Origin of the sequence: Pseudomonas putida (genome assembly GCF_028682395.1) — a bacterium.
In the GTDB taxonomy this organism is placed as follows: Bacteria; Pseudomonadota; Gammaproteobacteria; order Pseudomonadales; family Pseudomonadaceae; genus Aquipseudomonas; species Aquipseudomonas putida_AB.
Genome location: NZ_JANHLC010000003.1, coordinates 57,672 through 115,342, shown reverse-complemented (window position 1 = coordinate 115,342; position 57,671 = coordinate 57,672). Strand labels below are relative to the sequence as shown.

At 62.2% G+C, this 57,671-nt stretch carries 45 protein-coding genes and 1 pseudogene (2 of these 46 cut by a window edge); 24 read left to right on the top strand and 22 right to left on the bottom strand.

Annotated elements, in window-relative coordinates:
- From mdtD to NPS46_RS08695, 10 genes are all read right to left on the bottom strand, one after another.
- Positions 1–561, bottom strand: the 5' end (the start) of a protein-coding gene (mdtD, locus tag NPS46_RS08740; protein WP_274106217.1) for a multidrug transporter subunit MdtD. Its footprint begins 867 nt before the window's first position; the window shows 561 of its 1,428 coding nt (coding positions 1–561); it begins with the start codon at positions 559–561; its stop codon lies off the left edge, out of view.
- 121 nt (positions 562–682) lie between these two features.
- The gene (locus NPS46_RS08735; protein ID WP_274106215.1) at positions 683–2,020 is read right to left on the bottom strand and encodes a TldD/PmbA family protein; all 1,338 of its coding nucleotides are present in this window, start codon (positions 2,018–2,020) and stop codon (positions 683–685) included.
- On the bottom strand, positions 2,020–3,462 hold the full coding sequence (locus NPS46_RS08730; RefSeq protein ID WP_274106213.1) for a TldD/PmbA family protein: 1,443 nt from the start codon (positions 3,460–3,462) through the stop codon (positions 2,020–2,022). Before NPS46_RS08730 ends, NPS46_RS08735 begins: the two co-directional genes overlap by 1 nt.
- A gap of 91 nt (positions 3,463–3,553) precedes the next feature.
- Positions 3,554–4,249, bottom strand: a complete 696-nt coding sequence (locus NPS46_RS08725; RefSeq protein WP_054594399.1) for an RraA family protein — start codon at positions 4,247–4,249, stop codon at positions 3,554–3,556.
- A gap of 176 nt (positions 4,250–4,425) precedes the next feature.
- Complete coding sequence (gene betA / locus NPS46_RS08720; protein ID WP_274106211.1) at positions 4,426–6,129, bottom strand: choline dehydrogenase; 1,704 nt, start codon at positions 6,127–6,129, stop codon at positions 4,426–4,428.
- 138 nt (positions 6,130–6,267) lie between these two features.
- The gene (betB, locus tag NPS46_RS08715; protein ID WP_274106209.1) at positions 6,268–7,740 is read right to left on the bottom strand and encodes a betaine-aldehyde dehydrogenase; all 1,473 of its coding nucleotides are present in this window, start codon (positions 7,738–7,740) and stop codon (positions 6,268–6,270) included.
- Positions 7,741–7,848: 108 nt separating this feature from the next.
- Positions 7,849–8,442: a transcriptional regulator BetI gene (betI, locus tag NPS46_RS08710; RefSeq protein ID WP_274106207.1), complete on the bottom strand. Its 594-nt coding sequence runs from the start codon at positions 8,440–8,442 to the stop codon at positions 7,849–7,851.
- Positions 8,443–8,940: 498 nt separating this feature from the next.
- Positions 8,941–10,119 (bottom strand): choline ABC transporter ATP-binding protein, encoded by a 1,179-nt coding sequence (gene choV / locus NPS46_RS08705; protein WP_274106205.1) that lies wholly within the window; start codon positions 10,117–10,119, stop codon positions 8,941–8,943.
- The gene (gene choW / locus NPS46_RS08700) at positions 10,116–10,961 is read right to left on the bottom strand and encodes a choline ABC transporter permease subunit (protein ID WP_274106203.1); all 846 of its coding nucleotides are present in this window, start codon (positions 10,959–10,961) and stop codon (positions 10,116–10,118) included. Before choW ends, choV begins: the two co-directional genes overlap by 4 nt.
- Before the next feature lie 69 nt (positions 10,962–11,030).
- Positions 11,031–11,978 carry a choline ABC transporter substrate-binding protein gene (locus tag NPS46_RS08695; protein WP_274106201.1) on the bottom strand — a complete coding sequence of 316 codons (948 nt, stop codon included), beginning with the start codon at positions 11,976–11,978 and terminating at the stop codon, positions 11,031–11,033.
- Between the two features lie 421 nt (positions 11,979–12,399).
- On the opposite strand from NPS46_RS08695, the gene NPS46_RS08690 reads away from it, so the two are divergent.
- Both NPS46_RS08690 and NPS46_RS08685 read left to right on the top strand, forming a co-directional pair.
- Entirely contained in the window at positions 12,400–13,776 is a 1,377-nt protein-coding gene (locus NPS46_RS08690) for an L-serine ammonia-lyase (RefSeq protein WP_274106199.1), read from the top strand.
- A 397-nt stretch (positions 13,777–14,173) separates the two neighbouring features.
- Positions 14,174–15,277 carry a GlxA family transcriptional regulator gene (locus NPS46_RS08685; RefSeq protein WP_274106197.1) on the top strand — a complete coding sequence of 368 codons (1,104 nt, stop codon included), beginning with the start codon at positions 14,174–14,176 and terminating at the stop codon, positions 15,275–15,277.
- Positions 15,278–15,323: 46 nt separating this feature from the next.
- Here the strand turns inward: NPS46_RS08685 and NPS46_RS08680 are convergent, their stop codons facing one another.
- The 3 genes from NPS46_RS08680 to NPS46_RS08670 form a co-directional block, all read right to left on the bottom strand.
- The gene (locus NPS46_RS08680) at positions 15,324–15,584 is read right to left on the bottom strand and encodes a hypothetical protein (RefSeq protein ID WP_274106195.1); all 261 of its coding nucleotides are present in this window, start codon (positions 15,582–15,584) and stop codon (positions 15,324–15,326) included.
- Between the two features lie 151 nt (positions 15,585–15,735).
- Positions 15,736–16,149 (bottom strand): DUF3010 family protein, encoded by a 414-nt coding sequence (locus NPS46_RS08675; RefSeq protein WP_274106193.1) that lies wholly within the window; start codon positions 16,147–16,149, stop codon positions 15,736–15,738.
- A 73-nt stretch (positions 16,150–16,222) separates the two neighbouring features.
- Positions 16,223–16,624 (bottom strand): lysozyme inhibitor LprI family protein, encoded by a 402-nt coding sequence (locus NPS46_RS08670; protein WP_274106191.1) that lies wholly within the window; start codon positions 16,622–16,624, stop codon positions 16,223–16,225.
- A 241-nt stretch (positions 16,625–16,865) separates the two neighbouring features.
- On the opposite strand from NPS46_RS08670, the gene NPS46_RS08665 reads away from it, so the two are divergent.
- From NPS46_RS08665 to NPS46_RS08640, 6 genes are all read left to right on the top strand, one after another.
- A complete protein-coding gene (locus NPS46_RS08665) occupies positions 16,866–17,843 on the top strand; it encodes a dipeptidase (protein ID WP_274106189.1) in 978 nt (325 codons plus the stop codon).
- Positions 17,844–18,006: 163 nt separating this feature from the next.
- Positions 18,007–18,537 (top strand): 4-vinyl reductase, encoded by a 531-nt coding sequence (locus NPS46_RS08660; protein WP_274106187.1) that lies wholly within the window; start codon positions 18,007–18,009, stop codon positions 18,535–18,537.
- 15 nt (positions 18,538–18,552) lie between these two features.
- A complete protein-coding gene (gene dgcA, locus NPS46_RS08655; protein ID WP_274106186.1) occupies positions 18,553–20,613 on the top strand; it encodes a dimethylglycine demethylation protein DgcA in 2,061 nt (686 codons plus the stop codon).
- Between the two features lie 210 nt (positions 20,614–20,823).
- A complete protein-coding gene (gene dgcB / locus NPS46_RS08650) occupies positions 20,824–22,770 on the top strand; it encodes a dimethylglycine demethylation protein DgcB (protein WP_274106185.1) in 1,947 nt (648 codons plus the stop codon).
- Positions 22,770–23,990 (top strand): electron transfer flavoprotein subunit alpha/FixB family protein, encoded by a 1,221-nt coding sequence (locus tag NPS46_RS08645; protein ID WP_274106184.1) that lies wholly within the window; start codon positions 22,770–22,772, stop codon positions 23,988–23,990. The genes dgcB and NPS46_RS08645 overlap by 1 nt, the downstream gene beginning before the upstream one ends.
- 16 nt (positions 23,991–24,006) lie before the next feature.
- Positions 24,007–24,777: an electron transfer flavoprotein subunit beta gene (locus tag NPS46_RS08640; RefSeq protein WP_425312716.1), complete on the top strand. Its 771-nt coding sequence runs from the start codon at positions 24,007–24,009 to the stop codon at positions 24,775–24,777.
- Between the two features lie 44 nt (positions 24,778–24,821).
- Here NPS46_RS08640 and NPS46_RS08635 read toward each other — a convergent pair whose 3' ends face one another.
- From NPS46_RS08635 to NPS46_RS08625, 3 genes are read right to left on the bottom strand one after another with little or no spacing between them, the layout of a single operon-like run.
- On the bottom strand, positions 24,822–26,162 hold the full coding sequence (locus tag NPS46_RS08635; RefSeq protein WP_274106182.1) for an HlyD family type I secretion periplasmic adaptor subunit: 1,341 nt from the start codon (positions 26,160–26,162) through the stop codon (positions 24,822–24,824).
- Positions 26,159–28,306, bottom strand: coding sequence for a type I secretion system permease/ATPase (locus NPS46_RS08630; RefSeq protein ID WP_274106181.1), 2,148 nt, complete (start codon positions 28,304–28,306; stop codon positions 26,159–26,161). The genes NPS46_RS08635 and NPS46_RS08630 overlap by 4 nt, the downstream gene beginning before the upstream one ends.
- A gap of 2 nt (positions 28,307–28,308) precedes the next feature.
- On the bottom strand, positions 28,309–29,661 hold the full coding sequence (locus NPS46_RS08625; protein WP_274106179.1) for a TolC family outer membrane protein: 1,353 nt from the start codon (positions 29,659–29,661) through the stop codon (positions 28,309–28,311).
- A 460-nt stretch (positions 29,662–30,121) separates the two neighbouring features.
- Between NPS46_RS08625 and NPS46_RS08620 the strand changes: the two genes are divergently transcribed.
- Complete coding sequence (locus NPS46_RS08620) at positions 30,122–35,503, top strand: immunoglobulin-like domain-containing protein (RefSeq protein WP_274106177.1); 5,382 nt, start codon at positions 30,122–30,124, stop codon at positions 35,501–35,503.
- 690 nt (positions 35,504–36,193) lie between these two features.
- On the opposite strand, the gene gbcA is transcribed toward NPS46_RS08620, so the two are convergent.
- Complete coding sequence (gbcA, locus tag NPS46_RS08615) at positions 36,194–37,489, bottom strand: glycine-betaine demethylase subunit GbcA (protein WP_274106175.1); 1,296 nt, start codon at positions 37,487–37,489, stop codon at positions 36,194–36,196.
- Positions 37,490–37,767: 278 nt separating this feature from the next.
- Here gbcA and gbcB point away from each other — a divergent pair, with 278 nt between their 5' ends.
- Positions 37,768–38,868 carry a glycine-betaine demethylase subunit GbcB gene (gbcB, locus tag NPS46_RS08610; protein WP_274106174.1) on the top strand — a complete coding sequence of 367 codons (1,101 nt, stop codon included), beginning with the start codon at positions 37,768–37,770 and terminating at the stop codon, positions 38,866–38,868.
- A gap of 10 nt (positions 38,869–38,878) precedes the next feature.
- On the opposite strand, the gene NPS46_RS25310 is transcribed toward gbcB, so the two are convergent.
- A complete protein-coding gene (locus NPS46_RS25310) occupies positions 38,879–39,583 on the bottom strand; it encodes a methyl-accepting chemotaxis protein (RefSeq protein ID WP_425312724.1) in 705 nt (234 codons plus the stop codon).
- A gap of 791 nt (positions 39,584–40,374) precedes the next feature.
- Here NPS46_RS25310 and NPS46_RS08600 point away from each other — a divergent pair.
- From NPS46_RS08600 to NPS46_RS25300, 4 genes and pseudogenes are all read left to right on the top strand, one after another.
- A complete protein-coding gene (locus NPS46_RS08600; protein ID WP_274106171.1) occupies positions 40,375–40,605 on the top strand; it encodes a hypothetical protein in 231 nt (76 codons plus the stop codon).
- Positions 40,602–40,904 carry a cell division protein ZapA gene (locus tag NPS46_RS08595; protein WP_274106169.1) on the top strand — a complete coding sequence of 101 codons (303 nt, stop codon included), beginning with the start codon at positions 40,602–40,604 and terminating at the stop codon, positions 40,902–40,904. Before NPS46_RS08600 ends, NPS46_RS08595 begins: the two co-directional genes overlap by 4 nt.
- Positions 40,905–41,070: 166 nt before the next feature.
- Positions 41,071–42,141, top strand: a pseudogene (locus NPS46_RS25305) (HAMP domain-containing protein); the annotation flags it as partial.
- A gap of 126 nt (positions 42,142–42,267) precedes the next feature.
- Complete coding sequence (locus tag NPS46_RS25300) at positions 42,268–43,008, top strand: methyl-accepting chemotaxis protein (protein ID WP_425312723.1); 741 nt, start codon at positions 42,268–42,270, stop codon at positions 43,006–43,008.
- An 89-nt stretch (positions 43,009–43,097) separates the two neighbouring features.
- Here NPS46_RS25300 and NPS46_RS08585 read toward each other — a convergent pair whose 3' ends face one another.
- A complete protein-coding gene (locus NPS46_RS08585; RefSeq protein WP_274106165.1) occupies positions 43,098–44,138 on the bottom strand; it encodes a threonine aldolase family protein in 1,041 nt (346 codons plus the stop codon).
- Between the two features lie 330 nt (positions 44,139–44,468).
- On the opposite strand from NPS46_RS08585, the gene glyA reads away from it, so the two are divergent.
- The 7 genes from glyA to fdhA all read left to right on the top strand — a co-directional run bounded on the left by glyA (position 44,469) and on the right by fdhA (position 53,306).
- Positions 44,469–45,722: a serine hydroxymethyltransferase gene (gene glyA / locus NPS46_RS08580; RefSeq protein ID WP_274106163.1), complete on the top strand. Its 1,254-nt coding sequence runs from the start codon at positions 44,469–44,471 to the stop codon at positions 45,720–45,722.
- A gap of 22 nt (positions 45,723–45,744) precedes the next feature.
- Complete coding sequence (locus NPS46_RS08575) at positions 45,745–46,995, top strand: sarcosine oxidase subunit beta family protein (RefSeq protein ID WP_274106161.1); 1,251 nt, start codon at positions 45,745–45,747, stop codon at positions 46,993–46,995.
- A gap of 14 nt (positions 46,996–47,009) precedes the next feature.
- Positions 47,010–47,339, top strand: a complete 330-nt coding sequence (locus tag NPS46_RS08570) for a sarcosine oxidase subunit delta (RefSeq protein ID WP_274106159.1) — start codon at positions 47,010–47,012, stop codon at positions 47,337–47,339.
- A complete protein-coding gene (locus NPS46_RS08565) occupies positions 47,336–50,353 on the top strand; it encodes a sarcosine oxidase subunit alpha (RefSeq protein ID WP_274106157.1) in 3,018 nt (1,005 codons plus the stop codon). The genes NPS46_RS08570 and NPS46_RS08565 overlap by 4 nt, the downstream gene beginning before the upstream one ends.
- 72 nt (positions 50,354–50,425) lie before the next feature.
- On the top strand, positions 50,426–51,058 hold the full coding sequence (locus NPS46_RS08560) for a sarcosine oxidase subunit gamma (protein WP_274106155.1): 633 nt from the start codon (positions 50,426–50,428) through the stop codon (positions 51,056–51,058).
- A 76-nt stretch (positions 51,059–51,134) separates the two neighbouring features.
- On the top strand, positions 51,135–51,992 hold the full coding sequence (gene purU / locus NPS46_RS08555) for a formyltetrahydrofolate deformylase (protein ID WP_274106153.1): 858 nt from the start codon (positions 51,135–51,137) through the stop codon (positions 51,990–51,992).
- A 114-nt stretch (positions 51,993–52,106) separates the two neighbouring features.
- Positions 52,107–53,306 (top strand): formaldehyde dehydrogenase, glutathione-independent, encoded by a 1,200-nt coding sequence (gene fdhA, locus NPS46_RS08550; protein WP_274106151.1) that lies wholly within the window; start codon positions 52,107–52,109, stop codon positions 53,304–53,306.
- A 44-nt stretch (positions 53,307–53,350) separates the two neighbouring features.
- On the opposite strand, the gene NPS46_RS08545 is transcribed toward fdhA, so the two are convergent.
- Positions 53,351–54,025 carry an anti-sigma factor gene (locus NPS46_RS08545; RefSeq protein WP_274106149.1) on the bottom strand — a complete coding sequence of 225 codons (675 nt, stop codon included), beginning with the start codon at positions 54,023–54,025 and terminating at the stop codon, positions 53,351–53,353.
- The gene (locus NPS46_RS08540; RefSeq protein WP_425312715.1) at positions 54,022–54,648 is read right to left on the bottom strand and encodes a sigma-70 family RNA polymerase sigma factor; all 627 of its coding nucleotides are present in this window, start codon (positions 54,646–54,648) and stop codon (positions 54,022–54,024) included. The genes NPS46_RS08545 and NPS46_RS08540 overlap by 4 nt, the downstream gene beginning before the upstream one ends.
- 155 nt (positions 54,649–54,803) lie before the next feature.
- Between NPS46_RS08540 and NPS46_RS08535 the strand changes: the two genes are divergently transcribed.
- On the top strand, positions 54,804–55,364 hold the full coding sequence (locus NPS46_RS08535) for a DUF2780 domain-containing protein (protein ID WP_274106145.1): 561 nt from the start codon (positions 54,804–54,806) through the stop codon (positions 55,362–55,364).
- A 1-nt stretch (position 55,365) separates the two neighbouring features.
- On the opposite strand, the gene NPS46_RS08530 is transcribed toward NPS46_RS08535, so the two are convergent.
- Positions 55,366–56,250 (bottom strand): acyltransferase, encoded by an 885-nt coding sequence (locus NPS46_RS08530; protein WP_274106143.1) that lies wholly within the window; start codon positions 56,248–56,250, stop codon positions 55,366–55,368.
- Between the two features lie 190 nt (positions 56,251–56,440).
- Between NPS46_RS08530 and NPS46_RS08525 the strand changes: the two genes are divergently transcribed.
- Together NPS46_RS08525 and creB are read left to right on the top strand one after the other, a co-directional pair.
- On the top strand, positions 56,441–56,941 hold the full coding sequence (locus NPS46_RS08525; protein WP_274106141.1) for an ATP-dependent zinc protease family protein: 501 nt from the start codon (positions 56,441–56,443) through the stop codon (positions 56,939–56,941).
- Positions 56,942–57,000: 59 nt separating this feature from the next.
- Positions 57,001–57,671 carry the 5' portion of a two-component system response regulator CreB gene (creB, locus tag NPS46_RS08520; protein ID WP_274106139.1) on the top strand. It continues 10 nt past the right edge of the window, so only the first 671 of its 681 coding nucleotides appear in the window; it begins with the start codon at positions 57,001–57,003; the stop codon falls past the right edge of the window.

Genomic DNA, 57,671 nt, shown 5'->3' with positions numbered 1-57,671 from the left:
GCGCCAGACCGCGTAGCAGCCCACGGCCCCCACCGGCAGGTTGATCAGGAAGATCCAGTGCCAGGTCAGGTACTCGACCATCCAGCCGCCCATGGTCGGGCCGATCAAGGGCCCCAGCAGCCCGGGGATGGTGATAAAGCCCATGATCCGCACCAGCTCCGAGCGCGGATAGGCCCGCAGCACCACCAGGCGCCCGACCGGCAGCATCAGTGCGCCGCCCAGGCCCTGGATAACACGGGCGCCGATCAGTTGGCCAAGGGAGGTGGATAAGGCACACAGCAGCGAGCCGATGCTGAACAGCAGGATCGCGCCGAAGAAAATTTTCTTGGTGCCAAAGCGGTCGGCGATCCAGCCGGACGCGGGAATCAGCAAGGCCACGCTGAGCATGTAGGCGATGACCACCCCTTGCATGCGCAGCGGGTCTTCGGCCAGGTCGCGGGCCATGGCCGGCAGGGCGGTATTGAGGATGGTGCCGTCCAGGGACTGCATGAAGAAGGCGATGGCTACCACCCAGGGCAGCCAGCACGCGGTCTTTGCATCGAGTAGGGCGCGTTCGGGCATGGAGAACTCTTTGTTGGCCGGGGCTGCAGGTGCAAGCCTAGCAGCCGTGAACGATGTGCAGGAGCCCGCTTGCTGGCAATCTTTTGCCCCCTGATCAAGGGGCTCGCGAGCCGATGCGCGTCTACAGGGTCAGGGTCAGGCGTTTGACCAGGGCTCCAGGCAGCAGGCTGGACGCGGTCTGGCGTTGCTCATAGGTACTGGCCGAGAGAATCAGCTCGCGCTCGGCAGTCAGGGCCTGCAACTGCGAACCCAGCAGGCTGTACACGCTGTCGTCGAAGCGCATGGTCGCGACGGGCGCCTGGATCTGGCCATCCTCCACCCAGAAAGTGGCGAAACGGGTCATCCCGGTCAACCGTGCAGCCGACGGGTCGGAGTAGTTCAGGTACCAGAGGTTGCTGATGTAAAGGCCGGTGCCCAGTTGTTCCAGGATTTGCGCCTGGTGCAGGTCGCCGGCGGCCATGGCCAGTGAGCTTGGGTACTCGCATGGGCTGGCGCCATTGGCGCTCAGGCCGTATTCGGCAGCGCTGCGCGAGTTGACCAGTTGTGCGCCGGATTGGCCAGCGACCACCAGCCTCAGGTCCTGGCGCGGGTAGCCTTCACTGGAAAACGCCGGGCTTAGGGAGCCGCTGACCTGCTCATCGAAGCCCACGAGCGGACTCAGCGCGGCGTCGCCCGCGTACAAGCGCTGCAACGGGCTGTGCTTGCTGGCGATGGCCTGGGCCGAGAACCCGCCCCAGGCCAGCATGCCGATGATTTCATCGATGGCTGCCGGGGCCAGGTAGGCGCGGTATTCGCCGGGCGGCAGGGTGCGCAATGGTCGGTCGAGAAATGCCAACTGTTCGCGCGCCTGCTCGAAACGCCCGGCAAACGCGTCGCTGTCCCAGGTGTCGCCTGCGTAGCTGGCTTTCACCGCCTGGCCATTGGCATGGAACAGGCTCCAGTCGAAGTTGAAGCTATTGGCCTGGTGCCAGCCAAAGGCTCCGTTTGAATGGGCAAAGCCGCGGCTGATAGGGCCGGCCGCATAGAAGCCGACCAGATCGAGGTCGGCGGCGGCGCGGCTGATCTCATCGAGGACCCGGGCCGTGTCCGGCAGCGGCCGATCCTGCACGCTGTTACTTTGCCAAGGGGTCGGGTTGGGCAACAGATAGGGGTCGGGCGGCAGCAACGGCAGGGTTTCGCGCAGCTGTTGCAGGCCCTGGGCGAGGCGCTGGCGATCCTGGGCCGGATCATCGCAGAGGGTCAGTGTCAGGTCGGCATGGCGGCCCTGGTCGATCAGCTTCAGGCGCAGGCTCGCCTGCTGGACCTGGCCGGCCTGGCGGACCCTGGCGTGGTTGAAGCGGATAAATTGCGAAGACTCGGCGTCATAGCCCAGGCTGAACTGCTCGGAGTCGCGCAATGTGGCGCGCAGCTCGTCGACCAGCGCCTGGAAATGCTCGGCCTGACTCAAGGTGGTACGCATCAGGCGTCTCCTCCAAACACATCGATCTTGCTGAAGACACAGGCCGGCGACGCATGGCCGACCCGCACCACCTGGTTCGGCTCACCCTTGCCGCAGTTCGGTGTGCCCAGCACCTTGAACGTACTGGCATCGCCAACGGCGCTGAGGTTGCGCCAGAACTGCGCGGAAATGGCCCGGTAGTTGGGGTTCTTCACGACGCCCTGGAGTTCACCGTTCTCGATCAACTGGCCCCACTCGCAACCGAACTGGAATTTGTTGCGTGCATCGTCGATGGACCACGAGCGGTTGGTCGACATCAGGATGCCGTGCTCGATGCCGCCGATCAATTGCTCCAGCGACTGGTCGCCAGGCTCGATATTGAGGTTGGCCATGCGGTCGATGGGCGGGCGATTCCAGTTGCAGGCGCGGCTGTTGGCGACGCCTTCCAGGCCGCTGCGGTATTGCGACAGCGCGCCTCCCAGGGGGCGGAGCAGCAGGCCGTCGCGGATCAGGAATTCCTTGCGTGCCGGGCTGCCGTCATCGTCATGGCCATAACTGGCGAGCTGTTCCGGGATACCGGGATCGAAGGTCACATTCAGCAACGTCGAACCGTATTGCAGATGGCCGAAGTCGCTGGCTTTGACAAAGCTGGTGCCGGCGTAGTTGCGCTCATCACCGAGGATCCGGTCCAGCTCCAGCGGGTGGCCGATGGATTCATGGATCTGCAGGATCATCTGGTCAGGCATCAGCAGCAGGTCGCGCTGGCCGGTCGGCGTATTGGGCGCCAGCAGCAATTGCAGGGCCTGGTCGGCGACCTCGGGCGCGGCGCCGATCAGCCCGCAGCGCTCGATCACCGCGGCGCCGCCCTGCTGGCCGAAGTTCTCCCGGCCGAGGCTGCGGGTCTGGCTGTCGTTGCCGGCGTAGGCGGTGACTGCCAGGCCAGGGAAGACGAAGCGCTGGGCCTGGCGCAGCTCGGCGCCGGCGCTGTTGAGGTAGATCTGCTCGACGCAACTGACGCCCAGGCTGACTTGCCAATTGACCAGCCGTTCGTCCCGGGGCACGGCGGCGGACTCGGCGCCCAGCAGGGCATAGCACTCGGCGATGGTGGGGAAGGCCTGCTCCAGTTCCGGCGAGAGATAGTCCGTACGGGCGCTGGACACTGGCTGTTCGCGCAGGTCGAGCAGGGCGTGCGGGGCCATCAGCCTGGCCTGTTGCTCGGCACGGTCCAGGGCGGCTTGCAGGCCCTGGCGGGAAGTATCGTGGGTGGCGGCATAGGCTTCGACGCCATTGACGCGCACGGTCAGCATCGCCCCTTCGTCACGGCCCAGGCTGGGCGGCTCGGCGACATTCTTGCGCACCGACAGGTACTGGCCGGCCTCGCGCACGTAGCGCAGGGAAAAGAACTCGGCGCGGCTGCGCAGGGCAGCGAAGTGCTGCTTGAGCTGGGGGTGGAAGTCGAACATGCGCGGTGGCCTTGGTCGGGGTACAGGGGCGAAGGGATCGCGAGCGGTGTCGCGCCTGCACAGGTGTGCCTGGGCAGGCGCTCAGGGGGCGTCAGACCGGGCAGCCCTTGGCGCGCAGGATGGCGTCGAAGCGATCAGGGTCCAGGGTGCCGGCCTCGATGGCGGCCAGGGTGGCCTGTTCGCGGGCCAGCAGGTCGTGGCAGCGCACCAGCAGTTCCGGCAGCTCACTGCGCGAGGCCGCGACCACGCCGTCGCCATCGCCGATCATCAGGTCGCCGGGGGCAACCAGCATGCCGGCGCAAGAGATCGGCACGTTGATCTCGCCGCCGCCGTCGGTGCTTGGGCCACGGTGTACGCCGCCGATGGCATAGGCCGGCAGCTCGCCGGTTTGCCATTCATCGAGGTCGCGCAGGGCGCCATTGATGACCACGCCGACGATGCCGGCCTTGAGCGCCATCGCGCGCATGATGCCGCCGAAGACCGCGCGGGTCAGGTCGGCACTGCCGTCGATCACCAGCACATCGCCAGGGCGGGCCATCTGCATGGCCTTGAGGATCATCAGGTTGTCGCCGGGGCGCACGCGCACGGTCAGGGCGCTACCGAGCATCGGCGCATTGCCATGGAAGGCCTTGAGGCCCAGGCCGCCGACGTTGCGACCGAGGCAGTCGCTGACAGCGGCGGCGGGAATCTTGCTGAATTCCTTCAGCCATTTTGGATCGAGGGGCTCAACGTTCGGGTTGATCAGGTAGCCGGTGGGCCATTTGCTCGAAGAAACGACATCAAACATGGGAAAGCCTCGTGGCCAGCCAGGTGGCGGCGTATCGATTGGGGCGCGGAGATGAAACGTTTGCGCGGCTCTAGAGTAGGCCGGCAGACGGTGAGGGGGCAAGGGCGTGGCCGCGCGAGGGGCCCCCGCCGCCGGCCAAAAGGGCGGTGGGCCCTGGCCGCGGCGGGTGCGCGCGGTTACCCGGCGCTGGAACCTACATCACGCAGCGGCTGGCCACGCACAGGGGCCGTGCCGGCCACGTAGTAGGGGGCCTGGCTACGGGGCAACGGCTGGCGCCCACGGATTTTGTCGGCGATTTTCTCGGCGATCATGATCGTTGGCGCATTCAGGTTGCCGGTCGTGATGATCGGCATGATCGACGCATCGATCACGCGCAGGCCCTGCAGGCCATGGACGCGACCCTGGCCATCGACCACCGCCATCTCGTCGCTGCCCATCTTGCACGAGCAGGACGGGTGGAACGCGGTCTCGGCGTGTTCGCGGACAAACCGGTCCAGCTCTGCATCGCTCTGCACCTCGATGCCCGGGCTGATCTCGCGACCGCGAAACGCATCGAGCGCTGGTTGCTGCATGATCTCGCGGGTCAGGCGGATACCGTCGCGAAACTCCTGCCAGTCCTGCTCGCTGGCCATGTAGTTGAAGAGAATGCTCGGGTGCTCGCGCGGGTCTTTGGATTTGAGCTGGATGCGCCCGCGGCTCGGTGAGCGCATGGAACCCATATGGGCCTGGAAGCCGTGCTCCTTCACGCCATTGCTGCCGTTGTAGTTAATCGCCACCGGCAGGAAGTGATACTGGATGTTCGGCCATTCGAATTCCTCACGGGTGCGGATAAATCCGCCGGCTTCGAACTGGTTGCTGGCGCCGATCCCGGTGCCTTTGAATAACCATTCGGCGCCGATGGCCGGTTGGTTCCACCACAGCAGCGACGGGTAGAGGGACACCGGCTGGGTGCAGGCGTACTGCAGATAGAGTTCTAGGTGATCCTGCAGATTTTCGCCGACGCCCGGCAGGTCATGTACCACGGGGATGTCCAGGCTTTCGAGCAAGCTGGCCGGGCCGACGCCGGAACGCTGGAGAATCTGCGGTGACGCAATGGCTCCGCTGCACAGCAGCACTTCCTTGCGGGCCGTGGCCTCGATCGGCTCCATGGCGCTGCCGACCAGATAGCGCACACCGCTGGCCCGCTTGCCGTCGAATAGAATCCGGTCAGTCAGGGCATGGGTGACGATAGTCAATGTGTTGCGTTGCTTGGCCGTGTCCAGGTAACCGCGTGCGGTACTGGCGCGTCGGCCATTGGGCGTGACAGTGCGATCCATCGGCCCGAAGCCTTCCTGCTGGTAGCCGTTGAGGTCTTCGGTGCGCGGGTAGCCGGCCTGTACACCGGCCTCGACCATGGCGTGGAACAACGGGTTATTGCCGGCCTTGGGTGTGGTCACGCTGACGGGGCCATCGCCGCCGTGATAGTCGTTGGGGCCGATATCACGGGTTTCTGCTTTGCGAAAATACGGCAGGCAATCGAGGTAGCTCCAGTCTTCCAGGCCAGGTAGCTTGGCCCAGCCGTCATAGTCCATGGCGTTGCCGCGGATGTAGCACATGCCGTTGATCAGTGAGGAGCCGCCGAGGCCCTTGCCGCGTCCGCACTCCATCCGCCGGCCGTCCATATGCGGCTCGGGATCGGTTTCGTAGGCCCAGTTGTAGCGCCGGCCCTGCAAGGGGTAGGCGAGGGCGGCGGGCATCTGGGTGCGAAAGTCGAAGCGGTAATCCGGCCCTCCGGCTTCGAGCAACAGCACGGTCACCCCGGGGTCCTCGGTCAAACGAGTCGCGAGGGTATTTCCGGCTGAGCCGGCGCCGATGATGATGTAATCAAACTCCTGAATCATAAGAGCTCCTGGGCTGCGAGCCGCCCGCTTCACGCTGCAAGAAGAAAGGCCGTGAAGCGGGCTCGCGTTGAATGGAGGTCGTGCGCCAAGCAGGCTGTTACCGGTACTTGGCGCTTGAAACTTGCGGGTTGTCGCTGTTTAGAACACCGAGTGGTATTCGCCAAGCTCGACCTGAACCGATTTGATCCGTGTGAAGTTGTTCAGCGAGCTGAGACCGTTTTCACGGCCCACGCCCGATTGCTTGTAGCCACCGACCGGCATTTTGGCGTCGGATTCGCCCCAGGCATTGATCCAGCAGATACCCGCTTCCAATTGATGAATCACCCGGTGGGCGCGGTTCAGGTCCTGGGTGACAACACCGGCAGCCAGGCCGAAGTCGGTGGCGTTGGCGCGGCGGATCACTTCGTCCTCGGTCTCGTAGGTGAGGATGCTCATCACCGGGCCAAAGATTTCTTCGCGCACGATGGTCATTTCGTCGGTGCAGTCAGTGAAGACCGTTGGCGCTACATAGGCGCCCTTGGCCAGGTCGCCAGCCGTCAGCCGCTCGCCACCGCACAGCACGCGGGCACCCTCGGCCTTGCCTTGGGCGATATAGCCCAGCACGCTTTCCATATGGGCAAAGCTGACCAGCGGGCCGAAGTTGGTGTTTTCGTCCTGGGGGTCACCCACGCGAATACGCGCGACGCGCTCGGCGATCTTGGCTTCGAAGGCGGCCAACAGGTGCTTGGGGACAAAGACCCGGGTGCCGTTGGTGCAAACCTGGCCCGAACTGTAGAAGTTGGCCATCATCGCGGTGTCGGCGGCGCGATCCAGGTCGGCATCGTCGAAGATGATCAGCGGCGACTTGCCGCCCAGCTCCATGGTCACTTCCTTGAGCGACGAACTCGAGGCGCTGGCCATGACTTTCTTGCCGGTGTCGGTGCCGCCGGTAAAGGAGACTTTTTCGATGCGCGGGTGTTCGGTCAGCCAGGTGCCGACTTCACGGCCGCTGCCGGTCAAAACGTTGAACACGCCAGCGGGCAGGCCAGCCTCGGTATAGATTTCGGCAAGCTTGAGGGTGGTCAGGGAGGTGACTTCACTCGGCTTGAAGATCATCGCGTTGCCGGCGGCCAGGGCCGGCGCGGATTTCCACAGGGCGATCTGGATCGGGTAGTTCCAGGCGCCGATACCGGCCACCACGCCCAGCGGCTCGCGACGGGTGTAGACGAAGGACGTGGGGCGCAGCGGGATCTGCTCGCCTTCGATGGCCGGCCCCAGGCCGGCATAGTATTCGAGCACGTCGGCGCCGGTGACGATATCGACGTAGCGGGTTTCGGAGTAGGCCTTGCCGGTGTCCAGGGTTTCCAGGGCGGCCAGTTCGTCGTTGCGCTCGCGCAGGATATCGACGGCGCGGCGCAGGATGCGCGAACGCTCCATGGCCGTCATGGCTGCCCAGATTTTCTGGCCCTTCTCGGCACTGGTCACGGCCCGCTCGACGTCCGCGAGGGTGGCGCGTTGCACGTGCGCGAGGACTTCACCGGTGGCCGGGTTGATGGCCTCGAAAGTCGCATCGCCGCTGGCGTCGGTGTAGCCACCGTCGATATAGAGTTTTTGCAGTTCGAAACGGGCCATAGTGTCCTCGCAAGTGCATAGAAGGGTGGGCGTTAACCGCCGGCCGAGTGCCTCGATACTGGGGCAACTCAAACCGGCAGCGGTTCAGGGACAGCGCGTTTGAGGGCGCTAGCTCACCTGCTTCGCCAATTGTAGATCCATGTATTCGTAGGCAATCCGTTGTGCCTGTTCGGTGTCGAACGCATCGCCCGACAACGCGCCGCGCAGCCACAAACCATCGATCAGGGCGGCCAGCCCGCGTGCTGCGCTGCGCGCTTCGGCCAGGGGCAATACCCGGCGGAACTGGCAGCACAGGTTGGAATACAGACGGTGGTCGTTGATCCGCTGCAACCGGTGCAATGAGGGCTGGTGCATGCTGGCGGCCCAGAAGGCCAGCCAGGTTTTCATGGCCGGACCGTTGACCTGGCTGGCGTCGAAGTTGCCTTCGATGATCACCTGCAGATGGGCCCGCGGGCTCTCGTCGGTCAATGCCTGGCGGCGTTCGGCGACATTCTCGATCAGCGCATTCATCAGATAGCGCATGGTGGCGGCGATCAGGCCGTTCTTGTCCTGAAAGTAGTGGCTGATGATGCCGTTCGAGACACCGGCCAGGCGGGCGATCAGCGCAATGCTGGCGTCCCCCATTCCGACCTGATCGACCGCCATCAACGTGGCTTCGATCAACTGCTGACGGCGTATGGGCTGCATACCGACCTTGGGCATCGGGTACTTCTCCTTGGGCCTGCGGGTGGCCGAACAACGGCTACGGGCATGAGGGCCAGTCTATTTTGTTTTGATTGAACGTTCAATCAACAAAAATAAGCTCTGCGATAAAACGTCACGGTTCGTGGGTTTCTCCGGCCGTAAATGGCGAAGAAATACCTTCGAAAAAACTCGAAGCCCACGCAACACATGGCATTAACCGCTAGCGACGGAGCCGCCGCACAAGCCAGGCACCCGGGGCTTGGGCATGTACGGACGTATTGCGAACCGGCTGCACCGGGAAAGCGGCGAGCGGGCGAGGGTTTCAGGCTTTTTCGGGGTGTCTTTATATCACCCGTCAGTGGGCGACCCACTCGCCGATTGGTCGAGTGTCCCTTGGCCTTGTGTCCCTCCTTGCCCGTCCGGGCGCCGCCGTTGCGGGTGAGCCCGAGAGTGAACGGCGAGCGTGGGGCTGGCGTGTCGTCATTGCATTGCACGGCGCCAGCCGCAGCGGCTCGGTCAGCCCAGGTTCTTGCCCAGCAGCGCGTGGTAAAGCTCACTGTCGCCCAGGATGCCGACCACGGTCTGGTTCTCGTGCAGCACCAGCTTGTTGCCGGTCTGATAGCGAATCTGCAACGCGTCACGCATGCCGATATTGGCGTCCACCAGGGTCGGCCGGCGGTCGAGGCCTTCCACGGCTTGGCCGGGCACCCAGTTCTGCAGGTCCAGGCTGGCGCCATTACGCCGGGCACCCTTGATGGTGTTGCCTTCGGCCAGGTCGAGCCAGGAGTCGCCGCCAGGGTCGATGCATACCGAGCCGTTGACGCGCTTGCAGTTGTCCAGGGTGCGCATCAGGCTGCGCCCGCACAGTACGTTGAGGGGGTTGGTGTGGGCGACAAAGGTGCGCACATATTCGTCGGCCGGGTTGAGGACGATTTCCTCGGGCTTGCTGTACTGGATGATCCGGCCGTCCTTCATGATCGCGATGCGGCTGCCCAGCTTGAGGGCTTCGTCGAGGTCGTGGCTGACGAAGACGATGGTCTTGGCCAGTTTGCTCTGCAGGGTCAGTAATTCGTCTTGCAGGCCCTGGCGGATCAGGGGGTCGAGGGCCGAGAAGGGTTCGTCCATCAGCAGGATGTCGGCGTCCATCGCCAGGGCGCGGGCCAGGCCGACCCGTTGCTGCATGCCGCCGGACAGCTCGTCGGGCTTCTTGTTGCGCCACTGGGTCAGACCCACCAGTTCGAGTTTTTCCTCCACCAGCTTGCGCCTTTCCTTCTCCGGACGGCCCTGCATTTCGAGGCCGAAGCTGATGTTCTCGCGCACCGTCAGCCAGGGCATCAGGGCGAACTTCTGGAACACCATGGCGATACGCTGGGTGCGCATCATCTTCAGTTCGGCCGGGGTGCAGTTGGCGATATCGATCTGTTTGCCTTCGTGCTCGACGAACAAGTGGCCGCGGCTCACGGTATTCAGGCCATTGATGCAGCGCAGCAGGCTGGACTTACCCGAGCCCGAGAGGCCCATCAGTACGCAGATTTCGCCTTTCTCGATATCCAGGCTGGCTTTTTCGACACCAACGATCTGGCCGGTTTTCTTCAGGATCTCGTCACGCTTGAGGCCTTTATCCAGGAGCGCCAGGGCCTCGCGCGGGTTCTTGGAGAAGATCACATCTACCTGGTCGAAGCGGATTATGCTCATGCGTCACCCCTTACCTGGACATCGGGTTGTTTGCAGATACGGTCGAGCATGATGGCCAGCAGTACGATCGCCAGACCGGCTTCGAAGCCCAAGGCGATATCAGCGGTATTCAGTGCGTTGACCACGGGTTTGCCCAGGCCGTCGGCGCCCACCAGGGCGGCGATCACCACCATGGACAGCGAGAGCATGATGCACTGGGTAATCCCCGCGGCGATGCTCGGCATGGCGTGGGGCAATTCGATGCGCGAGAGCAGTTGGCGGCGCGAGCAGCCAAAGGCCTTGCCGGCGTCGAGCAGTTCCTGGGGCACGTCCTGGATGCCCAGGTAGGTCAGCCGGATGGGCGCCGCAATGGCGAACACTACCGTGGAAATCAGCCCGGGAACCACGCCCAGGCCGAACAGGGTCAGGGTGGGAATCAGGTAGACGAAGGTCGGCACGGTCTGCATCAGGTCGAGGACCGGGCGCATCATGGTGTAGAACATCGGCCGGTGCGCGGCGACGATCCCCAGCGGCACGCCGATGACCACGCAGACCAGTGTGGCGAACAGCACCTGGGCGAGGGTCTCCATGGTTTCCTGCCAGTACCCCAGGTTGAGGATCAGCAGGAAGGAGGCGATAACAAAGGCGGTCAGGCCCCACTTGCGCTGGATCAGGTGCGCGATCAGCGCGATCAGGCCGATCAGTGCCAGCGGGTTGAACCAGGTGAGCGCAAACGTCACGCCGTGGATCATCGTTTCCAGTGTGCTCGCGATCGCGTCGAAGGTGTTGGCGCCATGTTGCGTCAGCCATTCGACGAAGGCCGCGATGTACTGGCCTAGGGGGATTTTGTGATCAGTCAGCATGGTATTGAACGTCCACATGCGAGGGAATAAGTACCGTGCCAGGCGAGCGGGCCCGCCTGGCGCCGGCGATTACTGCGCGAGCTTGGCTTTCACGGCCTCCAGGCCAGGTTTGCCGTCGAAGGTGGTCACGCCGGCCAGCCAGGTATCGAGCACTTGCGGGTTCTTTTGCAGCCAGGCCTTGGCGGCGGCCTCGGGCTTGATCTTGTCGTCCAACACATTGCCCATCAGCGTGCTTTCCATGTTCAGGGTGAAGGACAGGTTCTTGAGCAACTGGCCGACGTTGCTGCATTCCTCGCTATAGCCTTTGCGGGTGTTGGTGTAGATGGTCGCCTGGCCGTAGTTGGGGCCGAAGAAGTCATCGCCACCGGTCAGGTATTTCATCTTGAACCGGGTGTTCATCGGGTGTGGTTCCCAGCCGAGGAACACCACGTCGGTATGGCGCCGAGAGGCACGCTCGACCTGGGACAGCATGCCGGCTTCGCTGGATTCGACGACCTTGAAGCCGGCGTCCTTCAGGCCGAAGGCGTTCTTGTCGATCATGGTCTGGATCATGCGGTTGCCGTCGTTGCCCGGCTCGATGCCGTAGATCTTGCCGTCGAGCTCCTTCTTGAATTTCACGATATCGGCGAAGTCTTTCAGCCCCTTGTCATACAGCGCCTCGGGAACGGCCAGGGTGTACTTGGCGTTCTCCAGGTTGGCGCGCACGGTTTCCACGGTGCCCGCGTCGCGATACGGCTTGATGTCGTTTTCCATGGTCGGCATCCAGTTGCCCAGGAACACGTCCATGTTCTTGCCGTCGGCCAGGGACTTGTAGGTCACGGGCACGGAAATCATGGTGGTCTTGGTCTTGTAGCCGAGGGCGTCAAGCACGTAGCTGGTGGTGGCGGTGGTCACGGTGATGTCGGTCCAGCCGACATCGGAGAAGTTCACGGTGCTGCATTGGGCTGGCTCTGCCGCCTGGGCCAGTGCCGGCAGACTCAACATGGCGGCCAACAACAACGATGGGGAACCTTTCATGGGGTGGACTCCTGGTGTGTTCGGCGGCGTGCACCGCACTTATAAGTTGTGGTTGGGCGGCGTGGGGAAACGGCTCTGCCACCGTGCCTTGCAATCGAGTCGAGACCGATCATGTAACAGTGAAAATCAAACGCCTACAGGGTGCGTCGTAACCAGTACAGATGGGGTCGTATCCAGTGTCGGTAAGGTCGTATCCAGGTTTTTACCGGTCTGTACGGGCACTTTCGGCGATCTGAACCGCAGGAAAACGTCGCAGAAACCACCTTGGCCAGGCCGCGACGTTAGTGGGCATGAGTGCGTCGGTGTGAGACGGCGCGAGACTCGATAAAGGCCCGATGATGCGACCACTGTTCAGCGTAGCAGCTGCGCCATCCGGTGCTCTGCGGCGTCTGCACCCCGTCTATCGAGGAGGCTCGCGGTCATGGCTATCAGCGTGTTCGATCTGTTCAAGATCGGTATCGGCCCGTCCAGTTCGCACACGGTCGGGCCGATGCGCGCCGCGGCGCTGTTTGTCCAGGCACTGCGCGAGCGCGGCGAGCTGGCGCAGGTGCGGCGGATCGAAGTCCAGCTCTATGGCTCGCTCAGTGCAACGGGAGTCGGCCATGGCAGCGACAACGCCGTGATCATGGGGCTGATGGGTGAATGGCCGGACGCAATTGATCCGGCCCAGATCGGTCCGCGCATCGCCCAGCTACGCGAGAACGATCGCTTGTTGCTCGACGCAAGTTGGCCGGTGGCGTTTGTCTGGGCGCGAGACATGCGCCTGATCGATGAAAACCTGCCGTTCCATCCCAATGCCATGACTCTGGTTGCAGAAGGCGAGGCGGGCGAACTGCACCGCGATACCTACTATTCGGTGGGCGGCGGTTTTGTGGTCGATGCGAGCCAGGCCGCAGCCGGGGTGGCTGATCGGGATACCACGGTGTTGCCCTACGATTTCTCCAGTGCCGTGGAGCTGCTGGAGCTATGCCGGCGACATGACTTGAATGTCGCGCAATTGATGCTGGCCAACGAGCTGACGTGGCGTTCGGAGGAAGAGATACGCGCCGGGCTGATGAAACTCTGGCGTGCCATGCAAGATTGCGTCGAGCAGGGGCTCAAGCACGAAGGCATCCTGCCGGGCGGGTTGAATGTACGGCGGCGCGCGGCCCGTTTGCACCGCAGCCTGCAGGAGTTGAACAAGCCCAATGTGATTGGCTCGACCTTGAGCGCGATGGAGTGGGTCAATCTGTTTGCCTTGGCGGTCAACGAGGAAAACGCCGCGGGCGGGCGCATGGTCACGGCCCCGACCAACGGCGCGGCGGGAATTATTCCGGCGGTGTTGCACTACTTTATGAAGTTCAGCGAAGCGGTGACTGACGCCAACGTCGTCGACTACTTACTGGGTGCCGCGGCGGTGGGCATTCTGTGCAAGAAGAACGCCTCGATCTCCGGTGCCGAAGTGGGCTGCCAGGGGGAAGTCGGCTCGGCGTGTGCCATGGCGGCTGCCGGGCTGGCGCAGATTCTGGGTGCGACGCCGGCCCAGCTGTGCAACGCCGCGGAAATCGGTCTGGAACATAACCTGGGCCTGACCTGCGACCCGGTGGGCGGTCTGGTCCAGGTGCCGTGTATCGAGCGCAACGCGATTGCGGCGGTCAAGGCGATCAATGCGGCGCAGATGGCCCTGCGCGGCGACGGCCAGCACTTTATTTCCCTCGACCGGGTGATCCGCACCATGCGCGATACCGGCGCCGATATGCACGACAAGTACAAGGAAACCTCGCGCGGCGGGCTGGCGGTCAGCGCGGTGGAATGCTGAGCCGCTCACCCGCGAACGCCCACCCCGGCCACTGCTCCCCCAGGGCCACTGTGCATGCCCGCTAACGAGTCGCCCGCAGGACAAACGCCACCTTATAGGGCGCTACCGTGCCAGGGGTGACACTCCTCCCCGGGCCCTGGCACCGGTGGCACACAAGTGCTACCGAACTGCTCAGGGGCAGCGCCGCCGCTACGCCCCGGCCGCTTTAATCCCTACTCCCCACGCGGGCTATATAGACGCATCGCGACGTCGTTTTCAGGAGTTATTGAATGCCCATTCAACTTTAGGCATGGCATTTGCTCTGTCATATCAAAGCCCCTTTCCTGCAAAAGACTGAGGGCAATAACAAGAGCCTGCGCCTGGGGCCAACCATTGCTTTGTGTGAGGAGATACCGCGATGACGTCGTTCAACTCCGGGGCTCAACCCCAGAACCGTGCGCCTCAATCCATCGGCTTTCTGCTGCTGGACAATTTCACGCTGATTTCCCTGGCGTCCGCTGTAGAACCCCTGCGCATGGCCAACCAGCTGTCCGGTCGCGAGCTGTATCGCTGGACCACGCTCAGTGCCGATGGCAGCCAGGTCTGGGCCAGCGATGGCCTGCAGATTACGCCCGACGCCTCCATGCACAAGGCGCCGGCCCTGGACACCGTGATTGTCTGCGGCGGCATCGGTATCCAGCGCACCGTCAGCCGTGAACATGTGTCGTGGCTGCAAAGCCAGGCCCGCCAGTCGCGCCGTCTCGGAGCGGTCTGTACCGGCAGTTGGGCCCTGGCCTGCGCCGGGTTGCTCGACGGCTTCGATTGCAGCGTGCACTGGGAATGCCTGGCGGCGATGCAGGAAGCCTTTCCCCGGGTGGCCATGAGCACCCGCCTGTTCACCCTCGACCGCAATCGCTTCACCAGTTCCGGCGGCACCGCACCGCTGGACATGATGTTGCACCTGATCAGCCGCGATCACGGCCGTGAGCTGTCGGCGGCGATCTCCGAAATGTTTGTCTACGAGCGCATTCGCAACGAACAGGATCACCAGCGTGTACCGCTCAAGCATATGCTCGGTACCAACCAGCCGAAGCTGCAGGAAATCGTCGCGCTGATGGAAGCCAACCTGGAAGAGCCGATCGACCTCGATGAGCTGGCGGTCTATGTCGCGGTCTCGCGGCGTCAGTTGGAGCGGTTGTTCCAGAAGTACCTGCATTGCTCGCCGTCGCGTTACTACCTCAAATTGCGTTTGATCCGCGCTCGGCAACTGCTCAAGCAGACGCCGATGTCGATTATTGAAGTGGCTTCGGTGTGCGGTTTTGTCTCCACGCCGCACTTCTCCAAGTGCTACCGCGAATACTTTGGCATCCCGCCGAGGGACGAGCGCGTAGGATCCAATACCACCCAGCAGGTCGCGATGCTGCCGATTCCCCAGTCGATGGTGCTGGCGCCGCTGGCCGGTCCTTTATCGGCCCTGAGCCAGGCGCGCAACGAATCGACGTTTGCCAGCGTAAGGCTCTAATTCCCGGGGCCATGTGCAGGAGCCAACAGGCTCCTGCAGGGTACGGCTAGCGGCGGTTCTGCTGGTATTGGGCGAGGGCGGGCAGCAGTTGCTGATCGAGGGCCTGGCGTACCGCCGGGAGGATGGTTGCATTGCCTGTCAGCAGTTGTTCGACCAAGCCCTTGAGCGCCTTGGCTCGCGCTTCGCTCAGGCCGCGTACCGCGCATTCACAGGCCTGCTCGGCCGTGGCGCCGGCCGGTACTTCGAATCCCAGGGCCCTGAGCTGGCCGAGCAGGTCTTCCTGGTCAATCAAATCCGCGTGCATCATGGCGTTTTTCCTTGTTCCGGGCGTGATCGTGTCTCGATTCTGCTGGCCCCTGGGGGGCCCCGCAAGAGGCGCCAGCGTGAATGTCCGGCATGCCTATGAACAGGTCGTTTTCGGCTAAACCGCTGCCGCTGGGCAGCCGCTGCGCTCAGCTTTAGCGGGTCAGCGCCGCGCAGGCGGTCTTGTAGGCTTCGTGCTGGTATTTATTCAGGCTCGTTGGCAGTTCGAAGGCGTGCTTCTTGTACTGGGCATTGATGGTCTGCGGCGACAGCAACTGCACGTCGCACGATGCCAGCAACTGCAGGATGCCTTCGATCTTGAAGGTGGTCGGGCCACCGGCGAACTCGCCTTTTTTGCTGCGCTTCTTGATGGCGATACGGGTGATGCCGTTGGCCTGGATAAACGCCTGGATCTCGTGCGCAAAGGCTTTGACGTTGGCGGCCTGGTCGTCGTCTTCCAGGGCGATTTTCTTGATGGCGCTGGCCTGGTGCTGGAAGCCGCCAGCCTGCTGGGAGACCAGGGCGAAGATCGCTTCGCTGCCTTTGATTTCAATACCGCAGAGTGTCATGCGAATCCTTTGGGGGAAGTGAGAGAAGCGGCGAGGGGGCTGTAGAGCGTGTTCCTACAAGGGAGAGGCCGGGCTACTCCTGGGCGATGGATTCCAGGAACTCCGAGCGCTCGTCGCTGGTGCGTGCCATGCAGTCATTCTGGCTGATGCTGAAGGCCTTGCTGCCGGGCTTGGCCGGGAAGGCTTCGATAGCGCAGTCGGCCTCACGCAGCTTCAGCCATAGCTGCTGGGCATTGCGCACCTGGCTGTCGAGGTCCTTGAGTTGCGCCGGGTTGTCGGCGTACTGATCCTTGATCCGCTCCAGCAGGGCCTGAAAGTTGTCTGCCAGCAACTGGTCGGCGGTGTTTTTGCTGTAGATCGAGCACTCCAGGGTCTGCTGGTCGTTTTCCACGGCATCGCAGGGCGAGCTGTCGGGGTTTTCGGCGGCGTGCAGGGCGCTGCTGACAAGCGCCAGCGCCAGGAGAGTCGATTTCATTGCGGCGTCCTGATCCTTAGAGAGTAGAGCGATGGACGTCGATTCTGGCTCAAGCGTCGGTTAAAGAACAGAGGCGCCCCAGGCCACGTGATCCGCCGCTGTGGGCGGTTTGGCGTGGATTGACGCTTTCGGCAATTCCCCTGTCGTTTTTGCACCCGGCTCCCTTGAGCCTCAGGCATATGCTGGCCCCAAAGCGCCGGCAGACGATTCGGCGCAGGTATCGCTAATAGGGGACCGCCTGATGAGCCCAGCCGAACTGCACGCCGACAGCATCGTTATCGACGGGCTGATCATTGCCAAGTGGAACCGTGAGCTGTTCGAGGACATGCGCAAAGGTGGCCTGACCGCCGCCAACTGCACCGTTTCGGTGTGGGAAGGCTTCCAGGCGACGATGAACAGCATTGCCGCCAGCCAGAAACTGATCCGTGAAAACAGCGACCTGGTGCTCGCGGTACGCAGCACCGCCGATATCCGTAAGGCTAAGGAACAAGGCAAGACCGGCATCCTGTTTGGCTTCCAGAACGCCCATGCCTTCGAGGACCAGATTGCCTATGTCGACCTCTTCAAGCAGCTGGGCGTGGGCATCGTGCAGATGTGCTACAACACCCAGAACCTGGTGGGTACCGGCTGCTACGAGCGCGACGGTGGCCTGTCGGGCTTTGGTCGCGAAATCGTTGCCGAGATGAACCGTGTGGGGGTCATGTGCGACCTGTCCCATGTCGGCTCCAAGACCAGTGAGGAAGTCATTCTCGAATCGAAGAAGCCGGTCTGCTACTCCCATTGCCTGCCGTCCGGGCTCAAGGAGCACCCGCGCAACAAGTCCGACGAGGAACTGAAATTCATCGCCGACCACGGCGGTTTTGTGGGCGTGACCATGTTTGCGCCGTTTCTGGCCAAGGGCATCGACTCGACCATCGACGACTACGCCGAAGCCATCGAATACACCATGAATATCGTCGGTGAAGACGCTATCGGTATCGGTACCGACTTTACCCAGGGCCATGGCCAGGACTTCTTCGAGTACCTGACCCACGACAAGGGCTATGCCCGCCGCCTGACCAGCTTCGGCAAGATCATCAACCCCCTGGGCATCCGCACCGTGGGCGAGTTCCCCAACCTCACCGAAACCCTGCTCAAGCGCGGCCATCCCGAGCGCGTGGTGCGCAAGATCATGGGCGAGAACTGGGTCAATGTTCTGAAGGATGTCTGGGGCGAGTGATGAGCCCTGGAGCCTACGGCATCCGTCGATAGCGGCGTCAGACCCTCGCTCTCGATGCGCTCGCCAGGGCTTCGGACCTCATCACGCGGCGGGTTTATTCAACAGCGCAGCGACCATCACCTGGGCGCGCACGTTCAGTCTAGTTTTCCGGAGTTTGTGTTCCATGGCCAAAATCGCCCCACAACTGCCCATCGAAGTCGACAGCGAAACCGGTGTCTGGACCTCTGACGCCTTGCCGATGCTGTACGTGCCGCGGCATTTTTTCGTGAACAACCATATGGGCATCGAAGAAGTGCTGGGCGCCGAAGCCTATGCCGAGATTCTCTACAAGGCCGGCTACAAATCCGCCTGGCACTGGTGCGAGAAGGAAGCCGAGTGTCATGGCCTCGAAGGCGTGGCGGTGTTCGAACACTATATGAAGCGCCTGTCCCAGCGCGGCTGGGGGCTGTTCAAGATCCAGGACATCGTCCTGGAACAAGGCACCGCCAGCATCAAGCTCGAGCACTCGGCGTTTGTCTATGTCTACGGCAAGGTCGGGCGCAAGGTCGACTATATGTTCACCGGCTGGTTTGCCGGCGCCATGGACCAGATCCTCGCGGCACGCGGTAGCCCGATTCGCACGGTGGCCGAGCAGGTCTACGGTGGTTCGCAAGAAGGCCACGATGACGGCCTGTTCATCGTCAAACCGTTGTAGGTCGAGGGGTTCGCCATGGCATTCGAAGCAATGTTCCAGCCGATCCAGATCGGCAAACTGACTATCCGCAACCGCGTACTCAGCACCGCCCACGCCGAGGTCTACGCTACCGACGGCGGCATGACCACCGCGCGGTACGTGCAGTACTACGAAGAGAAGGCCAAGGGCGGTATCGGCCTGGCCATTTGCGGCGGCTCCTCGGTGGTGGCCATCGACAGCCCGCAGGAGTGGTGGAGCTCGGTGAACCTGGCCACCGACCGGATCATCCCGCACTTCCAGAACCTGGCCGACGCCATGCACAAGCATGGCGCCAAGATCATGATTCAGATTACCCATATGGGCCGGCGCTCGCGCTGGGACGGTTTCAACTGGCCGACGTTGATGTCGCCCTCGGGCATTCGTGAGCCCGTGCACCGCGCGACGTGCAAGACCATCGAGCCGGAAGAAATCTGGCGGGTCATCGGCAACTACGCCCAGGCCGCGCGCCGCGCCAAGGCCGGTGGCCTGGATGGCGTTGAGCTGTCGGCGGTGCACCAGCATATGATCGACCAGTTCTGGAGCCCGCGGGTCAACAAGCGCACCGATGAATGGGGCGGCACCTTTGAAGGGCGGATGAAATTCGGCCTGGAAGTGCTCAAGGCGGTACGCGCCGAAGTGGGCGACGACTTTTGCGTCGGCATGCGCATCTGTGGTGACGAGTTCCACCCCGATGGCCTGTCCCACGAAGATATGAAACAGATCGCCCAGTACTACGACGCCACGGGCATGCTCGATTTTCTCGGCGTTGTCGGCTCGGGGTGCGATACCCATAACACCCTGGCCAACGTGATTCCGAACATGAGTTTCCCGCCGGAGCCCTTCCTGCACCTGGCAGCCGGGATCAAGGAAGTGGTCAAGGTGCCGGTGCTGCATGCACAGAACATCAAGGACCCCAACCAGGCGACGCGGATTCTCGAAGGCGGTTATGTCGATATGGTCGGCATGACCCGCGCCCATATGGCCGACCCGCACCTGATCGCCAAGATCAAGATGGGCCAGATCGACCAGATCAAACAATGCGTCGGCGCCAACTATTGCATCGACCGTCAGTACCAGGGCCTGGATGTGCTGTGCATCCAGAACGCGGCGACCTCCCGCGAATACATGGGTGTGCCCCATATCATCGAGCCGTCCACCGGGGTCAAGCGCAAAGTCGTGGTGGTCGGTGCCGGCCCGGCCGGTATGGAGGCGGCGCGCGTGGCGGCCGAGCGCGGCCATGACGTGACCCTGTTCGAGAAGAAGGACGCGATTGGCGGGCAGATCACCACCGCGTCCAAGGCCCCGCAGCGCGACCAGATCGCCGGGATCACCCGTTGGTTCCAACTGGAGCTGGCGCGTTTGAAAGTCGACCTGCGCCTGGGCACGGCGGCCGACGTCGCGACCATTCTCGATTTACGCCCCGATATCGTGGTACTGGCCGTCGGCGGTCATCCGTTTATCGAGCAGAACGAACAGTGGGGCGCCGCCGAAGGGCTGGTCGTCAGCAGTTGGGACGTGCTCGACGGCAAGGTGGCGCCGGGCAAGAACGTGCTGGTCTACGACACCATCTGCGAATTCACCGGGATGTCGGTGGCTGACTTCCTGGCGGACAAGGGGTGCCAGGTCGAGATTGTCACCGACGATATCAAGCCGGGCGTGGCCATTGGCGGCACCTCGTTCCCGACCTACTACCGCAGCATGTATCCCAAGGAAGTGATCATGACCGGCGACATGATGCTGGAGAAGGTCTATCGCGAGGGCGACAAGCTGATAGCGGTGCTGGAAAACGAATACACCGGCGCCAAGGAGGAGCGGGTGGTCGACCAGGTGGTGGTGGAGAACGGTGTACGGCCGGACGAGGCGCTTTACTACGGGCTCAAGGCCGACTCGCGGAACAAGGGCCAGATGGATGTCGAAGCGCTGTTCGCGATCAAGCCCCAGCCTGTGCTGAGCGAACCGGGTGACGGCTACCTGCTGTTCCGGATCGGCGACTGCGTGGCCCAGCGCAATACCCACGCGGCCATCTATGACGCCCTGCGCCTTTGCAAAGATTTTTAAACGCAGCGGCGAGCAGCAAGCCAAGAGCGGCAAGCCGCGCAGAGCGGGTTGCTGCTTTTTCGGGCGGCTTGCCGCTTGAGGTTTGCGCTGCATTCGATCTTTGAGGGCAGCGGTAGTCGGTAGCTTTAAGGCAGACGTGACGCCTTGCGCGGCGCGGTACTTGCCGTTTGGAGCTTGCCACTTGCCGCTGTCCTCCCCGAGGACACCTCCATGCTGAGTTTTGTGCTTCCCCTTCTGCTTTTTGCTGCGCTAGGCCTGGCTGTTCTGGGGGCTTTTCGGCGGGCGGCCATGTGGCGGCGGGGGCGGCCGGCCAAGGTCGATCTGCTCGCTGGCCTGCTGGCCATGCCCAAGCGCTATAGGGTCGATCTGCACCATGTGGTGGCGCGGGATAAATACATGGCCAATACCCACGTGGCCACGGCGGGCGGTTTTGTACTGGCGGCAGTGCTGGCGATCCTTGTGCATGGGTTCGGGCTGCATCACCCACTGCTCGGCTATGCCCTGCTGGCGGCGACGTTGCTGATGTTTGGCGGGGCGATCTTTGTCGCACTGCGCCGGCGCCAGCCACCCAGCCGTCTATCGAAGGGGCCGTGGATGCGGCTGCCCAAAAGCCTGTTGGCCTTTTCCGCGAGTTTCTTTATCGCGACCCTGCCGGTGGCAGGCCTGCTGCCGGCCGACTTTGGCGGTTGGGTATTGGCCGTGTTGCTGGGGCTTGGGGTGTTGTGGGGCGTGTCGGAGCTGTTCTTCGGCATGACCTGGGGCGGGCCGATGAAACACGCATTTGCCGGGGCCCTGCATCTGGCCTGGCATCGGCGTGCCGAGCGTTTTGGCGGCGGCCGCTCGACGGGCCTCAAACCCCTCGACCTCAGCGATCCGCACGCCCCCCTGGGCGTGGAAAAGCCGGTGGATTTTACCTGGAACCAGTTGCTCGGTTTCGATGCCTGTGTGCAATGCGGCAAGTGCGAAGCTGCTTGCCCGGCGTTCGCCGCCGGGCAGCCGTTGAACCCGAAAAAGCTGATCCAGGATATGGTCGTCGGCCTGGCCGGCGGCACCGATGCGCACTTTGCCGGCAGCCCTTATCCAGGCATGCCACTGGGCGAACATGGCGGTAACCCCCACCAACCTATCGTCAATGGCCTGGTCGATGCGCAGACACTGTGGTCGTGTACCACCTGCCGTGCGTGTGTCGAGGAGTGCCCGATGATGATCGAACACGTCGATGCCATCGTTGATATGCGCCGGCACCTGACCCTGGAGAAAGGCGCGACCCCGAACAAGGGCGCTGAAGTCCTGGAAAACCTGATCGCTACCGACAACCCCGGCGGCTTTGCGCCTGGCGGGCGGATGAACTGGGCGGCGGACTTGAACCTCAATCTGCTCGCCGACAAGAAAGCGACCGACGTGCTGTTCTGGGTCGGCGATGGCGCGTTCGATATGCGCAACCAGCGGACCCTGCGGGCCTTTGTCAAAGTGCTGAAAGCGGCCAATGTCGACTTTGCCGTACTGGGGCTGGAAGAGCGCGATAGCGGTGATGTAGCGCGGCGTCTGGGCGATGAGGCGACGTTCCAGTTGCTGGCCCGGCGCAATATCCAGACCCTGGCCAAGTACAGCTTCAACCGTATCGTGACCTGCGACCCCCACAGTTTTCACGTATTGAAAAACGAGTACGGCGCCTTCGATGGCCACTACCTGGTGCAGCACCACAGCGGCTACATGGCCGAACTGATTGGCCAGGGCGCGTTAAATCTGGGCCAGCACAAGGGCAATAGCGTCACGTATCACGATCCCTGCTACCTGGGTCGCTACAACGGTGAATACGAGGCGCCTCGCGAGGTGCTGCGGGCTTTGGGGATCGAAGTCCGGGAAATGCAACGTTCCGGCTTCCGCTCCCGTTGCTGCGGCGGCGGTGGCGGAGCACCGATCACCGATATTCCCGGCAAGCAGCGGATTCCCGATATGCGTATGGAGGATATCCGCGAGACCGGCGCCGACCTGGTGGCCGTGGGTTGTCCACAATGCACGGCGATGCTCGAAGGGGTGGTCGAACCCCGGCCGCTGATCAAGGATCTTGCCGAGCTGGTGGCTGAGGCGTTGTTGGAAGACGCCTCGGGTACCTCGTCCGTACCGAGCAAACGCGAAACGGCGGAGGTGCACTGATGAGCGAGATTATTCGCCGCGACCCACGGGCCGAATGGATTGCCCGCAACCGTCTGCACCCGCTGCATGCGGCCATGCAGCTACAGGTCCACAGCTGGATGGGACCCAATGGGCTGGTGCGCAAGAATCCCCACGGGCTGGGGTTTATCGGCCCAGCCGGTCTCAAGCGGATCGACCGCAGCGGCGCCCAGCAAGGCGGTAACGCCAAGCGCAGCGCGGCGACCGAGGTCCCATTACCGCTGCATCAAGTGATGCAGCCGGCGTTCTATATCAACGTTGTGCCGGATATGGTCGGCGGGCGCCTGAGCAGCCATGACCGCGACCTGCTCGGCCTCGCCCGGCAGTTGGCGGGTGCCGACGGAGCGGTCCTGGCGGTGGTGTTTGGTGAACACAAGGAGCGCGCATTTGCCACGGCGGGCGTCGACCGGCTCCTGGTGCTGGAGGGCAATGAGTTCAGTGGTTATGCACCGGAGCAGCGAGTCCAAGGCCTGCGGGCTGTGGATAACCAATTTGGCCCGCGCCACTGGCTGCTACCGGATAGCCGCAATGGCGGCGGCGAACTGGGGCGGCGTTTTGCTGCGGCCCTGGGTGAACGCCCCGCGACGCGGGTCTGGCAGGTCAAGGATAGCCAGTGTGTCGGTCGCGCGGGTGCCGGTTTGCAGGATCTGGCCCGACCTGTGTCGCGCCTGATTCTGGCTGCGGCGGAATGTGCCGAGCCGGTCAGTGAAACCCGCCATGAAGCCCTGCCGGTGGAGTTATCCACAAGCGTGGCGCGCAGCCTGGCGCGGATTGAGGACCTGGGGGCGGTGGCGGTGGATCCGGCGGCGATACCGATGGCCGAGGCGGAGTTTATTGTGTCCGGTGGCAACGGGGTCAGGGACTGGCCGCTGTTCCACCAGGCGGCGGCGGCCCTGGGCGCGACCGAAGGCGCCTCGCGGGTGGCGGTGGATGACGGTTTCATGGCCCGTGAGCGCCAGGTCGGCGCCAGTGGTATCTGGGTGACGGCGCGGGTGTATGTGGCTGTCGGGATCTCCGGCGCGATCCAGCACCTGCAGGGGATTGGCGCCTGCGACAAAGTGGTGGCGATCAACCTCGATCCAGGGTGCGACATGATCAAGCGGGCGGACCTTTCGGTCATTGGCGACAGCACACAGATCCTGCAGGCCTTGATCGCTGCGATCACGGCGTACCGTCAAGCAGCCAAGCGCGATGCGGCCTAGGGGTAGGGAAGAGATTATGCACATGAAGATCGTCAGCCTGGTGTCCATCGGCGCCCACCCGACCTCCGGCCGCGCGCGGCGCGCCGAGCAGGATGCGCGGGCGGTGGAACTGGGCCTGCAACTGGCAGGCCATGACTTGCAGGTGCTGCATGCCGGCGCGAGTAGCGAGCCGGCCCTGCGGGCCTACCTGGGCATGGGCCTGGAGCAGTTGCATGTGTTGGAGCAGCCCGCCGGCAGCGATGCCTTACCGGTGCTGGGCGACTATCTGCGCGATACCGACACCCAGATGGTGCTCGCCGGCAGCCAGGCAGAAACCGGCGAAGGCTCGGGCATGCTGCCATTTTTGCTGGCCGAGCGACTGGGGTGGCCGCTGGTGGTAGGGCTGGCCGCGGTCGAGAACATTGAGGCCGGGGTTGCCCAGGTATTGCAGGCATTGCCCCGTGGGCAGCGGCGGCGCCTGAAAGTGCGCCTGCCGTTTGTCGCCACTGTGGATAACGCTGCGCCCAAGCCCCGGCAAAGTGCCTTTGGCCCGGCGCGACGCGGTGTTTTGCAGGCGCGACAGGTGGAGATTGTCGAAGATGAGTTATTCACAGGCTCGCCCCTACAACCGGCCAAGCCCCGGCCCAAGCGCTTGAAAGTGATCAAGGCCAAGAGTGGTGCGGACCGGATGAAAGCGGCCACGGCCAAGGCCAGCGGTGGCAGCGGCCAAGTGCTCAAGGGCCTGAGTGCCGAGGCGGGTGCCGAGGCCATTCTCAAGTTGCTGATCGAAGAGGGTGTGGTGCGGTAGCTCGCGATAAAGATGCGCTGAGTATCGGCCTCTACAGCACGGCATCAACGCTCACGCAACGCTTCGGCACGGGCGCGAATGATCGGCTTGAGCAGGTAGCTGAGAATGCTTTTCTTGCCGGTGATGATGTCCACCGAAGCCACCATCCCCGGGATGATCAGCAACGGCTGCTCATCTGTTCCGAGGTGACTGCGCTCAGTACGGAGCTTGATGAGGTAATAGGTGTTTTTATTATCGTCATCGGTGAGGGTGTCGGCACCGATGTGTTCCAGATGGGCGTTCAAACCGCCATAGACGGTATAGTCATAGGCGGTGAATTTGACGACTGCCTCCTGTCCCGGATGCAGGAAAGCGATGTCCTGGGGCCGAATCTTCGCCTCCACCAGTAAGGTGTCATCCAGGGGGACGATTTCCACCAGATCGCTGCCCGGCTGGATCACGCCGCCAATGGTGTTGACCAGGAGTTGCTTGACGATGCCCCGCACGGGTGAGGTCACCAGGGTCCGGCTGACCCGGTCCTCCATGGCTTTGCCGGTAGCCTGGGCCTTGTTCAGTTCGGTCCGGGCTTCATTGAGCTTTGCCAGCGTTTCGCTGCGGTACTTGCCCCGGGTTTCGTCGATCTTGCGCTGCACTTCCTTGATCGCCGATTCGGCTCGGGGAATTGCCAGGGTCATCGCGTCCAACTGGCCGCGGGTTTCGACTTCTGCGCGTTTGAGGCGTAGCATTTCCACTCGGGAGATGGCGCCAGCGCTCACCAGCGGCGCGGACAGGGTCATTTCCTCGTGCTGCAAACGCAGGCTTTGGCGGTACTGCGTCTGCTTGGAGATAAACTCGAGCAACTCTTGCTGACGCTGAATCAGTTGCTCGTGCAAACCACCGATTTCATCCTGCGATTGCTGCTGGCGGCTGTCATACAGCGACTGTTCGTTCTGCGCCTGATTCGGTGCGGCGCTGCGGACTTCTTCGGGGATATTCAGCGGGCGCCCTTCGATTTCGGCGCTGAGTCGTTCGACCCGCAGCAGCAGCGATAAACGATCGGCCTCGGTCTCGTCGACAGTGGAGACAAAGCGCGTATCGTCCAGGCGCAGCAACGGCGCTCCGGCGTCGACGATCTGCCCTTCATGGACGAACAGTTCGGCGACGATACCGCCTTCCAGATTCTGGATTCTTTGCAGTTTCGATGAAGGAATCGCCTTGCCATCGCCACGGGTGACCTCGTCAATCAGGGCGTAATGGGACCATGCCAACATAAACCCCAGGAAAGCACTGATCGCCCAGATGGTCAGGCGCACCACGCGCGGGGCGTCTTCGACCAGAGCCTTGCTGACTTCCGGCAGCGGCTGGTCGTTCAGCGCTGCGCGGCCCTTGAAAGAGCGGCTGATCACATGGCTGCCCCTTCTGCCTGGCTACGCTTGAGCTGCGCCAGAACCTCGGCCTTGGGCCCGTCGGCCACAATCCGGCCGTGGTCGACGACCACCAGCCTGTCGACCAGCGACAACAGCGATAGGCGATGAGTGACCAGGAGCAGCGTCTTGTTTTCCACCACGGCTTGCAGACGTTGTTTCAGGCGCTCTTCGCCGGCATTGTCCATGGCGCTGGTCGGCTCATCCAGCAGCAGGATGGGTGGGTCGAGCAGCAGGGCGCGGGCCAGGGCGACGTTCTGGCGTTGACCGCCGGAAAGGCTTTGACCCCGCTCGCCGACTTGCAAGTCGTAGCCCTGGGGGTGCTGGCGGGCGAACTCATGGACCCCTGCCAACTGCGCTGCCTGCAACACTCGTTCGTCCTCGACGTAACGTGCCCCGCTGACCAGATTGTCGCGCAGGGTGCCGGCCAGCAACTGGATGTCCTGGGGAACATAGCCAATGTTGTGGCGCAGCTCGCTGATGTCGTACTGGCGTATATCCACGCCATCGACCAGCAGTGCGCCGCAGTCAGGCGGATAAAGCCCGACCAATAGTCTGGCCAGGGAGCTTTTACCCGAGCCACTGCGGCCAATGATGCCGACGCGTTCCCCGGGGGCGAGCTGCAGATCCAGATCCTTCAGAGCCGGATTCTGCTGGCCGGGGTAGGTAAAGCTTGTTTGCCGATACTCGATGGCCCCTTGCAATGTGCGTCGGCTCAGTGGCCTCTCTTGGTCGCTACGCTCCTGGGGCAAGGCCATTATTTGATCCACCGAGGTCATGGTGACCCGCGCCTGCTGGTAGCGCCCCAGCAGCCCGGACAGCGCCGCCAGCGGCCCCAGCGCACGACCGCTGAGCATGTAACAGGCGATCAGCCCGCCCATGCTCAGGCTGCCGTCAATGATTTGATAAACGCCGAACACGATCATGACCACCCCAGCCAACTGTTGAATCAGTTGGGTCATGTTCATTGACAGGGAGGCGAGCATTTTAATGCGCAGTTCCAGACGGCTGAGGGTGCCGATGGTTTGTTCCCACTGGTATTGCCGCTCGCCCTCGGCGTTATTGACCTTGACCGCTTCAAGCCCGGCGAGGGATTCGATCAGGCTCGACTGGCGTTCGGCGGCCAGGGCCGTGGTACGTTCCATGGTCGCCATCAGCGGTTTCTGCAGGGCATAGCCAATCAACAGGGCCAAAGGAAAGGCCAGCGCTGGAATCCATGCCAGCGGGCCACCGAGCAGGGCAATGACCAACAGGATCAACACGGTGAATGGCAGGTCGATCAAGGCGGTCAAGGTCAGTGAGGCGAGGAAGTCGCGTAGGCTCTGGAACTCGTGGAGGCTTTGGGCAAAGCTGCCGATTCGCGCCGGGCGGCACTTCATGCTCATGCCCAGTACCCGTTCCAGCAGCGTGGCGCTGATGATCAGGTCGGTCTTTTTTCCTGCCAGGTCCAGACACAGGCTGCGCAGGCTCTTGAGTATCAGGTCAAAGATATAGGCTGCGACAATGCCCACCGTCAGGACCCACAGGGTCGCTGTGGCCTGGTTCGGCACTACGCGGTCGTAGACGTTCATCACGAATAATGGCGCGGCCATGGCGATGAGATTGATCAGCAGGCTCGCGACGACGGCATCGCTGTAGAGCCAACGCGAGCGCATCAGGGTGTCACGAAACCAGGTCTGGGTACGCGCAATCAAGGCCCCTTGATGAAGGTCGAACCGATGCCTGGGTTGGGCGAAAAAAACTCGGCCCGAATAATCGTCCGTCAACAGGGCTCTGCTGACCTGCACCTCGCCGCCATCACTTTCGTTGAGCAGCAGGTGGGCCTGGTCGTCGTCGCTCCAGCCCAGCAATACGGCGGTGCGCCCGTCCTTGAGCAGCAATAGCGCCGGCAGGGCCAGGGGCGGAATTTGCTCCAGCGTGCGTTGCAACAATCGCCCCTGAAGCCCTGCCCGGGCTGCGGCGCGGGCTAGCAAGTCAGGGCTCAGGCGCTGGGCGGGCAACGGAAGGCCGGTGGTCAGGAGCACCGCGCTGGCGGGCTTGTGATGAAGGGCGCAGAGCGTCAGCAGACCCTCAAGCAAAGGGTCGTCGTGGCGATCCCGGCCAAAGGGCGGTAAGGGTTCGGTCACGTTCAGCCCATGCCTGGCAGACGGATCCGAAACGGCGCCTCGTCATGACTGACGGCCGTCTCCATGGGCGCAACGACGCCCTGGCTCTTGAGCAGGTTGCCGAGGGTGGCCTGGATTCGATAATGGGCAAAGAGTTGGAGGGTACTGATCTCGGTCAGCCGACGCGAGGCGGAGAACAGTTCGTTCTCACTGTCGAGCAAGTCGAGCAGGGTGCGTTCACCAATACCGAATTGCTGCTGGTAAGCATTGCGCACTCGGCGGCTGTGCTCGACATATTGCCGGGCAATGGGCAGTTGGGCATTGGCGTTGTCCAGGGCGTTCCAGGCCAGTCCGAGTTCTTCGTTCAGTACCCGCAGGGTGTTGTTGCGTATATCCAGAGCCTGGCCGGACAACTGTGCCTTGGAGGCCAGCTCGGCCTTGTTACTGCCACCGGCGAACAGATTCATGCGCATGCGTAGCATGGCTTGCCACTGGTTGTTGTGGCCACTCTGGCCACCCAGATTATTGTCGGCGGTATGGCTCAGCTCGGCATCGAAACGCGGGTAGAAGTTCGCTTTGGCAGCGGTGTATTGCTGTTCGGCGGCGGCGATATCGGCCTGAGCCGCACGCAGGATCGGGCTGTGCTCCAGCATCCGTGCCTGGGCTTCGCCGAGGTTGGCCGGCAGTATGCCGGGGCTTGGTCGTTCGAGCAGGTCCGGCAACTGGCCGACGGCGCTGAGGTAGTTGGTGCGTGCGTCAGCGAGGTTGGTCTGTTCGGTGATCAGGTTGTTGCGTGCCTGGGCCAGGCGTGCCTCGGCCTGATCCAGGTCGGCCAGGCGTCCGACGCCCTGGGTCGTACGTAACTTGATCTGGGCCAAAATACGTTGGTGGCTCTTCAGGTTGCTTTCGGCCAATTGCACCATGTTGCGGCGGGCCAGCACCTCGAGGTAAACCTGGGCAACCGTCAATGCCGTGCGCTCGGCGGTACCCAGCAGTGAGTAGGCCTGGGCATTGACATTCGCTTGCTGGCGCCCGACCTCGCTGGACGTGGCAAAGCCATCGAATACCATCTGCTGCAAGCGCAGGCTCGATTCGCCCCGATCAAGGATCTCCCAATGATGGGGGGCATTGGCGGCACGTGAAGTGGCATTGTCGGTGCCTTCACGACCGTAGCCGGCCGACAGATCCAGACGCGGCAGGTAGGCGCCCTGGGCCGCACGCAGCTGTTGGTCCGCGGACTGGCGGCCCTTGATGCCGGCCTGAATTTGCGGATGAACGTCCAGGGCTTCCTGCATGGCGTCGGCCAGTGTTTGAGCCTGGGTACAACTGGCAGCCAGAACCCAGGGAAGCGCTTTGAATAAACTGTTGAACGCCATAAAGCCTCTAGATAAACACTTATATTCAAACCACCCCGCACGTAAAGAAGCCGTCTGGAAATACAAGGCTGTTCAGTGGGCCTTCAATACAGGTTTGAAACGCTCATGGTGCCGGTCACGACACTGACATCAGGCGATTTTTAAAAGTATTTATGGGCTGCTGCGGGGTGATGTATTTTTCTTGAGGGTGAAAGGATGATTCCTACAAGAAGTTGCTTGGGAGGCTACGTATAAAGCGCTTGGAAGCCTATGAGACTTGTCTGCTAAATGTTTTGAAAAGTAGTGTGGAAGTTGTCAGGGCTCGCTAGGCATTGATCCGTTGGAAGGCTCAAAGATGATTTGAAAAGTGCTAAAAAAGAATAGTGTTTTTGATAGTTGTTTTTCGGTAGTTGTAAACACTGGCGATCCATAAACATAACGCATGGCCGCGAACCGTTTAGCCAAACTTGTGGAGCCTCCAGTGAGCACAACTGTAGCGACTGTTAAATTTGTTTCTGGTCAGGTTATTGCCTTGTCTCCAGAAGGTGAAGGTCGCCTTGTAGTCGCAGGGGACCAAGTATTTATCAGCGATCAACTTCAGACCGGCCCGCAGAGTTCGGTCACGCTGGAGCTGGAGGGAGGGCGAAGCCTGTCCCTGGGGGCCGATACACAGTGGAGCGGTTACGAGGAGGCTCATACCCGTACCCGCGCGGCCAGGCCCGACGGTGAAGAGGCCAGCGAGGTGCGCGCGATAGCCAGCAGCGGTGTTGCGTCCAATCTGGCCGACGAGCCCCACCCCGACATGTTTTTGGATGATGACGAAGATAAGCCAGCCGGCGGTCATCATTTTGTACAACTGGTTGAGACGGCCGGCCGTGCCGATCTTTCAGGACTTGGCTTCTCTACTTCGGCCCAGGGTGCCAGTGGCCTGGAAGGCGATCTGACACGAGATGTGAGCGGTCCCCCACCGCTGGTTTTGACCCTGGCCGCGACCCCGAGCATTACCGAGATGGGCGGGATGTTGATGTACACCGCTTACTCGGCCCCGGCGCCTACGAGCGATTTGCTCGTGTATCTTTCCAATGGCGCGATGATCACCATCGCTGCCGGGCAAACCTACGGTATGGTCGAGGTCCCCCTCGCGGCGAACAACTCGGTCTTCCTCCACTCGTCACCGCCGATCTCGGTCAGCATCATTGGTGCCAGCGGCAACGCAGGGGCTGCCGGGCCGGCGTTGCAGATCAGTCCGCAGCCGGCTGTCACTGAGGTGACCGATGTACCGGACATCGTCACGGCGACCCTGAGCGCGGATGCGAAGATCAGTGAGGGCGGGACGATCACTTATACCGTCACGCTGCCGTACCTGCCGCAAACGTCGGTCAAGGTCAGCCTGTCCAATGGCGAGACCCTCACCATCCCGGCCGGCCAGGACTCAGCCAGCGTCACTGTCACGACGCCTGCCGATGATGTGTATATCAGCGCAGGCACTATCCAGGTTCATATCACGGATATCAGCGGCGGGAACTTTGAAAATCTGCAAGGCGACCCGACGACCGCGGACACCCAGGTCGAAGATACGATCGACATCACCACCCTAACCCTGGCCGGGGATTCTCGGATCATCGAAGGCGACCAGATCACCTTCACGGCCACCCTTGACCATGCCGCACAAACTCCTGTGGATATCACGCTCTCCAATGGGCAGAAAATCACTATCGCTTCCGGCAGCACCCAGGGCAGTGTGAGCTTCGAATTCAAAGACGATCCTTACAACAACAGCGACATCACCACGACCATTACCGCTGTCAGCGGCGGTAACTTCGAGCAACTGGACATCAGCCCCATCGGGGTCATCACCCAGATCATCACCGTCGTCAACACCACCCGCCTGAGCCTGAGCGCCGACGCACACGTCCTGGAAGGCGACCAGATCACCTACACCGCCACCCTGGATAACGCGGCGCAAACCGCGCTCACGATCAAGCTATCCAACGGCAAGGAGATCATCATTGCTGCGGGGCAGACGACTGGCCAGGTCACGTTCGATGCCCCGAACGATGTGTATATCAACGCCAATACGAGCACTGTCAGTGCGAGTATCACCTCGGCGAGCGGCGGCAACTTTGAAGATTTGCAGATCGACACTAGCGTTTGTGTGACGCAAATCGACGACTCCATCGACACCACGCTCGTCAAGCTGACGGCCGATGCCCAGGTCACCGAAGGTGGCCAGATTACCTACACCGCCACCCTGGCCCATGCCGCACAGACTGAAGTACTCATCCAGCTGGACAATGGCCATCAGATCACGATTGCCGCGGGCGCCATGAGCGGTAGCATCCTGGTTGACTCGCCGCCCAATGATGTCTACATCAACAGCGATATCACCGCGAGTATCATCGGTGCCACCGGCGGCAATTTCGAGAATCTGGCGTTCGATCCCACGATGGTCACCACCCTCGTCGAAGCGCTCGTCGATATCACCACCGTCAAGCTGACGGCCGATGCCCGGGTTACCGAAGGTGGCCAGATTACTTACATTGCTACCCTGGACCATGCCGCTCAGACCGAAGTGCTCATCCAGTTGGACAATGGCCACCAGATATCTATCGCAGCGGGGGCTGTGAGTGGCAGCATCCAGGTTGACTCGCCGCCCAACGATGTTTACATCAACAGCGATATCACCGCGAGTATCATCGGCGCCACCGGCGGCAACTTTGAGAAACTGGCGTTCGATCCTTCGACTGTCAGTACCCTCGTCGATGCGCTCGTCGATATCACCACCGTCAAGCTGACGGCCGATGCCCAGGTTGCCGAAGGCGGCCAGATCACTTACACCGCCACCCTGGACCATAAGGCCCAGACAGCGGTCACGGTCAAACTGTCCAATGGCAAGGAGATCGTCATTGTCGCAGGCGCCACAAGCGGTAGCGTTACGGTTGACTCGCCCCCTAATGATGTCTACGTGAACCAGGACGTCAGCGCCAGTATCACCCTTGCCAGCGGTGGCAACTTCGAGCAGTTGGAGATTGACAGCAGCGCTGCCATTACCACGATCAAGGAAGCTACCGACACCACCACCGTCAAGCTGACGGCCGATGCTCAGGTCACCGAAGGTGGCCAGATTACTTACACCGCCACCTTGGACCATGCCGCACAGACCGAAGTGATAATCCAACTGGACAATGGCAAGCAGATCACTATCGCCGCGGGCGCCATGAGCGGCAGCGTAACCTTCGACACCCACAACGATGTCTATGTGAACAGCGGTGTTACGGCCGCCGTCACAGCCCAGATCAGCAGTGCCAGCGGTGGCAACTTCGAGCACCTGCAAACCGACACCTCGACGGTCACCACCGTCATTCTCGACTCAAGTGACACCACGACCCTGAGCCTCACCGGCGACATCACGGTGAGCGAGGGCGACACGGCCCACTACACCCTTTCGCTGGATCATGTGGCCCAGACCAATGTCGTCATTACCCTGCGTTACAGCGGTACCGCCCTGGACGGGAGGGACTTCACCGGTGTTACCTCTGTGACGATCCCGGCGGGCAGTAAGAGCGTTGATTTCGAGATCAAGACCCTTGCCGACACGATCACCGAGAACACCGAAAGCATCACAATCACTGTGGACAAGGCGGTTGGCGGCAACTTTGAACACCTCGCGATTGGCACGCCCGTCACCACCGAGATTCTTGACCGCACAGCACTCACCGCCGCCGGTGGCCAGTTGGTCGGCAAGGAAGACACGCCGATCATCCTGAAGTGGGGTGACTTCAATGTCAGCCCGATCGATATCGCGGTCTTGAATCAGGGCATCAAAATTACCGCTTTGCCGGCTGACGGCAAGTTGCAGTTGCAGGTCAATGCCGTCCTGGTCGATGTCACCCTGGGCCAGACCATCAGCAAGGCGGATATCGAGGCAGGCAGGCTGTTGTTCACCCCGGCAGCCAACGCCAGCGGCAACGACGCCCATGGTGGCAAGGGGGTCGGCAACCAGCAGGCCGATTACGCTCATATCAGGTTCGAACCCGTAGGCGGCCTCAACCCCGGCAAGGAAGCGACCTTGGTCATCGATATTGACCCGGTCGCCGATAGGCCCACGCTGAGCATCGCCCCGGGCGCCAATGAAGGTGTGGAAAACCAAAGCCTCAAGCTCAGTGCCATCCATACTGGGCTGACCGATATCGATGGCTCGGAGACCCTTGGCGTTACCATCGGCGGCCTACCGCCTGGCTCGATCCTTAGTGACGGCATCGGCCACACCGTCACTGCGGGCTCGACGCAAGTGGACGTCAGTGGATGGGACCTGAGCAGCCTGACCCTGACTCCCCCTCCAGACTTCGTGGGTAAGATCGAGCTGGTTGTGACCTCGACGGCCACTGAAACAGTCGGCGGTGACAAGGCCACGATCACCGAGCAACTCCCGGTCACCATCCTGCCTGGCATTTACACTCCGATCACTGGAGCCGCCGGCAATGAAACCATCAAGGGGACGAGCGACAGCAACATCATTGTCGCTGACGTCGAAGGTCAGGTTGTCATCCCTGCGACGAACCACAACATTGCGTTTCTGGTCGAAAACTCGATAAAGACCGATGCGGATCGATCCCTGGCTGAAATCAAACAGTCTCTGGAAAACGCCTTCAAGGAGCTGATCAGCGGCGCGACCTCGATCAACGGCCAACCGGTCGGCAGGGTCAAAGTGTTCCTGCTCAATTTCTCCAGGCAAGCAGAGGGCTCGGTTTCGGTGGACCTTTCCGAGCCGGATGCGCTGGCCAGGCTTATGGCAATGGTCGATCAGATGCACACCAATGGCCACGCGAGAAACTACCATGACGCCTATTTAACGGCGGCTGAGTGGTTTGAAAACGGCGATGCCAAGAACAATCCCAACGCGATCAATCACACCTTTGTCATCGGCAGTTCCGACGCCACGGCTTTCGGTCGGCCACCGAATGTCCAGGTCCCTATAGAGCAGGGAAGTGAAAACTCCGGGAGCGAAATGGCTGCGATGCAGGGGGTGTATACCCTGAACGATCTTGGTAGTCAGGTCGTGGGTATTGGCTCGGAAGCAGGAATGATGTGGGTAACCAACGGCAAGGGCCAACCGAACATCGATACCAGTGACCTTGTCGACACTATCAAGGGGCATATCCAGGTCATCAAGCCTGGTGACGATAGGGTCGACGGTGAGGCGGGCAACAACATCATTTTTGGTGATCTGGTGAGTTTCCCCGGTATCTCCGGGGAGGGCTATGACGCCCTAAAGGCCTATGTCGCCCAAAAAACCGCTAAGGCGGCCGATAAGGTCAGTGCCAGGGATGTGCACAAGTACATCAGTGAGCATTACAAGGACTTCGATGTGTCCCGGTTGGAGGATGGCAACGATCATCTCGTGGGAGGTGTGGGCAACGACATCATCTTTGGCCAGGGAGGCAATGACACTCTCGACGGCGGTAAAGGAAACGATATTCTTTTGGGGGGCGACGGCGACGACATCCTGATAGGGGGGGCCGGTGACGATATTTTGATTGGCGGTGCCGGTGCCGACACTTTTGTCTGGAACAAAAACGATTTTGGTCATGATGTGATCAAGGATTTCAACCTGGGTGAAGGTGACAAGATTGACCTGAGATCCCTGTTAGGCAGCAGCATGGCTTGGAACAGCAACCGCGACGATTTCCTGCAAGTCACGATGGCCGATAACGTATCGACCCTGCAAATCAGCACAACCGGACAGCTTCAGATGGGGCTCGACAAGGCTGATGTGACCATCACACTTGAAGGGGGCAACTGGTCTGGCACCAGCCTGCAATCGTTGATCGACAGTGGCAATCTAATGATTCCTTACGGCTGATGCTTTTGCTGGCTGCTGTCACGAGCCAACCAGCGGGGGCACGCAGGACGTTGGTTTACTCACAGTCCCTGTGTCCAGGCATGTGGATAAGTTGTTGGCTTATCGCTACAAGCCATAGCCAATAGGTCCTGTAGCCGCTCGTACAAAAAATAATCAATCCAACCTGCGGTTTTTAAAGCCTTTTCCATGGGGATAAGGCTTCTGCCAGCGTGCAAGTTGCCCACATAGTCTGTTGGCGCTTCTGTGGATAAGATGTTCGCTATACGCGGTAGCCCTTATAAAACAAGGCTTATAGCGATCTGTTCAAAAAACACTCAAAATCCACCGTTGTCCTCCCTGAGCCTGCTTATTGCGCGGTTTTCAGCGGTTTTCCACAAGGCGCTCGAAGTTGCCCCCAAAGTCTGTTGGCGTATCTGTGGATAAGGTGTTTGCCCCTGGCTACAACCCTTTAAGAACGGGACTTACAGAGCTTTGTTCAATATTTGATCAGGGGCACTGAAAAACCCGACTTTTGAATAAGTCACGGATTATCTTGGTTTTTTCATAGGGTAAGAGCGAGTGGCTGAGCGACTTGCCCACAATTGCTGTGGGCGGCTCTGTGGATAAGTTGTTCGCCAACCGCTGCAAGCCAGGCTGGGCCTGTACTTGCAGAGGGTTGATCGTTTTTTGTACAGGTTTGCTGTGGCGAACTTATCCGCTGACCGGCACGCCTTTGAGATAAGGCGCTGGCTCGGCCCCGAGGTTGTGCAGCAGACGCTCGCTGTACCAGTCGACGAAGTTGACCACGCCAAACTCGTAGGTTTTCGAATACGGGCCGGGTTGATACGCCGTGGAGTTGATCCCGCGCTGGTTCTCTTCGGCCAGGCGCCGGTCCTGGTCATTGGTCGCATCCCAGACCTGCCGCATCCGCGCCACGTCGTAGTCCTCGCCTTCGACCGCATCCTTGTGCACCAGCCATTTGGTGGTGACCATGGTTTCCTGGGCGCTGATCGGCCAGACGGTGAAGACGATAATGTGGTCGCCCATGCAGTGGTTCCACGAGTGGGGCAGGTGCAGGATACGCATCGAACCGAGGTCCGGGTTTTGGATCCGGCCCATCAATTTCTTGCAGCCCTGCTTGCCGTCCAGGGTCATCGACACGGTGCCCTTGAGCAGCGGCATGCGCACGATGCGGTTGCGCAGGCCGAAACTGGCGTGGGCATAGGGGATCTTCTCGGCTTCCCAGGCTGCGGCGGACGCGGCGACATGGTCCTTGAACGCCTGGTCGGCGCGTGGATCGGTGACGTCGTCCCATTCCAGCAGGGTTTTCAACAGCTCGGGGTGGGCGCCGCCGCAGTGATAGCACTCGCGGTTGTTCTCCAGCACCAGCTTCCAGTTGGCCTTTTCCATCAAGGTGGTCTGCACCGCCACCTTGGTGTTCTCCATGTCGTAGGGTTCCATGTAGTGGTTGAGCGTCGCGAGGAAGTCATCGATGGCCGGTGGATTCTGCGCCAGGCTGATAAAGATGTAGCCGCCGGCGGTCTTCACGTTCACCGGCTTGAGGCCGTACTGCTTCATATCGAAGTCGGCCCCCATTTCCGTGCCGGCGAACAGCAGGCGCCCGTCCAGTTCGTAAGTCCACTGGTGGTAATGGCAGACCAGCTTGGCGACCTTGCCCTTGTCGCTGGTGCACAGGCGCGACCCGCGATGGCGGCAGACGTTGTGGAAGGCATGCACCACGCCTTCGGCACCGCGAATCACGATGATCGGGTTCTTGCCGATCTGCAGGGTAAGGTAGTTGCCCTTGGCCGGAATTTCGCAGGTCATCCCGGCGATCAGCCATTCCTTGTGGAAAATCTCCTGCATATCAATCTCGAACAGACGCTCATCGTTGTAGAACGGCTGCGGCAGCGAGTAGGTGCGCTCACGCTCTTGCAGCATCTGTGCGGTGGCCTTGCGTGCGGGCTCCAGCGGATCGCCCAAGCTCAGGGTTGCGGTGACGTCCATCATTCAGGTCCTCATGGCCATTCGGTGTGGCCGGCGATTAATCAGGGGGGCGACGCAAGGCAAAAAAACAGTGTTCGTTGGTTGAGGCGAGTGTGCGGTTGGCGCACCGTGGAACCTTATCCATGGGCGACATGGTGCAATCTGTTCCCGACGCGCAACCCCCGGTGGCCAGGGGCTGGTCGCGATAAGTACGTCAATGTCGTGGATAGGTAAGTGGCGGTGCCGGCGCTTGCGCAGAATCGCCAGCATGAGGCCGACCGTCGGCCGTGGAGAACCGCATGTCGAACACTTTCCTGAACCCGGTAACGACCCAGACCTGGGCCAACGGTCGGCATATCGTGCGCTGCGTCAAGGTCATCCAGGAAACCTGGGACGTGCGCACCTTCTGCTTTATGGCCGACCAGCCGATCCTGTTCTTTTTCAAGCCGGGACAGTTCGTCACCCTGGAGCTGGAAATCGACGGCGAACCGATCATGCGTTCCTACACCATCTCCAGTTCACCGTCGGTGCCCTACAGTTTTTCCGTCACCATCAAGCGCGTACCGGGCGGGCGGGTCTCCAACTGGCTGCACGACACTCTGCATGAAGGCCAGGAACTGGCGGTGCATGGCCCGGTGGGGCTGTTCAATGCCATCGACTTTCCCAGCCCGAAGATGCTTTACCTGAGCGGCGGCGTCGGGATTACCCCGGTGATGTCCATGGCGCGCTGGTTCTACGACACCAATGGCAATGTGGATATGGTGTTTATCCACAGCGCGCGCTCGCCCAAGGACATCATTTATCACCGCGAGCTGGAGCACATGGCATCGCGGATCGACAATTTCAGCCTGCACCTGATCTGTGAAAAGCACGGGCTGGGCGAGCCCTGGGCCGGCTATCGCGGCTACCTGAACCACAAGATGCTCGAATTGATGGCCCCGGACTTCCTTGAGCGCGAAGTGTTCTGCTGCGGGCCGACGCCCTATATGAATGCGGTCAAGCGCCTACTGGAGGCAGCCGGGTTCGATATGAGCCGCTACCACGAGGAGTCGTTCGGGGCGACGCCACCCGAGGCCCGTGCCGATGCGGTGGAGCAGGCCGAGCAGGCCGCCGAAGCGCCGCAAGTCGATGCCGCGGATCTGCATCAGGTCGAATTTACGGCCGCCGGCAAGAGCATTCGCGTGGCACCGGGGGAAACGGTGCATGCAGCGGCTGCCAAGCTCGGGTTGATGATTCCCAAGGCCTGCGGCATGGGCATCTGCGGCACCTGCAAGGTGCTCAAGCTGGGCGGCGAAGTGGAGATGGAACACAACGGCGGGATTACCGACGACGATGTTGCCGAGGGCTATATCCTCTCGTGCTGCAGCGTACCCAAAGGCGACGTGCGGATCGAGTACTGACCAGGCCGGCCTACAGGTTGAAGCGGGCGACGGTCGTGTTCATCCCGTCGGCCAAGCCGGCCAGTTGATCACTGGCGTCACTGGCCAGTTGACCGGCCTGGGCCGACTGGCGGGACAGCTCGCGAATACTGAGCAGGTTGTGGTCGACCTCGCGGATGACCTGCTCCTGCTCCTGGGTGGCCGTGACAATCAGGACATTACGCTGATCAATTTCCAGCATGCGGGTGTGGATGGTTTCCAAAGCCTGGCCAGCATGGCGAGCGATGTCCAGGGTCGACTGGCTGCGGTCGGTATTCTTGCGCATGGAAGTGACGGCCTGATGGGTGCCGTTCTGGATACTGGCGACTATCCGCTCGATTTCTGTGGTCGATTGCCGGGTGCGTTCGGCCAGTGCGCGCACCTCATCGGCAACGACCGCAAAGCCGCGTCCGCTTTCTCCGGCCCGCGCGGCCTCGATAGCGGCGTTGAGGGCGAGCAGATTGGTCTGCTGGGCCAGCCCGCCAATGACATCGAGAACCTTGCCGATATCCCGTGACTCCTCGGAGAGCGTGCCGATCAGTGTCGCCGTGGCTTGTACCTCATCGTTCATTTGTTCGATGGCGATCACCGTCTCGCGAACGCGCTCGCGCCCCTCGATGGCGGACCCGGCCGCCTGTTGCGTTGCCTGGCGCGTGCTCCTGGTATTGTCCGCGACTTGCAAGGCCGCCTGGCTCATGGCGTTGAACGCCTGGATCGCGTGTTCGATTTCGCGGCTTTGCCGCTGCAGGCTCTCGGCGCCGCTGGCTGTCACCTGATTCAGCGCGCTGGCGGCGTTCGTGACCTCGTTGGCTGAGCCGCGTATCTGATGCAGGGCATTGCCCAGGTTCTCGCGCATCTTGGCCATGGCCTTGAGCAGGCGTCCGGCATTACCGGCTTCGCCATCCCCGCTGCGGGTGACCGGCCTGAGCAGATCACCGCTGGCGATGGCCTCGGCGGCATCGAGAGCTTCGACGACAGTCTGGGTCAAGCTTGTGACGAGGACCCGGGCGATCACCAGGCTCAAGCCGAGATTGACGATCAGCACCGTCAGCAGCCCATTGAAAGCTCTGGAAAACGGCCCGGTATCCGCTCCGGCCACCTCAGCGTGGCTAGCCAATTGGTTGACTAGCACCAAGGCTTGGATGCCTAGCAGAGTCATCAGGGCGGCGATCAGGAGAAAGCCGCCAAGCGCTCGCTGAGGCATATTCACTTTGCGTATGTTCATGGTGCGTCTCAGGGGGGGCGGGCGTAGAAAACCGGGTTCGCTCAGGTATCGGTCAACCGTTCGGGTGCTTGAGCGCAGGGACTGCCAAGCGCAGGGCAAAGTTGTTGGGCGATGTTGCGGAACCGCGTGGGCAAATCGCAGTCTGCTATGGCTCGCGAAGAGCCCGCAGCCAGGAATGCAAAGCCTTGCGCCGGTATAAACCTGGCTTCCCCGGTGACTTTTCTTTATCGTACGCGCCCTTTGAAAATGCCCGGAATATCAACATGCTGGAAACATCTCTTAATCAACTGGAGCAACTGGTCGGTGATCTGGTGCAACAGAACCAGGCGCTGCTGGAAACCAACACGCGCTTGTCCTGCGAGCTGGCTCAGGCCAAGGAAGAAAACGACAGCCTGCAATTGAACCTGATGGAGCAGGAAGAAAAGTACGGTGCGACCGCTACCCGCATCCAGGCGCTGGTTGAGCGCGTCAATGGCGGGCCGGTTAACGCATGAGAATCTCCAGTGACGGGGTAAAAGTCGTCTCGATTCTCGGTGAGGACTATTCGATCAAGGCTCCGGCCGGTGAAGAGCAGACCCTGCTCGAGGCGGCGCGGCTGCTTAATACCACCTTGGCCGAGACCAAAAAGAAGTACCCGAGCCTGATTGGCGACAAGCTTCTGGTGCTGGCGGCCTTGAACCTGTGTTCGCGGCAGGTCGAAATGCAAAACAGCCACAAGCAGGAACTCGACCGTTACCAAGAGCAAGTCAGCGCCACGGTCGACGCTATCTCCCGCACCATCGCGCAGCCCTGAGCCATCGCTCCCGCCTTCCTTTCCTTTGGGTAGGAGCGAGCCTGCTCGCGAAGCTTTTGCTGTGAATACACAATAAAAGAATAGATAAGGACAATTTGATTGATTGGTTGTATACAATCTTTCGACGATTGTCCTTTCCCACCTCTATTCTGACGAGGGGTATTCCATGCAGTTGTGGCGTCGCAGTATCGAATGGCAGTTGATTCTGAGCATGGGCAGCGCCCTGCTGGTCAGCATCCTGATCGTGATCGGGCTCTACAGCGTGGTGCTCGACCGCCTGACCGAGCGCTATCTGGTCGAGCGTGCGCTGCCGGCCACCATCGAGGCGATGCGCAACGATATCGAAAGAATCCTCGCGCAGCCGCTGACCGCGGCGAAGGTCATCGCCGGCAATGGGATGCTTGCCGAGTGGCTGGCCACGGGGGAAGACCCGGCGAAGGCCGATGCTTTCGTCGCGCTGCTGGAGGGCATGCGTGCCGAGCAGAACGCCTTTACCGCGCTGACGGTGGCCACGGCGACCAACCACTATTACACCGAGCGCGGCCTGGATCGAACCTTGAGTCGGGAGAATCCGGCTGACCGCTGGTTCTACCGGTTTATCGACAGCGGTGCGCCGCGCCTGCTGAATATCGATATTGATGGCAGTACGGGTGAGATTGCCCTGTTTGTTGACTGGCGCGTCGAACGGGCCGGCCAGTTGGTCGGGGTGGCGGGGCTGGGTTTGCGCCTGCGCGAGTTATCGGCATTGATTCACGACTTCAGCTTTGGCGAGCGCGGCAGGGTCTTTCTGGTGCGCGCCGATGGCCTGATCCAGGTACATCCCGAGGCCGAACACAGTGGCAAGCGTCAGTTGGCCGAACAGATTGGCGATACCGCTGCGCAAGCGGTCATGGGCCATCAGGGCCTGAGCCACAGCCGTTTCGAGCGTGATGGCGAAGAATATCTGGCCTTGAGCCTGCCGCTGCGCGACCTGGGCTGGACCCTGGTGGCCGAGGTGCCCCGCGCGCAGTTGTATGCCGAAGCCCACCAGGCCCGCTGGATCAGCGCACTGATCGGCCTGGGCGTGGCCTTGGTATGCCTGCTGCTAGTGGTCTGGCTGGCCCGCAGCCTGGTGCGGCCGATTCGGCAGGTCACCGCTGCGCTGGTGACCATTGGCAATGGCGCGGGTGACCTGACCCATCATCTCGATGATCGGCGGGCCGATGAGCTGGGTGATCTGGCGCGTGGCTTCAACCATTTTCTGGAAAACCAGCGGTCGTTGATCAGTGCGGTGCTGGCGACCAGCGAGCGTTTGCGCCAATCCGTCGCGGAGGTGGTGCGGGTAGTGGAAAACACCGCCGAGCGTTCCGGACGTCAGCAGGAAATGACCGACAGCGTGGCCACTGCCGTGCATCAAATGGGTTTAACGGTGCAGGACATCGCCCAGAGTGCGGGGCATGCGGCCGAGGCGTCCCAGACGGCGCGCGATGAAGCGGCGCAAGCGCGCGTGCAGGTCGAGGGGGCGATCGAGCATATCGAAGGCATGTCGGGCGAGATTGGCCAGGCGGTCGAGGCGGTAGGCGAGTTGGCCGATCAGGTCGGCTCCATCGACCAGGTGCTGGCGGTGATCCGTGGCGTTTCCGAGCAGACCAACCTATTGGCATTGAACGCAGCCATCGAGGCGGCGCGGGCGGGCAATATGGGGCGGGGCTTTGCGGTGGTCGCCGATGAGGTGCGCACCCTGGCCCAGCGTACGCAGAACTCCACGGCCGAGATCCAGAGCATGATCCAGCGCCTCAAGCAGGGCGCGTACAACGCGGTGGCCTCGATGCACAGCGGCCAGGCGGCCACGGGCACCGGGGTACAGGCCAGCCAGCGTACGGGGCTGTCATTGACGGCGATCAGCGGGCAGGTCGAGCGGATCAGCGACATGAACCACCAGGTGGCGACCGCGACGGAAGAGCAGTCGGCGGTGACCGACGAAATCAGCCGGACCATCCTGGGTATTTCCGAACTGGCCCGGGATACGGCCTCGGAGATCCGCGCGTGCCGCGAGGACTGCCAGGCGCTGCAAGGTCTGGCCGATGACCTGGCGCGGCAGATGGGCGGATTTCGGTTGGGGTAGGCGCCAGGACGCCGCTGCCTGGCGGCAGCGGCAGGTCCGGGCGTGCAGCGTTCGTAAGGTCGCGTTGGTGCAATGGCGAGCCCCGGGGCTCAAGCCTGCATGACTTCGCGGATATCCGCCGCCAGCTCGCGCACCCGGGCCTCTTCGGTGTCCCACGAGCACATGAATCGCGCGCCGCCCTTGCCGATAAAGGTGTAGAAACGCCAGCCGCGTGCGCTCAAGGCGGCAATGGCCGGCTCCGATAGCTGCAGGAAGACGCCATTGGCTTCCACCGGGAACATCAGTTCCACACCAGGGATATCCGCCACCAGGCTGCTGAGCAACTGCGCGCAATGGTTGGCGTGGCGCGCATGCTTGAGCCAGGCCTGGTTTTCCAGCAGGCCGACCCAGGGCGCCGAGAGAAAGCGCATTTTCGAGGCCAGTTGCCCCGCCTGTTTGCAGCGATAGTCGAAATCCACCGCCAGGTCGTGATTGAAAAACAGGATGGCTTCCCCGACCGCCATGCCGTTTTTCGTGCCGCCAAAACACAGTACATCGACCCCGGCCTTCCAGGTCAGGTCGGCGGGCGAGCAGCCCAGGAACGCGCAGGCATTGGAGAAGCGTGCGCCGTCCATGTGCAGGTTCAGCCCCAGCTCCTTGCAGGTGGCGCTGATGGCGCGGATTTCTTCCGGGCGGTAGACGCTACCGACTTCCGTCGCCTGGGTCAGCGTGACCACGCGGGGCTTGGGGTAGTGGATGTCCTGGCGCTTGAGGGCGATTTCACGGATCGATTCGGGGGTCAGCTTGCCGTTTTCGGTGCGAGCGGTAAGTAGCTTGGAACCGTTGGAGAAAAATTCCGGGGCGCCGCATTCGTCGGTCTCGACGTGGGCGGTCTCCGAACAGATCACGCTGTGATAGCTCTGGCACAGCGACGACAGGGCGAGGGAGTTGGCCGCGGTGCCGTTGAAGGCGAAGAACACTTCGCAGTCGGTTTCGAACAGGGCGCGGAAATCGTCGGCCGCGCGATGGGTCCACTGGTCATCGCCATACGCGCGTTGATGGCCGTGATTGGCCTGTTCCATGGCTGCCCAGGCTTCGGGGCAGATACCGGAATAGTTGTCGCTGGCAAATTGCTGGCTTTGTTCGGTCATGGCCGGGATCCGAGAGAACGATGATGGAGGGCACTCTACTCCATCTGCTTTAGGGGTGACCACGCGCTCATGTGGGCAAGCGCGTGTGTGTTCGCAAGCCCTTTCTCAAGTGCAACCCCGTTCTCCCTCTCGTCGACACGCGGGCGCGTACCGCAGGTGTGCACCGGCGTTTTCCCCTGGGCGTCATGGCATGTCGTAAACGCACCTTTGCGTGGCGCGCGTAGGCATTTGGACTGTCTGCGCCGGCCCTACCATCGCAGCCAAAGGGCACGACCGCATGGCCTGGCCTGACCCAGACAAAAGGCGCATCACGCCGCCGGGAGAACCGCGATGTTCAGCAAGCAAGACCAGATCCAGGGCTACGATGACGCACTGTTGGCCGCCATGAATGCCGAGGAGCAGCGCCAGGAAGATCATATCGAGCTGATCGCCTCGGAGAACTACACCAGCAAGCGCGTGATGCAGGCCCAGGGTAGCGGTTTGACCAACAAGTACGCCGAAGGCTATCCCGGCAAGCGTTACTACGGCGGCTGCGAACATGTGGATAAGGTCGAGGCCCTGGCCATCGAGCGGGCCAAGCAACTGTTTGGCGCCGATTACGCCAACGTCCAGCCCCACTCCGGCAGCCAGGCCAATGCGGCGGTCTATCTCGCCCTGCTCAATGCCGGCGATACGGTGTTGGGCATGAGTCTGGCCCACGGTGGTCACCTGACCCACGGTGCCAAGGTCAGCTTCTCCGGCAAGCTCTACAACGCCGTGCAGTACGGCATCGACACCGACACCGGCCTGATCGACTACGACGAAGTCGAGCGCCTGGCCGTCGAGCATCAGCCAAAGATGATCATCGCTGGCTTCTCGGCCTACTCCAAGACCTTGGACTTCCCTCGGTTCCGGCAGATCGCCGACAAGGTTGGCGCCTATTTCTTCGTCGACATGGCCCACGTCGCCGGCCTGGTTGCCGCCGGCCTGTACCCCAATCCGCTGCCCTATGCCGATGTGGTCACTACCACGACCCACAAGACCCTGCGCGGTCCCCGTGGCGGCCTGATCCTGGCCAAGGCCAATGAGGCGCTGGAAAAGAAATTCAATGCGGCTGTATTCCCCGGTGGCCAGGGCGGCCCATTGATGCACGTGATCGCCGCTAAGGCCGTGTGCTTCAAGGAAGCGCTGGAGCCGGGCTTCAAGGTCTATCAGCAGCAGGTGATCGACAACGCCCAGGCCATGGCCGGCGTGTTTATCAAACGTGGCTACGATGTAGTGTCCGGTGGCACCGATAACCACTTGTTCCTGGTCAGCCTGATCCGCCAGGGCCTGACGGGCAAAGATGCCGATGCCGCCCTGGGCCGTGCCCATATCACCGTGAACAAGAACGCCGTGCCGAACGATCCGCAGTCGCCCTTCGTGACTTCGGGCCTGCGTATCGGCACCCCGGCTGTCACCTCGCGCGGGTTCAAGGTCAGCCAGTGCGTGGCGCTGGCCGGCTGGATCTGCGACATCCTCGACAACCTCGGTGATGCCGATGTCGAGGCGGATGTGGCGAAGAATGTCGCGGCCTTGTGCGCGGATTTCCCGGTTTATCGCTGAGAGCAGCTCTGGAGTCATGACTATGCAACGCTATTCGGGCTTCGGCCTTCTCAAGCACTCTCTGAGCCACCACGAAAACTGGCAGAAAATGTGGCGCACGCCGGTGCCGAAGAAAGTCTATGACGTGGTCATCGTCGGCGGCGGTGGCCATGGCCTGGCTACCGCTTATTACCTGGCCAAGGAACACGGGATCACCAATGTCGCGGTGGTGGAGAAAGGCTGGCTGGGCGGCGGTAATACCGCGCGCAACACCACCATCGTGCGTTCCAATTACCTGTGGGACGAATCGGCCCACCTTTATGAACATGCGATGAAGCTGTGGGAGGGGCTGTCCCAGGACCTCAACTACAACGTGATGTTCTCCCAGCGTGGCGTCTACAACCTGTGCCATACCCTGCAGGACATGCGCGACTCGGAGCGCCGGGTCAGCGCCAACCGCCTCAATGGCGTCGACGGCGAGTTGCTGAACGGCAAGCAGGTCGCCGACGAGATTCCCTACCTGGACTGCTCGAAAAACACCCGCTACCCGATCATCGGCGCGACGGTGCAGCGCCGTGGCGGCGTGGCTCGTCACGATGCCGTGGCCTGGGGCTTTGCCCGTGCTGCCGACGCCTTGGGCGTGGACCTGATCCAGCAAACCGAAGTGATCGGCTTTCGCAAGGAAAACGGCGTGTGCATCGGCGTCGAGACCAACAAGGGCTTTATCGGCGCCAAGCGCGTTGGCGTGGTCACCGCCGGTAACTCGGGGCATATGGCCCGTCTGGCCGGCTTTCGCCTACCGATTGAATCTCACCCGTTGCAGGCGCTGGTGTCGGAGCCGATCAAGCCGATTATCGACAGCGTGATCATGTCCAACGCGGTCCACGGTTACATCAGTCAGTCGGACAAAGGCGACCTGGTCATCGGTGCCGGGATCGACGGCTGGGTCGGCTATGGCCAGCGCGGTTCCTACCCGGTGATCGAACACACGATCCAGGCCATCGTCGAGATGTTCCCGGTGCTGTCCCGGGTGCGTATGAACCGCCAGTGGGGCGGCATCGTCGACACCACGCCGGACGCCTGCCCGATCATTTCCAAGACCCCGGTCAGCAACCTGTTCTTCAACTGCGGCTGGGGCACGGGCGGCTTCAAGGCCACGCCGGGCTCGGGCAACGTGTTTGCCGCCAGCCTCGCCAAGGGGGAAATGCACCCGCTGGCGGCGCCTTTCTCCATCGACCGGTTCCACAACGGTGCGCTGATCGACGAACACGGCGCTGCGGCCGTCGCCCACTAACAGGAGGCATCCCCATGTTGCATATTTTCTGTCCTCACTGTGGCGAGCTGCGCAGCGAAGAAGAGTTTCATTCCAGCGGCCAGGCGCATATCCCGCGGCCCCTGGACCCCAATGCCTGCACCGACGAGGAGTGGGGCGACTACATGTTCTTTCGCGATAACCCCCGCGGTCTGCACCACGAGCTGTGGGACCACGTTGCCGGGTGCCGCCAGTACTTCAACGCGACCCGCGATACCGTGACCTACGAGATCCTCGAAACCTACAAGATCGGCACCAAGCCACACATCATGGCCCGCGATGAGCATCCGAAAGGGCCTGTACAGGCTTTGGGAGAGAAGGTATGAGCCAGATCAATCGCCTGCCCAACGGCGGCCGGATCGACCGCAACAAAGTCCTCAGCTTCACCTTCAATGGCCAGAGCTACAAAGGTTTTGAAGGCGATACCCTGGCCGCTGCGCTGCTGGCCAATGGCGTTGATATCATCGGACGCAGCTTCAAGTATTCACGCCCGCGCGGGATCTACGCCGCCGGTGCCGAAGAGCCCAACGCGGTGCTGCAGATCGGCGCCAGCGAAGCCAGCCAGATCCCCAACGTGCGGGCGACCCAGCAGGCGCTGTACCAGGGCCTGGTGGCGGCCAGCACCAATGGTTGGCCGAGCGTCAACAACGACATGATGGGGATTCTCGGCAAGGTCGGCGGCAAGCTGATGCCGCCGGGTTTCTACTACAAAACCTTCATGTACCCGCAATCGTTCTGGATGACCTACGAGAAGTACATCCGCAAGGCTGCCGGCCTGGGCCGGTCGCCGACCGAGAACGATCCGGACAGCTATGACTACATCAATCGCCACTGCGATGTGCTGATCGTCGGCGCCGGCCCGGCCGGGCTCGCTGCTGCGTTGGCGGCGGGCCGCAGCGGGGCGCGGGTGATCCTGGCCGATGAGCAGGAAGAGTTCGGCGGCAGCCTGCTCGACAGCCGCGAAAGCCTCGATGGCAAACCGGCGGCCGACTGGGTGGCCAGCGTCATCGCCGAACTCAAGGCGCTGCCCGAAGTGACCCTGCTGCCCCGGGCCACGGTCAACGGCTACCACGACCATAACTTCCTGACCATTCATCAGCGCCTGACCGACCACTTGGGCGACCGTGCGCCCCTGGGCCAGGTGCGCCAGCGCATCAACCGGGTACGGGCCCAGCGCGTGGTGCTGGCGACCGGCGCCCACGAGCGCCCGCTGGTCTACGGCAACAACGACGTGCCGGGCAATATGCTCGCCGGCGCGGTATCCACTTATGTGCGCCGCTACGGCGTGGCGCCGGGCAAGAAGCTGGTGCTGTCGACCAATAACGACCATGCCTACCGCGTGGCCCTCGACTGGCTCGACGCCAGTTTGCCGGTGGTGGCCATTGCCGATGCCCGCAACAACCCACGTGGCGCGTTGGTGGAAGAAGCACGGGCCAAGGGGATCCGCATCCTTACGGGCAGCGCAGTGATCGAAGCCCGTGGCAGCAAGCACGTCACGGCCGCGCGCATCGCGGCCATCGACGTGAAGGCGCACAAAGTCACCAGCCCCGGTGAATGGCTGGACTGCGATCTGGTGGCCACCTCCGGCGGCTACAGCCCGGTGGTGCACCTGGCTTCGCACTTGGGCGGCAAGCCGATCTGGCGTGAAGACATTCTCGGTTTCGTGCCTGGCGAAGCGCCGCAGAAGCGCGTGTGCGTGGGCGGGATCAATGGTGTCTATGGCCTGGCCGATAGCCTGGCCGATGGTTTCGAGGGCGGTGCCCGGGCGGCCAGCGAGGCCGGTTTCAAGGCGGTGGAAGGCGTGCTGCCCAAGGCCCTGAGCCGTCACGAGGAGCCCACCCTGGCGTTGTTCCAGGTGCCCCATGAAAAGGCCACGGCCCGGGCGCCGAAGCAGTTTGTCGACCTGCAGAACGATGTCACCGCCGCCGCCATCGAGCTGGCGACCCGGGAGGGCTTCGAGTCGGTGGAGCACGTCAAGCGCTACACCGCCCTGGGTTTTGGCACCGACCAGGGCAAGTTGGGGAATGTCAATGGCCTGGCCATTGCGGCACGTTCGCTGAATGTCAGCATTCCACAAATGGGCACGACCATGTTCCGCCCCAACTACACGCCGGTGACCTTCGGCGCGGTGGCGGGGCGCCATTGCGGTCATCTGTTCGAACCGGTGCGCTACACCGCGTTGCAGGCCTGGCATATCAAGAACGGTGCCGAGTTCGAGGATGTTGGCCAGTGGAAGCGCCCCTGGTACTTCCCGCGCCACGGCGAAGACCTGCACGCGGCGGTGCAGCGCGAGTGCAAGGCCGTGCGCGCCAGCGTCGGCCTGCTGGACGCCTCGACCCTGGGCAAAATCGATATTCAGGGCCCCGATGCCCGCGAATTCCTCAACCGTATCTACACCAATGCCTGGACCAAGCTGGATGTGGGCAAGGCGCGTTATGGCCTGATGTGCAAGGAAGACGGGATGGTCTTCGACGACGGTGTGACCGCCTGCCTGGCCGACAACCACTTCCTGATGACCACCACCACGGGCGGTGCGGCGCGGGTACTGCAATGGCTGGAGATCTACCAGCAGACCGAATGGCCAGAGCTGAAGGTCTATTTCACCTCGGTGACCGATCACTGGGCGACCCTGACCCTGTCCGGCCCCAACAGCCGCAAGCTGCTCAGCGAAGTGACCGATATCGATCTGGACCGTGACGCCTTCCCGTTCATGACCTGGAAGGAAGGCCTGGTGGCCGGCGTACCGGCACGGGTGTTCCGTATCTCGTTTACCGGCGAGCTGTCGTATGAGGTGAATATCCAGGCCGACTACGCCATGGGCGTGCTGGAGAAAATCGTTGCGGCCGGCCAGGCCTACAACCTGACGCCGTATGGCACCGAGACCATGCACGTGCTGCGGGCCGAGAAGGGTTTCATTATCGTCGGCCAGGACACCGACGGTTCCATGACCCCGGACGACCTGAACATGGGCTGGTGCGTGGGCCGCACCAAGCCGTTTTCCTGGATCGGCTGGCGCGGGATGAACCGTGAAGACTGCGTGCGTGATCAGCGTAAGCAGTTGGTCGGCCTCAAGCCCATCGACCCGAAACAGTGGCTGCCCGAAGGTGCGCAACTGGTGTTCGATCCCAAGCAGGCGATCCCGATGAAGATGGTCGGCCACGTCACCTCCAGCTACACCTGCGGCTCACTGGGCTATTCATTTGCCATGGGCGTCGTCAAGGGCGGTCTCAAGCGCATGGGCGAGCGGGTGTTTGCACCGCTGGCCGATGGCAGCGTGATCGAGGCCGAGATTGTCTCCTCGGTGTTCTTCGATCCCAAGGGCGAGCAGCAGAACATTTGAGCGCCGTCCTCTCCCCAGTAGGCGCGAGCTTGCTCGCGAGGGCCGCCAACCGTATTCAAGACAGGTATCACCATGAGCACAGCCAACGTATACGCACAACGCCCGACCCGTGATGCCAGGGCCGAGTCGCCGCTGCACCACGCCGACCTGGCCAGCTTGATCGGTAAGGGACGCAAGAACGCCGGTGTCACCGTGCGCGAGAAGAAACTGCTGGGCCATCTGGTCCTGCGCGGTGATGCCCATGACCCGGCCTTTGCCAGCGGTGTGCAACAGGCGCTAGGCCTGCCACTGCCCGTGGCCCTGACCCTGGTCGCCAGCGGCGACACCTCGCTGCAATGGCTGGGCCCTGATGAGTGGCTGCTGGTCGTGCCCGGTGGTGCGGAGTTCGCCACCGAACAAGCGCTGCGCGCGGCCCTCGGCGAGCTGCATATTTCCATCGTCAATGTCAGCGGCGGCCAGCAGATCCTCGAACTGTCCGGGCCGAATGTGCGCGATGTGCTGATGAAGTCCACGAGCTATGACGTGCACCCGAACAACTTCCCAGTGGGCAAGGCCGTCGGCACCGTGTTCGGCAAATCCCAACTGGTGATTCGCCGTACGGGCGAAGAAACCTGGGAGTTGGTGATCCGTCGCAGTTTCTCCGACTATTGGTGGCTGTGGTTGCAGGATGCGGCGGCGGAATATGGCCTGAGCGTGCAGGCCTGACAGGTTTCCATGGGCGCCTGTTGTTGGCGCCTGTCCGATTGTGCCGATGCAAAACCCGGCAGCAGGAGCAATACATATGAGCCGCGCCCCCGATACGTGGATCCTCACCGCCGACTGCCCCAGTGTGCTCGGCACGGTGGACGCGGTCACCCGCTACCTGTTCGAGCAGGGCTGCTATGTCACCGAGCACCATTCCTTCGACGATCGGCTGTCGGGGCGGTTTTTTATCCGCGTGGAGTTCCGCCCGCCCCAGGAGTTTGACGAACAGGCTTTTCGCGCAGGCCTCGCCACGCGTGGCGAAGCCTTTGGCATGGCGTTCGAACTGACGGCGCCGCATTACCGAGCGAAGGTGGTGATCATGGTGTCCAAGGCCGATCACTGCCTCAATGACCTGCTCTATCGCCAGCGGATCGGTCAACTGTCGATGGATGTGGTGGCCGTGGTGTCCAACCACCCGGACCTCAAGCCCCTGGCCGACTGGCACCGCATTCCCTACTACCACTTTGCGTTGGACCCGAACGACAAGCCGACCCAGGAACGTCAGGTCTGGCAGGTGATCGAAGAGACCGGCGCCGAACTGGTGATCCTTGCCCGCTATATGCAGGTGCTGTCGCCGGACCTGTGCCGCAAGCTCGATGGCAAGGCGATCAACATCCATCACTCCCTGCTGCCCGGTTTCAAGGGGGCTAAGCCGTATCACCAGGCCTACAACAAGGGCGTGAAACTGGTGGGGGCCACCGCGCACTACATCAACAACGACCTGGACGAAGGGCCGATCATCGCCCAGGGCGTCGAAGTGGTCGACCACAGCCACTATCCCGAAGACCTGATTGCCAAGGGCCGGGATATCGAAGGCCTGACCCTGGCGCGAGCGGTGGGTTACCACCTGGAGCGGCGGGTGTTCCTGAATGGCAACAGAACGGTCGTTCTTTAGCGGTAAGCGGCAAGCATCAAGCCGCACGAGCAAAGCGTGTCGTACACCTCCTGGGCTTAAAGCGCGTGGTTCAAGGCTTGTGGCTCACACTCCAACAATAAAGAGGTAACAGGTATGTCTGGCAATCGTGGCGTCGTGTATCTGGGTAATGGCCAGGTCGAAGTGCAGAAAATCGACTATCCGAAAATGCAGGATCCGCGCGGCAGGAAGATCGAGCACGGTGTGATCCTGCGTGTGGTTTCAACCAATATCTGTGGGTCCGACCAGCATATGGTGCGCGGGCGTACGACCGCACAGACAGGTCTGGTGCTGGGCCATGAAATTACCGGTGAGGTGATCGAGAAGGGCAGTGATGTCGAGAACCTGAAGCTCGGCGATCTGGTTTCCGTACCGTTCAACGTGGCTTGCGGGCGCTGCCGCTCCTGCAAGGAACAGCACACCGGGGTCTGCCTGACCGTCAACCCGGCCCGTGCGGGCGGGGCTTATGGCTATGTCGATATGGGCGACTGGACCGGTGGCCAGGCCGAGTATGTGCTGGTGCCTTATGCCGACTTCAACCTGCTCAAGCTGCCGGATCGGGACAAGGCCATGGAGAAGATCCGTGACCTGACCTGTCTCTCCGATATCCTGCCGACCGGTTATCACGGCGCCGTCACGGCGGGTGTCGGGCCTGGCAGTACGGTGTATATCGCCGGGGCCGGTCCGGTCGGGCTGGCCGCAGCTGCTTCGGCACGCTTGCTGGGTGCGGCAGTGGTGATTGTGGGCGACGTCAATCCGATCCGCCTGGCCCACGCCAAGGCCCAGGGTTTCGAGATTGCCGACCTGTCGAAGGACACCCCGCTGCACGAGCAGATTGCGGCATTGCTGGGTGAGCCGGAGGTCGATTGCGCGGTGGACGCGGTGGGCTTCGAGGCGCGTGGGCATGGTCATGAAGGGGTCAAGCATGAGGCTCCGGCCACGGTACTCAACTCGCTGATGGGTGTGGTACGGGTGGCGGGCAAGATCGGTATTCCGGGCCTGTACGTGACCGAGGATCCGGGCGCGGTGGACGCGGCGGCGAAGATGGGCAGCCTGAGCATTCGCTTCGGCCTGGGCTGGGCCAAGTCCCACAGCTTCCACACCGGGCAGACGCCGGTGATGAAGTACAACCGCCAGTTGATGCAGGCCATCATGTGGGACCGGATCAAGATTGCCGATATCGTCGGTGTGGAAGTGATCAGCCTCGACGATGCGCCGCGTGGTTATGGCGAGTTCGATGCCGGGGTGCCGAAGAAATTCGTGATCGACCCGCACAAGCTGTTTAGCGCGGCCTAAGCGCCTGCCCGCAGCCGCTGGCATCGGCGGCTGGGCATATTGGGTTACAGCGCGGCCAGGGGGCCCTGGTACAACACCGGTCCGCTCGGTTGGCCGGTGGGTGAACCGCCACGGGGCTCCAGGCTGATCGCCAATACCACCGAGCCGGACAGCAATTGGCGCTGCGCGGTATCCAGGGCCATCCGGCCCTGGCCTCCTTCGGGCACCAGCCCGAGGGACACCGGCTTGCCATCTGTCCCTATCGCCCACAATTCCAGGCTGCGCTGGGCCTCTACCGCGGCCAGTGTCAGGGGCTCGACCTGCAGGTAATCGCCATGGGCCTTGATCCGCAACGCCGGCTCCTGTACGCCGCTGAGCAGGGTCGCGCTGGCGATCACCGGGTCATGCCGGTACAGCAGCCCCACGCCCAGAGCGATCACCAGCGAAGCCGCGACCGCCGTCAGGCGCATCCGGCTCCAGAACGGCCGCTTCTCGGGCACATGCAGCACCTGCGGTTCGATCCGCGCCAGAATGCCCTGCCAGACCCGATCCGGCACCGGCAACTCAGGCAATGGGTCGGTCAGGCAGATCAACGACTCCTGCCACCGTGCCACTTCCTCACGCAGACGCGCATCGTCGCGCAGCAGTGCTTCAAAACGGCGCCGGGCCCTGGCCGGCATCAGGCCGACCGCATAGTCGGCCGCCAGGGCACGGCGTAATCGCGGGTGGTGATAGTTCATGATTCAAGGCACCGACGCAGGCGCTCCATGCCTCGACGAATCCACGACTTGACCGAGCCCAGGGGCGCAGCCAGTTGCTCGGCCAGTTCGGAGCAGGACAGGCCATGAAAGTAGGCGATGGTGATCGACTGGCGCTGCATGCCCTCGAGTTTGTCCAGGCAACGGTTCAACGCGCCGGCTTGGCGGGCGCTGTCGAGCTGTTCGTGGGCCGTGGGCGCGTCGTCGCTCAGGTGCTGTTCATGGAATTCGCTCAGCGGTTCCTCACGACGCTTGCGCAACTGGTCGATGGCCTGGTGGCGGGTGATGTTGATCATCCAGGTCAGGGGGGCCGACAGATGGGGCTCGTAGCGCGAAGCGTTGTTCCAGATCCGCACAAAGCTTTCCTGTAGCACTTCCTCGGCCAGGTCGCGGCGGCCCATGCAGCGCAGTGCCACGCCATGCAGGCGCGGGGCTACCGTGCGATAGAGGGTCTCGAAGGCGCGGCGATCGCCCAGTGAACATTGGGCCAGCAATGGCCCGAGTGGGTCGGCATCAATGGGGCTAATGGCCATTCTCCAGGCTGAGGCTCGACGACGTGCGGTCGAACCGGATGGCTCAGAGGCTAGTTCAGCGATTGCCAGCATGCCATTCACCGTGATTATCCTGTGTCACGGTTGTACGCAGGCCGGCGGCAAACGGATGCACTATGTGCGGAACAATGTGCCGGCGCTCCAGTCCAATCGGCAGTTTTCGCCAACGGTCCGCCGTCTGGTTTCCCACGGTTTGAGAGGTTGTCCCGATGAAGATTTCGTCCGCTGTTGCACTGGTTTCGCTGATGGGCCTGGCTGCGAGCCCGGTCTTTGCCGGGTTTAGCCTCAATGACGCGGCCAATGCCGTGTCGGCCATGCAGGGCGGTGACAAGAATGGCGCGGCGGTGTCGGCGGCGCCCCAGGCGGCCGGCCTGCTCAATACCCTCGGCTCGCAGTTGAAGATCACCCCGGAGCAGGCGGTCGGCGGCACCGGCGCGATGCTCGGCCTGGCCAAGAATCAATTGAGCAGCAACGACTATTCCCAACTGAGCCATAGCGTGCCGGGCCTGGACATGCTCTCGGGCAACAATGCACTGGGCGGGTTGAATGGCTTGGGCGGTTTGCTCGGCAAGTCGACCTCGCCAGCCCTGAACAATGCCCTGGGCAACGTCAAGGACACCAACGACCTGAACAATGCGTTCAGCGCGCTGGGGATGGACAGCGGGATGATCGGCCAGTTTGCCCCGTTGATCCTGCAGTACCTCGGTCAGCAGGGCGTCGGTGGCCCGCTGTTGCAGAGCCTGAGCGGGATCTGGGGCGCCGGTAGCTGAGTCAATGCTCGTTGCGTAGCGCTTCGATCCGCTGGTCCTTGTCGCTCCAGAGTTGGTTGACCCAGTTCTGGACCTTCAGGCGGAAGGCCGGATCGTTCTCGTAGTCGCCCTGGCACAGCGTCGGGTCGAGCTCGCGGGTACGGATATCGATGATCACCTTCGGTACATTGCCACTGATCAGGTCCCAGAATCCGGGAATCTTCGCCTGGGGGTAGACCACGGTGACATCGAGGATTGCATCGATCTGTGCGCCCATGGCCGCCAGTACAAAGGCCACGCCGCCGGCCTTGGGCCTGAGCAGGTACTTGTAGGGCGAGCCCTGCTGGGCTTGCTTGGCCGCGGTGAAACGGGTGCCTTCCAGGTAGTTGACCACCGTCACGGGCTGGCGCTTGAACAGTTCACAGGCGGCCCGGGTGATCTCCAGGTCCTTGCCCTGCAACTGTGGGTGCTTGGCGAGGAACGCCTTGGAGTAGCGCTTCATGAAGGGGTAGTCCAGCGCCCACCAGGCGAGACCGAGAAACGGGACCCAGATCAGCTCTTTCTTGAGGAAGAATTTGAAGAACGGCGTGCGCCGATTCAGGGTCTGGATCAACGCCGGGATATCGACCCAGGACTGATGGTTGCTGATCACCAGGTAGGAGGTGTCGAGCCGCAGCCCCTCGCCACCACGAACGTCCCAGCGTGTGGGGATGCACAGGGCGAAGATCAGCTTGTCGATCTCGGCCCAGGTCTCGGCGATCCAGATGACGGCCCAACTGTTGTAGTCGCGCAGGCGCCCGGGGCTGATCAGCTTGAGCAGGGCAAAGATCATCAACGGTCCGATCAGGACCAGGGTATTGAGTAGCAATAGCAGAGTAACGAAACAGCCGGTGAGTAGGCGGCGCATAGAGAGAGGCACTCTTTGAAAACGTGAAAACGGGCCATGATAAGCAGCTCAAGACTAGGTGCCAAATCGAGGTCTCGACGAATGTTTCACCTGCCAGGCGTTAAAGTCTGTGTCGGTGTCGACGAACCAATGCCGCGGCGGCGGTCTAAACTGCCGCTTTCCAGCGTCCATCACTCAAGGAAACAGCCCTGTGAAATCCGTTTTCGCCCTGCTTTCTCTCCTGGCCCTGCCGGTCATGGCTGCCGAGCCGACCCTCTACGGGCGCTACGAGTACATCAAGCTGCCGGAAATCGGCGAGACCCTGAAGGCCAAGATGGACACCGGTGCCCTGACCGCTTCGCTGTCGGCCCGTGATATCGAGACCTTTACCCGCGATGGCGAGGACTGGGTGCGTTTTCGCCTTGCCACCAAGGACGCGAGCAACAAGGTCTACGAGCACAAGGTAGCGCGGATCAGCAAGATCAAGACCCGCTCTGAAGAAGACGACGATGGCGAGGGCGCCGATCCGAGCAAGCGCCCGGTGGTTGATCTGGAACTGTGCCTGGGTAACGTCAAGCGCACGGTAGAGGTCAACCTGACCGACCGCAGCAGCTTCAACTACCCGCTGCTGATCGGCGCCAAGGCCCTGCGCGAGTTTGGTGCGGCCGTGAACCCGGCCCGGCGCTATACCGCTGACAAACCGGACTGCTGATTGACGGGCCTGCGCGGGTCCGGCACCGTTGCGCGATTGTTTGCCAGTGCTCGGACGCCATGCCCCATATCCTGATTGTCGAAGACGAAGCGGCGATTGCCGATACCCTGGTCTATGCCTTGCAGGGCGAAGGGTTCACCACCACCTGGCTCAACCTGGGAGGTGCGGCATTGGTGCACCAGCAGGCTACGCCCGCGGACCTGCTGATCCTCGATATCGGCCTGCCGGATATCAGCGGTTTCGAGGTGTGCCGGCAACTGCGTCGTTTCAGTGAAGTGCCGGTGCTGTTTCTCAGCGCCCGGGACGCTGAAATCGACCGGGTGGTGGGTTTGGAAATCGGGGCCGACGACTATGTGGTCAAGCCGTTCAGCCCCCGGGAGATTGCGGCGCGGGTCCGGGCGATTCTCAAGCGCGTGCAACCTGCAGTGGCGGTTGTGGCGGGCGCAGGGCCGTTTCTGCTCGACCTGGAGCGCATGCAGATCCGCTATCGCGACCAGCCCCTGAGCCTGACCCGCCACGAATTTCGGCTCTTGCAATGCCTGCTGGAACAGCCCGAGCGGGTCTTTAGTCGCGAGCAGTTGCTCGGTGCCGTGGGCGTCGCTGCCGACGCCGGCTATGAGCGCAGTATCGACAGCCATATCAAGAGCCTGCGGGCCAAGTTGCGGCAGGTGGCGGCGCAGGCTGAGCCGATCCAGACCCACCGGGGCCTGGGCTATAGCTACAGCCCGGG

Coding starts and splice junctions, on each gene's coding strand:
- NPS46_RS08595 (WP_274106169.1), top strand. CDS start 40,602: ATGAGAATCTCCAGTGACGGGGTAAAAGTCGTCTCGATTCTCGGTGAG.
- NPS46_RS08730 (WP_274106213.1), bottom strand. CDS start 3,462: ATGTTCGACTTCCACCCCCAGCTCAAGCAGCACTTCGCTGCCCTGCGC.
- NPS46_RS08670 (WP_274106191.1), bottom strand. CDS start 16,624: ATGAAATCGACTCTCCTGGCGCTGGCGCTTGTCAGCAGCGCCCTGCAC.
- NPS46_RS08565 (WP_274106157.1), top strand. CDS start 47,336: ATGAGCCAGATCAATCGCCTGCCCAACGGCGGCCGGATCGACCGCAAC.
- NPS46_RS08560 (WP_274106155.1), top strand. CDS start 50,426: ATGAGCACAGCCAACGTATACGCACAACGCCCGACCCGTGATGCCAGG.
- NPS46_RS08545 (WP_274106149.1), bottom strand. CDS start 54,025: ATGAACTATCACCACCCGCGATTACGCCGTGCCCTGGCGGCCGACTAT.
- NPS46_RS08685 (WP_274106197.1), top strand. CDS start 14,174: ATGACGTCGTTCAACTCCGGGGCTCAACCCCAGAACCGTGCGCCTCAA.
- NPS46_RS08600 (WP_274106171.1), top strand. CDS start 40,375: ATGCTGGAAACATCTCTTAATCAACTGGAGCAACTGGTCGGTGATCTG.
- NPS46_RS08665 (WP_274106189.1), top strand. CDS start 16,866: ATGAGCCCAGCCGAACTGCACGCCGACAGCATCGTTATCGACGGGCTG.
- dgcA (WP_274106186.1), top strand. CDS start 18,553: ATGGCATTCGAAGCAATGTTCCAGCCGATCCAGATCGGCAAACTGACT.
- dgcB (WP_274106185.1), top strand. CDS start 20,824: ATGCTGAGTTTTGTGCTTCCCCTTCTGCTTTTTGCTGCGCTAGGCCTG.
- NPS46_RS25310 (WP_425312724.1), bottom strand. CDS start 39,583: ATGAGCCAGGCGGCCTTGCAAGTCGCGGACAATACCAGGAGCACGCGC.
- fdhA (WP_274106151.1), top strand. CDS start 52,107: ATGTCTGGCAATCGTGGCGTCGTGTATCTGGGTAATGGCCAGGTCGAA.
- NPS46_RS08640 (WP_425312716.1), top strand. CDS start 24,007: ATGCACATGAAGATCGTCAGCCTGGTGTCCATCGGCGCCCACCCGACC.
- NPS46_RS08735 (WP_274106215.1), bottom strand. CDS start 2,020: ATGCGTACCACCTTGAGTCAGGCCGAGCATTTCCAGGCGCTGGTCGAC.
- choV (WP_274106205.1), bottom strand. CDS start 10,119: ATGAGCATAATCCGCTTCGACCAGGTAGATGTGATCTTCTCCAAGAAC.
- betB (WP_274106209.1), bottom strand. CDS start 7,740: ATGGCCCGTTTCGAACTGCAAAAACTCTATATCGACGGTGGCTACACC.
- purU (WP_274106153.1), top strand. CDS start 51,135: ATGAGCCGCGCCCCCGATACGTGGATCCTCACCGCCGACTGCCCCAGT.
- NPS46_RS08680 (WP_274106195.1), bottom strand. CDS start 15,584: ATGATGCACGCGGATTTGATTGACCAGGAAGACCTGCTCGGCCAGCTC.
- NPS46_RS08535 (WP_274106145.1), top strand. CDS start 54,804: ATGAAGATTTCGTCCGCTGTTGCACTGGTTTCGCTGATGGGCCTGGCT.
- NPS46_RS08625 (WP_274106179.1), bottom strand. CDS start 29,661: ATGGCGTTCAACAGTTTATTCAAAGCGCTTCCCTGGGTTCTGGCTGCC.
- choW (WP_274106203.1), bottom strand. CDS start 10,961: ATGCTGACTGATCACAAAATCCCCCTAGGCCAGTACATCGCGGCCTTC.
- NPS46_RS08645 (WP_274106184.1), top strand. CDS start 22,770: ATGAGCGAGATTATTCGCCGCGACCCACGGGCCGAATGGATTGCCCGC.
- NPS46_RS08675 (WP_274106193.1), bottom strand. CDS start 16,149: ATGACACTCTGCGGTATTGAAATCAAAGGCAGCGAAGCGATCTTCGCC.
- gbcB (WP_274106174.1), top strand. CDS start 37,768: ATGTCGAACACTTTCCTGAACCCGGTAACGACCCAGACCTGGGCCAAC.
- NPS46_RS08690 (WP_274106199.1), top strand. CDS start 12,400: ATGGCTATCAGCGTGTTCGATCTGTTCAAGATCGGTATCGGCCCGTCC.
- betA (WP_274106211.1), bottom strand. CDS start 6,129: ATGATTCAGGAGTTTGATTACATCATCATCGGCGCCGGCTCAGCCGGA.
- NPS46_RS08585 (WP_274106165.1), bottom strand. CDS start 44,138: ATGACCGAACAAAGCCAGCAATTTGCCAGCGACAACTATTCCGGTATC.
- glyA (WP_274106163.1), top strand. CDS start 44,469: ATGTTCAGCAAGCAAGACCAGATCCAGGGCTACGATGACGCACTGTTG.
- NPS46_RS08530 (WP_274106143.1), bottom strand. CDS start 56,250: ATGCGCCGCCTACTCACCGGCTGTTTCGTTACTCTGCTATTGCTACTC.
- NPS46_RS08725 (WP_054594399.1), bottom strand. CDS start 4,249: ATGTTTGATGTCGTTTCTTCGAGCAAATGGCCCACCGGCTACCTGATC.
- betI (WP_274106207.1), bottom strand. CDS start 8,442: ATGCCCAAGGTCGGTATGCAGCCCATACGCCGTCAGCAGTTGATCGAA.
- NPS46_RS08540 (WP_425312715.1), bottom strand. CDS start 54,648: ATGCTGGCAATCGCTGAACTAGCCTCTGAGCCATCCGGTTCGACCGCA.
- NPS46_RS08660 (WP_274106187.1), top strand. CDS start 18,007: ATGGCCAAAATCGCCCCACAACTGCCCATCGAAGTCGACAGCGAAACC.
- gbcA (WP_274106175.1), bottom strand. CDS start 37,489: ATGGACGTCACCGCAACCCTGAGCTTGGGCGATCCGCTGGAGCCCGCA.
- NPS46_RS25300 (WP_425312723.1), top strand. CDS start 42,268: ATGACCGACAGCGTGGCCACTGCCGTGCATCAAATGGGTTTAACGGTG.
- NPS46_RS08570 (WP_274106159.1), top strand. CDS start 47,010: ATGTTGCATATTTTCTGTCCTCACTGTGGCGAGCTGCGCAGCGAAGAA.
- NPS46_RS08575 (WP_274106161.1), top strand. CDS start 45,745: ATGCAACGCTATTCGGGCTTCGGCCTTCTCAAGCACTCTCTGAGCCAC.
- NPS46_RS08695 (WP_274106201.1), bottom strand. CDS start 11,978: ATGAAAGGTTCCCCATCGTTGTTGTTGGCCGCCATGTTGAGTCTGCCG.